The 57,671-nt window shown below is 59.7% G+C and carries 49 protein-coding genes and 3 pseudogenes (1 of these 52 running past the window's edge); 27 read left to right on the top strand and 25 right to left on the bottom strand.

The annotated features are described in order from the left end of the window. From K290_RS0119610 to K290_RS0119580, 7 genes are all read left to right on the top strand, one after another. On the top strand, positions 1 to 195 hold the 3' end of the coding sequence (locus K290_RS0119610; protein WP_004129668.1) for an ABC transporter substrate-binding protein. The gene continues 894 nt to the left of window position 1, outside the view; the window shows 195 of its 1,089 coding nt (coding positions 895-1,089); its start codon lies off the left edge, out of view; its stop codon occupies positions 193 to 195. Between the two features lie 55 nt (positions 196 to 250). Then, positions 251 to 1,777, top strand: a complete 1,527-nt coding sequence (locus K290_RS0119605) for a sugar ABC transporter ATP-binding protein (protein WP_028753489.1) — start codon at positions 251 to 253, stop codon at positions 1,775 to 1,777. A gap of 9 nt (positions 1,778 to 1,786) precedes the next feature. Further along, positions 1,787 to 2,728 carry an ABC transporter permease gene (locus tag K290_RS0119600; RefSeq protein WP_004129665.1) on the top strand — a complete coding sequence of 314 codons (942 nt, stop codon included), beginning with the start codon at positions 1,787 to 1,789 and terminating at the stop codon, positions 2,726 to 2,728. A gap of 5 nt (positions 2,729 to 2,733) precedes the next feature. Beyond that, entirely contained in the window at positions 2,734 to 3,732 is a 999-nt protein-coding gene (locus K290_RS0119595) for an ABC transporter permease (RefSeq protein WP_028753488.1), read from the top strand. 62 nt (positions 3,733 to 3,794) lie between these two features. Next, positions 3,795 to 4,895 carry an NAD(P)-dependent alcohol dehydrogenase gene (locus tag K290_RS0119590; RefSeq protein WP_015341899.1) on the top strand — a complete coding sequence of 367 codons (1,101 nt, stop codon included), beginning with the start codon at positions 3,795 to 3,797 and terminating at the stop codon, positions 4,893 to 4,895. 11 nt (positions 4,896 to 4,906) lie between these two features. Then, positions 4,907 to 5,218 carry a putative quinol monooxygenase gene (locus K290_RS0119585; protein ID WP_015341900.1) on the top strand — a complete coding sequence of 104 codons (312 nt, stop codon included), beginning with the start codon at positions 4,907 to 4,909 and terminating at the stop codon, positions 5,216 to 5,218. A gap of 75 nt (positions 5,219 to 5,293) precedes the next feature. Beyond that, complete coding sequence (locus K290_RS0119580; RefSeq protein WP_028753487.1) at positions 5,294 to 6,556, top strand: NAD(P)/FAD-dependent oxidoreductase; 1,263 nt, start codon at positions 5,294 to 5,296, stop codon at positions 6,554 to 6,556. A gap of 1,085 nt (positions 6,557 to 7,641) precedes the next feature. Here K290_RS0119580 and K290_RS38405 read toward each other — a convergent pair. From K290_RS38405 to K290_RS0119520, 12 genes and pseudogenes are all read right to left on the bottom strand, one after another. Further along, positions 7,642 to 8,120, bottom strand: a pseudogene (locus K290_RS38405) (hypothetical protein). Between the two features lie 219 nt (positions 8,121 to 8,339). After that, positions 8,340 to 8,939 (bottom strand): annotated as a pseudogene (gene ribB, locus K290_RS34555) (3,4-dihydroxy-2-butanone-4-phosphate synthase); the annotation flags it as partial. Positions 8,940 to 8,954: 15 nt separating this feature from the next. Beyond that, positions 8,955 to 9,464 carry an NADPH-dependent FMN reductase gene (locus K290_RS0119565; protein ID WP_015341905.1) on the bottom strand — a complete coding sequence of 170 codons (510 nt, stop codon included), beginning with the start codon at positions 9,462 to 9,464 and terminating at the stop codon, positions 8,955 to 8,957. Positions 9,465 to 9,480: 16 nt separating this feature from the next. Then, complete coding sequence (locus K290_RS0119560; protein ID WP_015341906.1) at positions 9,481 to 10,494, bottom strand: ABC transporter permease; 1,014 nt, start codon at positions 10,492 to 10,494, stop codon at positions 9,481 to 9,483. A gap of 12 nt (positions 10,495 to 10,506) precedes the next feature. Next, complete coding sequence (locus K290_RS0119555; protein WP_015341907.1) at positions 10,507 to 11,475, bottom strand: ABC transporter permease; 969 nt, start codon at positions 11,473 to 11,475, stop codon at positions 10,507 to 10,509. Then, positions 11,475 to 13,034, bottom strand: a complete 1,560-nt coding sequence (locus K290_RS0119550) for a sugar ABC transporter ATP-binding protein (protein WP_028753486.1) — start codon at positions 13,032 to 13,034, stop codon at positions 11,475 to 11,477. Before K290_RS0119550 ends, K290_RS0119555 begins: the two co-directional genes overlap by 1 nt. 505 nt (positions 13,035 to 13,539) lie before the next feature. After that, the gene (locus K290_RS0119545; protein ID WP_028753485.1) at positions 13,540 to 13,938 is read right to left on the bottom strand and encodes a GFA family protein; all 399 of its coding nucleotides are present in this window, start codon (positions 13,936 to 13,938) and stop codon (positions 13,540 to 13,542) included. Between the two features lie 2 nt (positions 13,939 to 13,940). Then, complete coding sequence (locus tag K290_RS0119540) at positions 13,941 to 15,191, bottom strand: LL-diaminopimelate aminotransferase (RefSeq protein ID WP_244441500.1); 1,251 nt, start codon at positions 15,189 to 15,191, stop codon at positions 13,941 to 13,943. Positions 15,192 to 15,234: 43 nt separating this feature from the next. Beyond that, on the bottom strand, positions 15,235 to 16,404 hold the full coding sequence (locus K290_RS0119535) for an ABC transporter substrate-binding protein (RefSeq protein WP_013984725.1): 1,170 nt from the start codon (positions 16,402 to 16,404) through the stop codon (positions 15,235 to 15,237). A gap of 128 nt (positions 16,405 to 16,532) precedes the next feature. Beyond that, the gene (locus tag K290_RS0119530) at positions 16,533 to 17,657 is read right to left on the bottom strand and encodes an LLM class flavin-dependent oxidoreductase (RefSeq protein ID WP_028753484.1); all 1,125 of its coding nucleotides are present in this window, start codon (positions 17,655 to 17,657) and stop codon (positions 16,533 to 16,535) included. A gap of 55 nt (positions 17,658 to 17,712) precedes the next feature. Continuing rightward, entirely contained in the window at positions 17,713 to 18,114 is a 402-nt protein-coding gene (locus K290_RS0119525; protein WP_018328914.1) for a carboxymuconolactone decarboxylase family protein, read from the bottom strand. Between the two features lie 89 nt (positions 18,115 to 18,203). Further along, entirely contained in the window at positions 18,204 to 18,713 is a 510-nt protein-coding gene (locus K290_RS0119520; protein ID WP_013984728.1) for a flavin reductase family protein, read from the bottom strand. A gap of 129 nt (positions 18,714 to 18,842) precedes the next feature. Here K290_RS0119520 and K290_RS0119515 point away from each other — a divergent pair, with 129 nt between their 5' ends. After that, positions 18,843 to 19,610: an SDR family oxidoreductase gene (locus K290_RS0119515; RefSeq protein WP_004130089.1), complete on the top strand. Its 768-nt coding sequence runs from the start codon at positions 18,843 to 18,845 to the stop codon at positions 19,608 to 19,610. A gap of 374 nt (positions 19,611 to 19,984) precedes the next feature. Here the strand turns inward: K290_RS0119515 and K290_RS0119510 are convergent, their stop codons facing one another. The 6 genes from K290_RS0119510 to K290_RS0119485 form a co-directional block, all read right to left on the bottom strand. Further along, positions 19,985 to 21,217, bottom strand: a complete 1,233-nt coding sequence (locus K290_RS0119510) for an alpha/beta fold hydrolase (protein WP_015341911.1) — start codon at positions 21,215 to 21,217, stop codon at positions 19,985 to 19,987. A 108-nt stretch (positions 21,218 to 21,325) separates the two neighbouring features. Continuing rightward, a complete protein-coding gene (locus K290_RS0119505; protein ID WP_004130085.1) occupies positions 21,326 to 22,015 on the bottom strand; it encodes a GntR family transcriptional regulator in 690 nt (229 codons plus the stop codon). Between the two features lie 151 nt (positions 22,016 to 22,166). Then, a complete protein-coding gene (locus K290_RS0119500) occupies positions 22,167 to 22,943 on the bottom strand; it encodes an N-acyl homoserine lactonase family protein (RefSeq protein ID WP_028003113.1) in 777 nt (258 codons plus the stop codon). A 21-nt stretch (positions 22,944 to 22,964) separates the two neighbouring features. Further along, entirely contained in the window at positions 22,965 to 24,089 is a 1,125-nt protein-coding gene (locus tag K290_RS0119495; RefSeq protein WP_013984731.1) for a zinc-dependent alcohol dehydrogenase family protein, read from the bottom strand. A 12-nt stretch (positions 24,090 to 24,101) separates the two neighbouring features. Next, positions 24,102 to 24,995: an MBL fold metallo-hydrolase gene (locus K290_RS0119490; RefSeq protein ID WP_015341914.1), complete on the bottom strand. Its 894-nt coding sequence runs from the start codon at positions 24,993 to 24,995 to the stop codon at positions 24,102 to 24,104. 84 nt (positions 24,996 to 25,079) lie between these two features. Next, positions 25,080 to 27,596, bottom strand: a complete 2,517-nt coding sequence (locus tag K290_RS0119485; RefSeq protein ID WP_015341915.1) for a methyl-accepting chemotaxis protein — start codon at positions 27,594 to 27,596, stop codon at positions 25,080 to 25,082. 460 nt (positions 27,597 to 28,056) lie between these two features. On the opposite strand from K290_RS0119485, the gene K290_RS0119480 reads away from it, so the two are divergent. Beyond that, positions 28,057 to 30,501, top strand: coding sequence for a beta-glucosidase (locus K290_RS0119480; protein WP_028753483.1), 2,445 nt, complete (start codon positions 28,057 to 28,059; stop codon positions 30,499 to 30,501). Between the two features lie 19 nt (positions 30,502 to 30,520). Here K290_RS0119480 and K290_RS0119475 read toward each other — a convergent pair whose 3' ends face one another. Continuing rightward, the gene (locus K290_RS0119475) at positions 30,521 to 30,850 is read right to left on the bottom strand and encodes a hypothetical protein (protein WP_004130061.1); all 330 of its coding nucleotides are present in this window, start codon (positions 30,848 to 30,850) and stop codon (positions 30,521 to 30,523) included. Positions 30,851 to 31,103: 253 nt separating this feature from the next. On the opposite strand from K290_RS0119475, the gene K290_RS36325 reads away from it, so the two are divergent. Continuing rightward, the gene (locus K290_RS36325; protein ID WP_041678048.1) at positions 31,104 to 31,361 is read left to right on the top strand and encodes a hypothetical protein; all 258 of its coding nucleotides are present in this window, start codon (positions 31,104 to 31,106) and stop codon (positions 31,359 to 31,361) included. Between the two features lie 177 nt (positions 31,362 to 31,538). Here the strand turns inward: K290_RS36325 and K290_RS0119465 are convergent, their stop codons facing one another. The 3 genes from K290_RS0119465 to K290_RS0119450 all read right to left on the bottom strand — a co-directional run bounded on the left by K290_RS0119465 (position 31,539) and on the right by K290_RS0119450 (position 36,043). After that, positions 31,539 to 32,537: an MBL fold metallo-hydrolase gene (locus tag K290_RS0119465; RefSeq protein WP_004130059.1), complete on the bottom strand. Its 999-nt coding sequence runs from the start codon at positions 32,535 to 32,537 to the stop codon at positions 31,539 to 31,541. 614 nt (positions 32,538 to 33,151) lie between these two features. Beyond that, the gene (locus K290_RS0119455) at positions 33,152 to 35,017 is read right to left on the bottom strand and encodes a TRAP transporter large permease (RefSeq protein ID WP_028003112.1); all 1,866 of its coding nucleotides are present in this window, start codon (positions 35,015 to 35,017) and stop codon (positions 33,152 to 33,154) included. Between the two features lie 9 nt (positions 35,018 to 35,026). Then, on the bottom strand, positions 35,027 to 36,043 hold the full coding sequence (locus K290_RS0119450) for a TRAP transporter substrate-binding protein (RefSeq protein ID WP_004130054.1): 1,017 nt from the start codon (positions 36,041 to 36,043) through the stop codon (positions 35,027 to 35,029). A 394-nt stretch (positions 36,044 to 36,437) separates the two neighbouring features. Between K290_RS0119450 and K290_RS34545 the strand changes: the two genes are divergently transcribed. Both K290_RS34545 and K290_RS0119440 read left to right on the top strand, forming a co-directional pair. After that, positions 36,438 to 37,406, top strand: a complete 969-nt coding sequence (locus tag K290_RS34545; protein WP_015341921.1) for an NAD(P)-dependent oxidoreductase — start codon at positions 36,438 to 36,440, stop codon at positions 37,404 to 37,406. After that, a complete protein-coding gene (locus K290_RS0119440) occupies positions 37,403 to 38,251 on the top strand; it encodes an alpha/beta fold hydrolase (protein WP_004130049.1) in 849 nt (282 codons plus the stop codon). The genes K290_RS34545 and K290_RS0119440 overlap by 4 nt, the downstream gene beginning before the upstream one ends. A gap of 71 nt (positions 38,252 to 38,322) precedes the next feature. Here K290_RS0119440 and K290_RS0119435 read toward each other — a convergent pair whose 3' ends face one another. Then, the gene (locus K290_RS0119435; protein WP_028753481.1) at positions 38,323 to 39,252 is read right to left on the bottom strand and encodes a LysR substrate-binding domain-containing protein; all 930 of its coding nucleotides are present in this window, start codon (positions 39,250 to 39,252) and stop codon (positions 38,323 to 38,325) included. 230 nt (positions 39,253 to 39,482) lie between these two features. Between K290_RS0119435 and K290_RS0119430 the strand changes: the two genes are divergently transcribed. From K290_RS0119430 to K290_RS0119365, 14 genes are all read left to right on the top strand, one after another. Beyond that, a complete protein-coding gene (locus tag K290_RS0119430; RefSeq protein ID WP_028753480.1) occupies positions 39,483 to 40,334 on the top strand; it encodes a sugar phosphate isomerase/epimerase family protein in 852 nt (283 codons plus the stop codon). Positions 40,335 to 40,355: 21 nt separating this feature from the next. Continuing rightward, on the top strand, positions 40,356 to 41,348 hold the full coding sequence (locus K290_RS0119425) for a dihydroxyacetone kinase subunit DhaK (protein ID WP_004130028.1): 993 nt from the start codon (positions 40,356 to 40,358) through the stop codon (positions 41,346 to 41,348). Between the two features lie 10 nt (positions 41,349 to 41,358). Continuing rightward, entirely contained in the window at positions 41,359 to 42,000 is a 642-nt protein-coding gene (gene dhaL, locus K290_RS0119420) for a dihydroxyacetone kinase subunit DhaL (protein WP_013984746.1), read from the top strand. A 654-nt stretch (positions 42,001 to 42,654) separates the two neighbouring features. After that, complete coding sequence (locus K290_RS37975) at positions 42,655 to 42,831, top strand: hypothetical protein (RefSeq protein WP_015341926.1); 177 nt, start codon at positions 42,655 to 42,657, stop codon at positions 42,829 to 42,831. Between the two features lie 199 nt (positions 42,832 to 43,030). Further along, the gene (locus K290_RS0119410) at positions 43,031 to 44,062 is read left to right on the top strand and encodes a DUF3991 and toprim domain-containing protein (protein WP_028753479.1); all 1,032 of its coding nucleotides are present in this window, start codon (positions 43,031 to 43,033) and stop codon (positions 44,060 to 44,062) included. Between the two features lie 63 nt (positions 44,063 to 44,125). After that, on the top strand, positions 44,126 to 44,698 hold the full coding sequence (locus K290_RS0119405; RefSeq protein WP_028753478.1) for a DUF1419 domain-containing protein: 573 nt from the start codon (positions 44,126 to 44,128) through the stop codon (positions 44,696 to 44,698). A 145-nt stretch (positions 44,699 to 44,843) separates the two neighbouring features. Beyond that, positions 44,844 to 49,937 (top strand): N-6 DNA methylase, encoded by a 5,094-nt coding sequence (locus tag K290_RS0119400; RefSeq protein WP_028753477.1) that lies wholly within the window; start codon positions 44,844 to 44,846, stop codon positions 49,935 to 49,937. A gap of 548 nt (positions 49,938 to 50,485) precedes the next feature. Beyond that, positions 50,486 to 52,270 carry a ParB/RepB/Spo0J family partition protein gene (locus K290_RS0119395; RefSeq protein WP_015341931.1) on the top strand — a complete coding sequence of 595 codons (1,785 nt, stop codon included), beginning with the start codon at positions 50,486 to 50,488 and terminating at the stop codon, positions 52,268 to 52,270. 92 nt (positions 52,271 to 52,362) lie between these two features. Beyond that, positions 52,363 to 52,839, top strand: a complete 477-nt coding sequence (locus K290_RS0119390) for a hypothetical protein (RefSeq protein WP_015341932.1) — start codon at positions 52,363 to 52,365, stop codon at positions 52,837 to 52,839. Continuing rightward, positions 52,836 to 53,720, top strand: a complete 885-nt coding sequence (locus tag K290_RS0119385; protein WP_028753476.1) for a DUF7007 domain-containing protein — start codon at positions 52,836 to 52,838, stop codon at positions 53,718 to 53,720. The genes K290_RS0119390 and K290_RS0119385 overlap by 4 nt, the downstream gene beginning before the upstream one ends. Next, positions 53,720 to 54,067 (top strand): hypothetical protein, encoded by a 348-nt coding sequence (locus tag K290_RS34540; protein WP_037135796.1) that lies wholly within the window; start codon positions 53,720 to 53,722, stop codon positions 54,065 to 54,067. Before K290_RS0119385 ends, K290_RS34540 begins: the two co-directional genes overlap by 1 nt. Then, positions 54,064 to 54,471, top strand: coding sequence for a hypothetical protein (locus K290_RS36315; protein WP_028753475.1), 408 nt, complete (start codon positions 54,064 to 54,066; stop codon positions 54,469 to 54,471). The genes K290_RS34540 and K290_RS36315 overlap by 4 nt, the downstream gene beginning before the upstream one ends. A gap of 364 nt (positions 54,472 to 54,835) precedes the next feature. After that, positions 54,836 to 55,423: a hypothetical protein gene (locus K290_RS38865; RefSeq protein ID WP_028753474.1), complete on the top strand. Its 588-nt coding sequence runs from the start codon at positions 54,836 to 54,838 to the stop codon at positions 55,421 to 55,423. Between the two features lie 300 nt (positions 55,424 to 55,723). Further along, positions 55,724 to 56,650 (top strand): ArdC family protein, encoded by a 927-nt coding sequence (locus tag K290_RS0119365; protein ID WP_028753473.1) that lies wholly within the window; start codon positions 55,724 to 55,726, stop codon positions 56,648 to 56,650. 7 nt (positions 56,651 to 56,657) lie between these two features. Here the strand turns inward: K290_RS0119365 and K290_RS37970 are convergent, their stop codons facing one another. Then, entirely contained in the window at positions 56,658 to 56,834 is a 177-nt protein-coding gene (locus K290_RS37970; protein ID WP_179613316.1) for a hypothetical protein, read from the bottom strand. 445 nt (positions 56,835 to 57,279) lie between these two features. Here K290_RS37970 and K290_RS34530 point away from each other — a divergent pair. After that, positions 57,280 to 57,456, top strand: a pseudogene (locus K290_RS34530) (DUF736 family protein); the annotation flags it as partial. Positions 57,457 to 57,566: 110 nt separating this feature from the next. Here the strand turns inward: K290_RS34530 and K290_RS36305 are convergent. After that, positions 57,567 to 57,671: DUF736 family protein (locus K290_RS36305; protein WP_154668634.1), on the bottom strand; the 105-nt coding region annotated here is incomplete at its 5' end.

The following is a 57,671-nucleotide window of genomic DNA, read 5'->3' as shown; positions in this document are numbered from 1 at the left end:
GCTCTTTCGACGGCAGCCCTGCGTGCGTCCTTCGCGCTTCTCGAAGGCAAGCCGATCCAGCGCAACTGGACCAACCGGCCCAAGCCGATCGTCGACGAAAATCTTGCACAGTTTTACCGCTCCGATCTCACGGACGCTTACTGGGCCCCGACAGAAATGCCGAATGAGAAGCTCCTCGAGTACTTCAAGGCCTGACGCATTGAGGGCGCGGACAAGCGCGCCCTCTTCACCCTCGCAGATGGAAGTGTTCATGAGTATGCTTGTCGAGATGGTCAGCATCAACAAGTCCTTTGGTGCGACCAAAGTCCTGTCGAATGTTCAATTTTCGCTTGAACGCGGCTCCGTCCACGCGTTGATGGGCGAGAACGGGGCGGGAAAATCCACGCTGATGCGAATTCTGGCCGGCGTCTATCAACAGACCGCTGGACGCATCCGTCTGCGAGGAGAAGAGGTGACCTTCCGGTCCCCCAAGGAAGCGCGTCTCGCCGGGGTGTCGACAGTGTTTCAGGAGTTCACCCTGATCCCCAATCTCACGGTCGCCGAAAACATGTTTCTTGGACACGAACCGCGGCGTGCCGATGGGTCGATAGACACCGCCGAGGTCGTCGAGCGATCCCGCAAGCTGCTTGCCGACGTTTTCCCTCAACTGGACGCGACGGCGATTGTGGAAACGCTGACGGTTGCCCAGCAGCAGGCAGTGGAAATCGCCAAAGGCCTGACATCCAATGCCGATGTCTTCATTTTCGATGAACCGACCGCGGCACTAAACTCAACGGACGTCGCTCATCTCTTCAAGGTCATCCGCGATCTGAAGGCGCAAAACAAGGCTGTCGTCTACATCTCGCATCGGATGAACGAGGTGTTCGAACTGTGCGACACCATCACCGTCATGAAGGACGGGGCTTGGGTAAAGACAGCCAGGGCAGAAGACTTTAATCTCCAAACGCTCGTGGCAACCATGGTTGGACGCGAACTTCAGAGTTTCTTTCCGCCGAGGGCACAGGCCATTGGATCGCCGATGCTCGTCGTGGCAGGGCTTCGTCTCAATGACCATGGCCCGCCAGTCGGTTTTTCCGTACGCACGGGCGAGATCATCGGGCTCGCCGGGCTGGAGGGCCAGGGGCAGCGTGAAATCATGCGTGCGGTCGTCGGGGTCGAACCCGCCGCAGCTGCGAGCGTCCAGCGTCGCCGCGACGACAGCATGATCGATGTGAACGTATCCTCAGGCTTTTCGAGTGCCATCTCAGCGGGCATTGGTTTCATTCCTGAAGACCGCAAGCAGGAAGGCCTGTTTCTTCGGCTTCCGATCTACGACAACATCGCACTTGGCAAGCAATTGAACCGGAACATGGCGAGCGTTGCATGGCGTTCCATCTCCAGGGTTCACGATGTCATAAAGTCGCTCCGTGTTGCGGCTGCCGACCCCGCCTCGCCCGTCGGCAAACTTTCGGGCGGAAACCAGCAAAAGGTGCTTCTGTGCCGCTGGCTGCTTTCGGGGGTCGATATCCTTGTCATCGAGGAGCCGACACGGGGCGTCGATGTCGGCGCGAAAGCGGAAATCTACAAGCTGCTTCGCGATTTTGCCGATCGTGGCGGTGCAGTGATCGTCTCGTCGCGCGAGCACGCCGAACTGATCGGGCTGTGTGACAACATCCTGGTCGTTCACGACAAAAAGATCGTCGGGCAGATGCCCGCGCTCGATGCCACAGAGGAAACCATCCTGGGAACCGCACTAGGTTCGAACTTCGCGCACGATCCGCGCGCCGCTGTTCATTGAGGAGGATACATGAATACCATCGCAAACTTCCTGAAGACTCCTTACCGGGCGGGTGCGATCCGGCTGTCGATCGGGACGCTATTCGTGCTGGTGGTCGCCTCGGTCATCCTGCTTCCAGAATTTCTGGCGCCGGAGAATCTGTCGAACCTGCTGGCCCAATCTACTGTTCTTGTCATTTCTGCGCTCGGCCAGACCTTTGTGATCCTGACGGGCGGCCTGGACGTTTCCGTTGGTTCGATCATCAGCGTGACGACCACGATCATGACACTCGACATGCCAGAGGTTGTCCGTGTCGTGCTTTGCATTGCGGTTGCGATCGCATTCGGACTGGCCAACGGATACGGCGTAGCCAGGCTTAACGTCCACCCGATCATCATGACCCTGGCAACCATGGGGATCGGCCAGGGACTGGCGCTTATCATTCTCCCGATCCCCGGCGGGAAGGTGCCTGATTGGCTGTCGGCGTCAGTCGCGGGTTCGGTCGGGCCCGTGCCGAACTCGCTGCTCTGGCTGATCGCCGCCACCGTCGTTGCTGCCTGGATGCTTTATCGCAGGCCGTTTGGCCTTTACCTGTTCGCTTCGGGGGGTAACGATTTCAATGCCCGCATGAATGGCGTCCCGGTCGAGCGCACAGTCATCAAAGCCTACATCCTGTCGGCGCTATTTGCTTGTGCTGCCGGGATGTTCCTCGCGGGCCGCCTTGCCTCAGGCGATCCCAAGGGGGGTGCCACCTTCGGAATTGAATCCGTTACCGCAGCAGCGCTCGGGGGTGTTCACCTAGCTGGCGGTATCGGTAGCATCCTCGGCACTGTCGCCGGCGCGGCTATCCTCGGCATCGTCAACAACGTGATGAACCTCGCCAACGTCTCGGCATTCCTCCAGTCGGTCGTGAAGGGCCTTCTGCTGCTGGCACTCGTCGTTTCGCAGCGTCGCAAAACGATCGGACTTTGAAAGAGATGGACCTCTCGATGACCACAGCAGATGCGAAAATTGAGACGCCATCCCGCACTCTCACCGCCAAGCGCACACTTTCCTGGGTGCTCGGCTTGCCCCCGGCATATTACGTGCTCGCAATCCTGATCGCTTTGGCCCCCGCGGTAAGTGCGACGCTGATCAATCCGAACTATTGGTTCGTGATCCTGAAACAGTCAGCGCCGCTCGGGATCGCGGTGCTGGCGCAATCTCTTGTCATGCGGGTGCGTTCGATTGATCTCTCGGTCAGTGGCGTGTTTGCTTTTTCGATCTATCTCGCCAGCTCCGGGCTCCTCAACAGTTACCCGCCCTTCGTCACGGTCCTGATGACGATCGTCATCGGCCTTGCCGTCGGTCTGATCAACGGCGCCCTCGTGGCCTATGTCCGCGCCTCCGCGGTCATCGCGACGCTGAGCGTATCGGCGATCCTCATCGGGATCGTCCAGTTCATGAGTTCCGGCCGTGCACCGGGTTCGACACCAAGCTGGCTTCGCGTCCTGACGAGCGGGAACATCTACGGCCTGTCTTACTCCGTTATCGTCTGGATCGGGATTTCCGTGGTCGTCGCACTAGCGTTCCGCTTCCTGATCCTCGGGCGCTACTTCCGCGCTGTCGGCGACAATCCGAGGGCGGCGGAGATAACAGGCATACCTCTGGCTCGAACGATTTTTTTCTCGCATACGCTGGCGGGCACGCTGACGGGCATCGCCGCCCTGGTTCAGGTGTCTGCGCTGGCCGTTGGAACGATCAAGCCCGGCTTCGACACCTTCATGAACGCTCTCGCCGCGACGATTCTCGGTGGGGTGACGTTCGGCGTCGACCGCGGCGGCGTCGCGGGGCCTTTCGTGGCGGTCGTCGCCTTCAGTTTCCTATTTGCGATGTTGACCGTGTTCGGCATCCAGGAGCCCGGCAAGCTTATCGTCCAGGGCGGGATCATCGCTCTTGCGGCGATCATTTACGGCGCACGCGTCGGTCGCGTCTAGCCCGCACAGGATGCCAGACAGGTCATTCCCGGTGTCAACGCGGGAGAATGCAGGAGAAAAGCATGGTGAAGATAACGGCGGCTGTGGCCGTAAAACCGAAAGCTCCGCTGGAGTTTCGTGAACTTGAGCTGGCGGATCCCGAAGGCAATGAAATTCTTGTGCGAACGGTCGCGACGGGCATCTGCCATACGGACCTGTTGCTCCGTGATGGGATTTTTGGGCCTCCCGCCCCGGTCATACCGGGACATGAAGGTGTTGGCATCGTCGAAGCCATCGGGGCGGACGTCCAGGGTTTAAGGGTGGGCGACCACGTTGCGCTCAGCCAGAGTTCATGTGGCTTCTGCGGCGATTGCCGGCGCTCTCACCCGATGAACTGCCAGAACTACACCCAGTACAATCTGACGGGGCTTCGTCCGAACGGCAAAAAGGCCTTGCTTTGTGATGAAGTCGGCATCGGCAGCAACTTTGTCGGCCAGTCATCCTTCGCGACCCACATCCTGGCGACTGAGAACAACGCCGCGCAGCTTCCCAAGGATTTCGACCTGACGAATGCGGCCCCGCTCGGTTGCGGCATGGCAACGGGGGCAGGTACCGTCATCAACGCCATGAAGCCGGAGATCGGACAAACCATTGCCGTGTTCGGCGCCGGAGCAGTGGGCATGGCTGCGGTGATGGCCGCCAAGGTCCGGCGGTGCAGCAAGATCATCATCATCGACCTGAACGAGCAGCGTTTGGCGATGGCCAAGACGTTGGGCGCGACCCATGCTATCAACGGCAGGGACCCAGACGTCGTGGAGCAGATCCACGCCTTGACGGGCGGCGGTGCCGATTTTGCGATCGATGCCGTGGGTATCATTCCCGTCATCCTGAATACGATCAAATGCACGCGGGCAGGGGGCCATGTCGTCCTCCTCGGGCTCGACGCGCTCGGCAAGGATATTCCAATCCCGCTGGACCTCATGGTCTTCAACCGGAAAATTCAGGGTGCCATTCTCGGAGACCAGATCCCCCAGCTCTTCATTCCCCAACTGGTCGAGCTGAACCAGGCCGGCCTATTCCCGTTCCAGAAGCTGATCACAAAGTATCCGTTCGAGAAAATCAACGAGGCCATCGCCGATGCCGAAGCTGGCCGCGTGATCAAGCCCGTCATCGTCTTCAATTAGGAGCTTCCCACATGCCATCGAGCAAGTCCGACGAACAGCATCTCATTGTTGAGTTTAAAACATCGACGCGTAACCGGGACCGTGTCAACACACTGCTCCAGGAGTTTGTCGGCCCTGCCCGCGAGGAAGAGGGCTGCCTCTACTACAATCTCTACCAGCGCTCCGACGAGCCGAATACGTTCTTCATTCTCGATGGTTGGGCAAACGAGGAGGCAGCCGCGCGTCACGGAGAATCTCCGAACGTCAAGCGTGTTCTCGAACCGTTGCTTCCGTTGCTGGTAAGCCCCCCTTCCATCATTGTGAGCAGTCGCATCAGCGACTGAGCTTGCGATTGTGCAACACCGAAAGACGCGCTTGATCCGAGGCGGGTTTTTTCCAAAGGCTCGCGGGAGGACGAAATGGAGCATCGAGTTGTCATCGTGGGAGGTGGTTTCGCCGGCCTCCAATTGGCCAAGGATCTCAAATGTCCAAACCTCTCGATCACGATCATCGACAGACGCAATCATCACCTGTTCCAGCCGCTGCTCTATCAGGTCGCCACGACCGTCCTGGCGACCTCCGAGATTGCCTGGCCCATTCGCGCAGTATTTCGTGGAAGGAAAGATGTCACGACGCTTCTTGGCGAGGTCGTAGGCGTCGATGTCGAGAAGCGGCTCGTCTCGCTCAAGGGCGGCCATGCCATTCCCTACGATACCCTTGTTCTCGCAACGGGGGCCCGTCACGCGTATTTCGGCCGGGATGAATGGGAGCCCTTCGCGCCCGGACTGAAGGCGTTGGAAGACGCCACCACGATCCGCCGTCGCCTTCTCCTGGCGTTCGAAAAAGCGGAGCTGGAAACCGATCCCCAAGCGCGGGCGGGGCTGCTGACCTTCTCGATAATCGGCGCCGGGCCGACAGGCGTCGAAATGGCCGGGATCATCGCCGAACTGGCTCGAAGGACGCTTGTCGAGGAATTCAGAAACATCGATACGACTTCGGCGCGCATTCTTCTTGTAGAGGCAGGGCCGCGTATTCTGCCTGTTTTTCATGAGGCGTTATCGCAATACGCCGAGCGATCCCTTGCGTCGATGGGCGTCGAGGTTCGCACGGGAAGGCCCGTGACCGACTGCACCGAGGAAGGCATATCGATTGGGGACGAGTTTGTCCCGAGCCGCACGGTCATATGGGCGGCGGGCGTGCAGGCATCCAAGGCCGCCGTGTGGGTGGGGGCGGAGACGGATCGAGCGGGGCGTGCTATCGTGCAGCCCGACCTTACGGTCTTCGAACACCCGGACATCTTCGTTGTCGGCGATACCGCTAGCGTTAAGACCGGCGAGGGAATGCTGGTTCCTGGTATCGCGCCCGCAGCAAAGCAGCAGGGAAAATACGTCGCCCAAGTGATCAAGGCCCGCCTCAAGCAGCGCTCAGCGCCGCCTCCTTTCAAGTACAGGCATCTTGGTAATCTTGCGACCATTGGACCAAGCTCCGCGGTGATCGATTTCGGCAGGCTGCGGCTCAAGGGCTCCATCGCCTGGTGGATCTGGGGCCTTGCTCACATCTACTTCTTGATCGGAACAAGGAGCCGCATGGCGGTTGCGCTGAGCTGGCTTTGGGCATTTGCCTCCGGCCACCACTCTGCGCGCCTTATTACCCAGAAGGAGACGCTGAAGGAGGAGGTCTAGCAGCATGGGCAACGCGCTGAACCACATATTGAAGAAGGGTGGGCAATTATCTCGTTCATGGCACATATCAGTATCAAAACGAAAATGCTGCTTTTGGTCGTTCCCATTTGTGTGATCGGGATCGCCGGACTGACGTTTGATTCACTCAAGCACCGGGGCGCCTCCCAAAGCTACGTGAATTTCATCGCAGAGGATGGGGCCGATGCGATTCACATAGCGCGCGCCAACCAGCATTTTACGGCAGTGAGCTATAATGCCTACCAGACCTGTCCTACGACATCAAAGGCCTCAACATCAAAAAATTTCCACTCTACTACGAAAACAACAAGACCAAGCTGCTCTTGGAATTACGTTTGGTCAAGCGACTGCTGCCGGAGCACAAGACTTCGATGGAGAGCTTCGTTGAGGCTGCAAACGATATTCTTCAGCTTAGAACCCGGCTTGTACAGCCGGCGGTCCAAGGCGACGGCTGCCCATCACTACCGCCCTGAAGCGCAACCCAGAGCCGATCGGCCGGTGGTCAGTTGAGTTCAAGCAGGGAATTTTGGCCTTCGTCCATGAGCATCAACTAAATTCCTAACGCCTCGATCGAGTACGAGATGGTAGTTCTAGAATGACAATATCGAACCTTTGTCCTCTCCAGATGGCATCCTTGCGATGGCTGGCACGAGGGAAGACGATTCCTATGATTGCCCAAATAGAGGGCAGGAGAGTGGACGATATCGAGCGCTGCTTGAACGATGCCTTGCTACTGCTCGAAGTGGAGACTCTCGACGATGCTTTTCGAAAAATCGAAATAGCTCGCTGTGACAGAACTTAAAGGGATTTTAGCATGCAATTGACACTATTTGGAATTGCCCGGGGGCGTTGAGTTCCATAATAGAACTTATCTGATTTTTGTTACGAGATTGATTTAAAAGAATAAATCCGCATAGAGAACTGAACGTCCTGGCGAGTCCCTCTCGGTGGAACATCATATTCCGTGACGCATGGACGGGGCAATTGACTGGCGAGGCCAGCCCTCGCCGTGGTTTCGACGGGGCATCGTGAACTCAACGGCAAAGGGTCGAGCCCGTGACGCGGGGCTATTTTGTCAGCCATGCGCAAACGATTTGCGCCCATAGGTTCATCGCTGCTGCCCCCAGTTCGCGACATGGCTCGCGGTGAGGTGATGGGGGGATGTGGAACATGTTAGCAATCGGGTCATGGATGGAGACGAAGCGCCGCAAGAGTCGTTGTGACCTGAAAGGCTACTTGATCCGCTGTTGCCGTCGGATTGGCTGGTGCGAATTCTCCGCTCGATTGTTCAAGCCCTTGTGATGCCGATGCGCGACAGCCGGCGTGATGTCTCGTTCGGTGTTGTAGGATTGAAGCTTGTCGTTGGCGAACGACCAAATTCTCTGCCCGGCGGATCGTAGGGTGCGAGACAATGATCCCAAGAGCGGCCAGCATATCCTCGACCATCCGGAGACTGAAAAGGGAAACGGAACTAAAGCGACATCGCGTGGGCCGATAATTCAGCAGGAAAGCAGTGGCGACGATAAAGTGGCTCACGGTTTGTTATGCCCGATCATCGCGCAGCTAACCATGGTCAGTTAGCGTCACGAGGCTCCCCGTGGGCACCTTCAAACGCGCTTTCCTTCGCGTGTATCGGAGGCCACCAACGCAGGAGTTCGCTCTCCGTCTGAGGGCACGGGGAAAGTCTGCTTGTCAGATACGAAACATTGGCCATCGCCGCCTCCCTGGCTGCGTGATCTGCACAAAGGCCGCTTTTATCGATCTCGCGGCAATATTCGATCAGGGCTTCGATGGTCACCATGAGGAGGCCATGCCGCTCAGCGAATTCGCTGAGCTCGGGAAGACGCGCCATAGTGCCGTCGTCGTTGGCGATTTCGCAGATGACACCCGCTGGCTCGAGCCCGGCCAGCCGCGCGAAATCCACCGCGGCTTCCGTATGGCCGGGGCGGCCGAGGACACCGGACGGGTTTGCCCGCAGGGGGAATATGTGGCCCGGCCGGGACAGGTCCTCCGGCACCGTCGATGCGTCAGCGAGCGCCCTGATGGTCTTGGCGCGGTCTTCTGCGGAAATGCCGGTCGATACGCCTTGTATCAGGTCCACTGAGACAGTGAACGCTGTCTGCATGGAATCCGAGTTACGCTCCACCATGAGCGGGATATCCAGTTCGTCCAGCCGGTCCCCGGTCATCGGAACGCAGATCAGGCCGCGCGCATAACGCATCATGAAGGCAACATGATCGTTCGTCACCTTGTCCGCGGCAACCAGGATGTCGCCTTCGTTTTCCCGGTCTTCGTCGTCCACGACGATGATCATCTCTCCGGCGGCGATTGCTTTAACTGCGCTCTCGATGGGAGCAAACTTCATGGTCTTCTCCTTGAACTAAACATGGCCCAGAGTGCGAGCGAGTTGGCGGTCGACCCGCTCCCGGAGTTCCGCAGACGGTGCCGAATCTGGAAAGTCGCCGTCCATCGCATAGATGAAGTCACCGCGAACCTCGGCTTTGAAGAAGCCCATCAATGAGCGCAGGTGAGCCTCGACGTGCTGACCATGGGCTTCGGCTTTACCCGTTGCGAATATCAACACGGGTTTCCCCTGCAGGGCTGTCATTTCGAAGAGGTCGAAAAGATGCTTGAGAAGGCCGGTCATCGAGGACTTGAAGACCGGCGTGCCCACGATGAGGACATCTGAAGACTGGATTGCGTCAAGAACGTTCGCGAGTCCAACAGGAGCCTCCGAACGCCACAGGGTGGTTCCCAACACCGGGAGAACATCGACCAGGTCAAACAGATACCGTGTGTGACCGGGCGAGACGCTCGAGAGTGCGTATTCCCCGAGCGCCCGCGTCTTCGAGGGGCGCGAGACATTGCCAGTTATCGCGACAATCTTCAATTTGCCGGCCTTTCGATCAGATCTGGTTGCGGATATGCGGGGTACGAGCGTAGACGGCCACCATCGGCACGATCAGCAGACCCACGATCGCCTGTTGCGCGGCAAAACTCAGGCCCAGCCCAACCAGCAGGGACGTCATTACCGTCAATACGAGTACGCCGAGAACGGTTGCCCCGTATCCGCCTGCGCCTCCAAGCAACGAGGTGCCGCCGATCACAACGGCCGCAACGGTGGTGAAGAGATATGGATCTCCGACGCCAACGAATCCGCCGCCGGAAAACCCGAGCAGCAATACGCCCGTCAGTGCCGACATCGCTCCACTGATACCGTGAATGCTGGTCCAGACCTTGGTTTCGGAAATGCCAAGCCGTGCCGCTGCAGTCCTGCTGCCCCCCACCGCGTAGATGGAGCGGCCAAACCAGGTGTTGTACAGAGCCCAGATGGTCGCAAGCGTTATGAGCAGCCAAACCAGCACCACCGGCGGCAGGGAAAGCCCGAAGGTCTTCCCGTTGAACGCGGCGAAATTCCGGAGCCAGTTCGGTACGGGCGCGAAAACCGTGCCGCCGTAGTCGGAACCGATGGAGGTGTACAGCTGTACCGCACCGACAAATGCGAAGCCGACCCCCAGGGACATGATGAGAGCCTGGCCCTGCAGCCTGAAGCTCAAAAAGCCGTTCGCGACCCCGATTGCTGCTCCCAGGATAACGACCACTATTGCGGCCAGCCAGGCAGGCATGCCGGTGACCAACAGGCTTGGGAAGAGAATGTTCGCTCCCCCGATGACATAGGGAATGGAGAGATCAAGCGCGCCGACCATGGCACATAGCGTCTGTCCCAACGATGCAAGCCCCAGGAAAGCGGCAAGCAGCAATATCGAACGCGCGTTACGGGGGGAGATGAACCCCGGAACAAGGATCGTACCCAGCACGAGAAGTGCGGCAAGCAGACCAAAGCCAATCACGATGCTGCGCTGCAGTTTTACCGATCGTCCTGTTTGGCTCATCGTCTGTTCCGTTGCGAGTAAAGTCATTACAAGTCCTCCCTAGAAAGCCGGGCGCCGGGCCGTCATGAATACGTTGACGAGGAGCGATGCCACGAGGATCAGGCCGAAAGCCATTTGCGTCACGAACCCTGTCACGCTTCCGAAACTGAAGGCGGAAAGCAGGTACGAGATGAGGAACATGTTCAGCGCACCAAGCGTCGACCCCAAAGCCCCCCCTCTCCCGCCAGCCAGGTTTGCGCCACCGAGCACCAGGGCGGTAACTGCCTGGAGCGTGTAGCTGCTTCCCTGGGTAGGATCGCCCGAAGAGATCAATGCCGTATAGCTGAGCGCGGCAAGGCCAACGAAGACGCCGCCGAGGAGATGGGCGCAGATGCGTACGGTGTCGACTTTCACTCCGCTCGTGTAGGCCATCCGTTCGTCGGCGCCTGTCATGCGGAGGTGGGAGTAAAAGGTGGTCCGGCGCATAACGGCCCAAAGAGCGAACGCCGCCAGGACGATAATCAGCACCGGAGATAAGATCGTGGTTCCTGCTCCCCACGTCATCATCCAGTCCGGCGCGACGCCGCCGGGCCTTGACATGACCATGAGGTTCACGCCTGAAAGGACGAGGAAGCTGGAAAGCGTGACGATGATGGGGGCGACCCGGACGTAGATGATGATGAGCGCCTGCAGCAACTGGTACAGCGCGCCGACTGCTACCACCCAGCAAACCACCGCGAGTGGCGACGTGTAACCACTTGCCGAGAGCCAGCCGATCAGGGTGACGTTCACGAAACCCATCAAGGGGCCAACGGAAAGATCAACCGAACCGCGTCCTGCCATCACGATCGGTGTCAGGGCGAGCGTTGTGAGGATCAAAGGTGCTGCGACGATGATTGCTCCGCCTATTCCGGTTGCGGTGAACAGCCGCGGCGACAGCAAGGCTGCAGCGACGAGCAACACTCCGAAAAGAACGAACGGTACGGTCAGCGACCTGTCGAGCGCAGGAAATCCAAAACGTTGCGACATCAGTGTGCCTTTCTCTCTTTGGAGAATTCCATGGTGTCGGCAACCGAGCGGCCGAACATTGCAGCGAGAATGGTTTCTTCGTTGATGTCGGGGCCGTCGAGGGAGCGATGAATGCTCCCTTTGTGAAAGACATCGACGCGATCGGCGAAACCAAGAAACTCCTCGATCTCGCTCGAAAGGTAGATTACCGAGCCGCCACCTTCGGCAAACAGCCGAAGCTCGCGATACAGGTCGCGTTTGGTGTTGAGGTCCACGCCCCGAGCAGGGTCGTTAAGAACGATCACTCTGGGATCATTGGCGAAGGCGCGGCCGATCAGGACCTTCTGCTGGTTACCACCGGAAAGGGACGTAATCCGGTTGTCCGGGTGGCCGATCTTGACGCGGAGCCGCTCGACCTCCCGGGCAAACGTCTGCTTCAGCTTTTTCCGCCTGATGACACCGAACGGCCCCAGGTTCTTCTGATAGATACCGATGGCGAGGTTCTCGAAAATGCTCTGCTGCGGGAAAATTCCTTCCCGCTTCCGGTCTCCGGATACGTACACAATGCCCTTGTTCGCGGCGTCGTCGAGCGTGCTGACTTTGACGAGACCGGTGCTTTCCCTGTTCAGGATCCGGACCTCCCCTCCGAAGGGCGAGATAATCCTTGCGACCAGTCGCACGAAGGCGTCCTGGCCCTGGCCGTCCAGTCCCGCGACGCCCACGATAGAACCCTGCGGAAGGACGAAGTCGAACGGTTGCGATGCCTCCTGGGGGCGCGCGCCATGGACGGAAAGAGCTTCCTTGCGATCACCCGGCAGGCCCGGTGCAGACGTTGAAGCAGCGGCGGAAATCTGGCGGTCTTGAGGGGTCATCATGCGCAGGAGATTGGCCTCGGTGATCTCGGATTTCTCAAGGACACCGACAGTGAAACCGTCTCTCAGTATTGTCGCCCGATCGGCGATCCGGACGAGCTCGGCGATGCGGTGCGTAACGATGATTACCGCGCACCCCTCGGACCGGAGTCGATCGATCTCTTCGTGGAGGCGGACGGTCGCGTCGAGATCGAGTGCCGCCGAGGACTCGTCTAGGATCAAGACCTTGGGTTTCCTCAGAACGGCCCGGGCGATAACGATCCATTGCTTGATGCTGAGCGGAAGATCACCGACGTTCTGCCGGAGATCGACAGGCTTTCCCACCAGGCGGTCGAGGAGGCTTTGCGCAGCGCTTTCACGTTCACTGGAGGCTTTCCGAAGCGAGAACAGGTCCTCGCTTCCTACGAAAAGGTTGTCGAGGACACTCGCTTCATCGGCGACAAGGACTTCCTGGAAGATCGTAGCGAGACCAACCCCTTTGGCATCGACTGGCGAGGTGATGGACTTGCCAAGGATCAGGACAGATCCTGCATCGGCAGCGATAACGCCGGACATGATCTTTGCCATGGTGCTCTTGCCGCTGCCATTCTCGCCAACGATCGCGTGCACCTCCCCTGCCTTGGCGGCAAAATCGCATTTCTTCAATGCCTTCGTTTCGCCAAACGATTTGGCAACGGCCGTCATGCTTACGGCGACGTCTTTCGTCATGCCCATCCTCCCTTTAGGCAGCAGCAGATCGCGCCAGGACATCCGATGCCCGGGCCTCTTGCCGATTGTGACTGCCGTCTTTGAACGCTCCGAGAACTCGCTCAGTGAACTACAGAATGACAGATTGTCTGATAATCTGTCAATAGTGCCGCCATGCCCATATCGGGATGTCGGGTTGATTTCGATGAAACCGGTTGGTCGCTCGACGCCCTCAAAGTTCCAAAAGCATGTTGTCACGCAACTGACGTCGGTCGGAGGTTCTCGAGCGGAGTTCCGCCCGATCTGAAGCGATGTGGCAGCCATCGCGATCAGGACAGGACCAAAGCACTATTGAGGGTGTCCGGTAATCCGAAGAGGCAACCGTTTTGATTGGGGCATACGGAACATCCCAACCTCCGCGCGTCGAACGCGGCAAGTGCCATTCGATCATCCAGCCTTCCCCGCTGGGGAAGCGGGCAGATCGAACTCATCGTCGATCGGCCCTTGGCGCGCGCAACCGTGGAGATCACGGGAACTCTTCGAAGTTTTCCTTCGCGGGGTCGTGAGCAAGCCACGGCCTGGCGTGGGACAGCCAGACGTTGGACATAGGAACCGAACCAGGATCAGTGTCAAAAGTGCCTGCCCGCAGCACCTTCATCTCAGGGTTGGCAGGCCGTTCGGCATAAACGTGCGAACCACACCGTGAGCAGAACCACCTCAGTTTTCCAGGGGTCGACTCAAAGCTGTGAAGGACGTCCTCGCCGGAAATCAGCTTGAAGTTCTCACTCTTCACCTTGGCGGCAGTGTTATGATCGGCCGCATGGGACTTTCTGCACGTCTGGCAGAAGCAGTTCCACATCGGGCCGTCCAGTTCCGACACTTCATACTGTACCGCTTTACATTGGCAAGATCCGAGGATCGGCATCTTCAAAATCCTTTCATCGCTTTATCGAGTTGTGGCTGTCGCGCGCTTGCAGAAAGCCACCGCTTCAAGTTCCGTGCGGCCTGCCGGATCCTGTCTTCATTCTCCACGAAAGCCAGCCGTACGTATTCGTCACCCATCTCACCGAAACCGATACCCGGCGAAATCGCGACCTGTGCCTTCTCGAGCACGAGTTTCGAAAACTCCAGCGAGCCAAGGTGTCGGAAATGCGGGGGTATCTTCGCCCATGCGAACATCGTCGCCGCAGGAGCTGGAACGTCGAAGCCGGCATCGGCAAAGGTCTTCACCAGTGTATCTCTGCGCGTCCTGTAGATGTCTCTTGCCCGCGCGGCGTCCTCCCCGTCCGAGTTTAGGGCATGAGCGGCGGCGACCTGTATCGGCGTAAATGCTCCGTAGTCCAGGTACGATTTCACGCGCGTCAACGCTCGGATGAGCCGTTCGTTACCCACCGCAAACCCAACGCGCCAACCGGGCATCGAGAATGTCTTCGACATCGAGGAGAATTCGACGGCCACGTCGATCGCGCCGGGGACTTCGAGAACAGACGGCGGCGGGGGACCGTCGAAGTAGATTTCAGCGTAGGCGATATCCGACAGAACGATGAGATCGTGCTTCTTCGCGAAGGCGATGACGTCCTTATAGAAATCGAGCGTCGCGACGCGAGCGGTGGGGTTTGACGGGTAGCTTATGATGAGCGCCAGAGGCTTCGGTACCGAATGCCGCACCGCCATTTCGAGAGCTTGGAAGAAGGTCTCATCCGGCTCGACCGGTACCGACCTTATCACGCCCCCTGCCATGAGAAATCCGAACGTATGAATCGGATAGGAAGGGTTCGGACAGAGAATGACATCCCCGGGGGCGGTTATGGCCTGTGCCATGTTCGCAAACCCCTCCTTGGACCCGAGCGTCGCAACAACCTGGGTATCCGGATCAAGCTTCACATTAAACCGGCGGGCGTAATACGCAGCCTTGGCGCGGCGAAGCCCGATAATGCCCTTGGAAGCCGAATAGCGGTGCGTGCGCGGATGCTGCACCGCTTCGCATAGCTTGTCCACAACCCAGCTTGGCGTGGGAAGATCGGGATTGCCCATTCCAAGATCGATGATGTCGACTCCGGCCGCGCGCGCGCTGGACTTGAGACGGTTCACCTGCTCGAAGACGTAAGGGGGCAAACGCTGTATCTTGTGGAATTCCAACTTCTGGTTCCTTATCGTGGGTCCTCCGCGCCGACGGATGAAGCCGGCGCGGAGGTCGCGGGACAACTTGGGAGGTCGTCGATTACTTCTTCGGCCGCCAGGCCAGCGGATCTTCCGGGCGCTCGAAGTACTGTGCTGCTACGTCCGCGGGCCACCATGCATCGCCCTTGGGCTCGATCCACGCCGTGGAGTTCGGATCGCAATCTTCCGGAATTGCTTCCTTCACATCGTCGATCGTGTAGGGAAGAGCCGGTCGCAGGATCGACTGGATCTTCGGCCCCTGGCCTTGGAGCGTCCTCATCATCACGTCCCACACCAGTCGGGCGTCAGCCCGCGGCGGCCAGAAATGGAAGCTCTGGCTGATGAAGTCGGGATTATTGCGCCAGTAGCACGCCGCCGACGCCTCGCCGCCGAGGACGATTGGCATCATGTCGCGCCCGGACTGCTGGACCGCGTTGACGACACCGTTTTCCGAGGCCGACTGGACGAGGATACCAGCGATTTCGGTAGGGTTGGTCGCGAGGAATTTCTGGACTTCGACCTGGGCGACCTGATCGGTCCACTTGCCGGCGACATCGCCCACGACGGTGATGTCCTTATACTCGTCGAACGCCTTCTTGGCACCGACATTGAAGCTGTCGGATGATGCGAAGCCCGGGATGCCCGAAACCGTCAGTACGTTGCCCTTGCCGCCGATTTCCTCGGCCAGCCATTTCGCGGCCGTATAACCGCCCTGGGTGTTGTTTTCGGTCGCATTGATCGCGTAGGGCGATGTCACGTAACCCGAGAACGAGAACACCGGAACGCCCTTGGAGTGCGCGTATTCGATGGTCTGGTTGATGGCCGTTACGTTCGAGCAGCAGATGATGATAGCATCGACGCCGTCGTCGACCATCTGGCGCATCTGCTGGATTTGCGTCGCGTCCTTCAGGTCGGACTGCGTGACGACAAGCTCAGATACCAGTCCAGCCTCCTTGTATTTCGGAAGCAGAACCTCGTTCAATTCAGTGAGGATCTGGGCACGCCACGTGTTGCCTGCATAAGTGGATGCGTAGCCGATTTTCCATGGCGGCGGCCGCTTCGCCACAAAATCCTTGAGCGGCGTACCACCGAGGGGAATTGCCGGGTCCACGAGCTCGTAAAGCTGCTTCTGGTCCGGTGGTAGCGAGTCTAAGCCGTCCGCGAATGCGGCGGTGGTCATCAGGCCTAGCCCGGTGATCACGCTCAATGCGGTGTAAACCTTCTTTAGCATGTGTAGGGTCTCCTCCCCTCTGTACATCCGCTACAGCAGTTGACGCCGTTGGCGTCGAGCCACGGAATTGGTTAAAAGTGTTTCGATTTCGGATTGGTGGCGGGCGACTTGCGCCGCCCGCGGAACGGTCAGTTCCTGAGGCCAGCCTGTTTCAGCAGAGGCATGACGCGGTCGTTGAAGAACGGCAGCTCTTCGTTGTAGTCGACCATTGTGAGAAGCGCGCCGTCGACGCCCGTGTTGCTCAATGCGACGAGCTTGTCGGCGACCTGTTCCGGCGTTCCGACGATCGGGTAGCCGCCCCAGCCAGCGATGAAGCGCTCCTTGAACTTCTGGTACATCTCTGCCGAGTGGTTCTGTGACTGAACCTGAAGAACCTCGCAGATGTTTTCGCAGGCTTCCCAATCGCCCTTCTGGTTCACGTAGTAGTCGTAGTAATCCCGGGCTTCCTTTTCGGTCTCGCGAACGACGACCGGGCACGCGGTGAAGGTTCCGAGTTCGCGCTTGTATTCCTCGCGAGCCAGCTCCTTCACCTTCTTCACCCACGCTGCGCCCGATTCCATGTCCTGCATGAAGCCGAAGTTGAAGTCGCAGAACTTGGCCGTGAAGTGCAGGCCCTTGCCCGACGAACCGGCGCAGATGAGGACCGGGCGACCCGTCTCTTTGTTATAGGGCTTCGGCTCGCTGAACGCGTCTTTCACCTTGAGGAACTGGCCGTCAAAGGTGACGCCGTTCTTCGTCCACAGAGATTCGACGATTTCCATCCATTCCGTGGCATATTCGTAGCGGGTGTCGTGTTCCATCATCGGAACGCCGAACATCTCCATTTCCGGGGTAAACCAACCCGTCACCAGGTTCAGGCCGTATCGGCCCTTCGAAATGTTGTCGATCGTCGTCGCCATCTTCGTCGCGACGATCGGGTTCAGGGTCGGGATATGCGTCGTCGAGAAAAACTGCAGCTTCGTGGTCACGGCAGCCAGGGCCGCGGCCCACGTGAACGTGTCCATGTTCACGCCGTTGAAGTTCGTCGGCCCGCCGAAACCGCGCCACCGGGCGATCGGCACCATGCATTCCCAGCCGGCCGCTTCGAGCTTTTTGGCAATTTCGACATTGTGTTCGAAGGTCGGTTCGAACGTTGATTCCGCGGTGGTGATGGCGCAAGCGCTGGAACAATTCGTTCCGAATACGCCAAGCTTCAGCTTGTTGCCGTTAAACATCGGGTTTCCGGTGGCGCGGAAATCATCGCTGGTCGTCATATTGAAGTGTCCTCCACAGAGTTAGTCTGTTCCCGGCCCGAAAGCCGGGCACCGATTAGATACCCATGTCCTCGAAGACTTCCTGCGCGACGCGGAAGCTGTCGATCGCCGCGGGCACGCCGCAATAGATCGCGACCTGAAGGAAAACTTCGCGAAGCTCGTCCTTGCTGAGGCCGTTATTGATCGCGCCGCGAACGTGCAGCTTCAACTCGTGGGGGCGGTTAAGGGCGGAAATCATGCCAAGATTGAGAAGGCTGCGCGAACGGCGGTCGAGGCCGGGCCTGTTCCAGATCTCGTTCCAGCAATACTCGGTGACAAGCTCCTGCATCGGCCAGTTGAACTCGGTCGCCTTGTTTACCGAAGCGTCCACATATGCACCGCCGAGAACCTCCCGACGGGTCTGCAGACCCTTTTCGAACCGTTCACTGACGGGACGCCCATTCACTTGCGATTTCATATCGGTGGCAATAGTCACGGATCAAACTCCTCATTATCGGCCGAAAGGCATTTGGTGGATGTCATAAGCCGAATGCTCGGCCAAACGTTTCAGGCGGCAGCATCGATCAGCGCTGCCGATCTAACCAATTTCCCGTCCTCGTAGAGGAGCGGGGCAATATTCTCGATAAACCGGGCCTCGATGACTTCCCCGAGAACGACGTCATGGGTGCCAACGGAGACTGCGGAGTTGAGGCTGCAAACGAATGCGGCCTGGGCGTCGCCGAGGACGGGAACTCCGCCAGCCCCGATCCACTCACCGTGAGCGAACCTCTCCTCTCCCTTCAGTTTTCCACTGAACAGCGGAACCAAAGGCGCATGGCTAAGATGCAGCATGTTCACTGCGAATTTCCCCGCCAGCTTGAGCGGGCCGCTGATCGAAGCCGATTGGTTGATGCAAACCAGGAGGGTCGGAGGGTCCGCCGTCACTGACTGGACGGCGGTTGCAGCCATGCCGTAACGGGCACCTTCCCATTCCGTCGTGATCAGGCAAATTGTTGATGTGAACCGGCGTAAAGCAGTCTTGAACGCCGCTTGCGCTGCTATTTCAGCACCAGCCATCGTTACCTCCCCCAAGTCATTCGTGACCTAAGATAAGCAGATTGGCAGACAATCTGTCAACACGTTTTGTTAGTCATTGACAGATTGTCTGCGAAAATGTTTTCTTGGGCAGTGAAAGAGGAGACGATTATGGATCTGGAATCGAAAGTCTGTGTGGTGACCGGGGCTGGCAGCGGGATCGGGCGCGCAACAGCTGAACTGTTTGCGCGCCAGGGCGCTAAGGTTGGCGTCGTCGACGTCAACATCGATGCAGCACGAGACGTCGCCCGAGAAATTGGGACGGATGCGATCGCGTTAAAAGCCGATGTGTCTTCCTCCGCCGAAGTCGAGGCGTTGGTCAGGTCAGTTAAGGAAAAATGGGGGCGTATTGACGTTCTCGTCAACAACGCGGGGTTCGGAATGACGGGAAACGTCACCACCATCGCCGAATCCGACTGGGACCGGATCATGGCGGTGAACGTGAAGGGGATCTTCCTCTGCTCGAAATACGTGGTTCCGATTATGGCGGAACAGGGCAACGGATCGATTATTAACACGACCTCATACACCGCCGTGTCAGCCATCGCCAACCGCACGGCCTACGTGGCGTCGAAAGGCGCGATCTCGGCACTCACGAGAGCCATGGCACTGGACCACGCAAAAGACGGGATCCGCGTCAACGCTGTCGCCCCCGGGACGATCGACTCGCCCTATTTCACCAAGATTTTTGCGGAAGCGGCGGACCCACAAGCCTTGCGGGAAGACTTCAACGCCCGTGCAGCCTTGCACCGGATGGGCAACCCGGAAGAGATCGCCGAGGCGATGCTCTTTCTCGCTTCGGACCGCTCGCGGTTTGCGACCGGAAGCATTCTCACAGTCGACGGAGGATCGTCGATCGGTAACCACTTGGTGCGCTGAAGCACATAGGTGCTAGCAGGTGCCTCCTTCTTGACCACGGGAGGCATTTTTACTGTGGTACTACGTGTCGGAAACACAGAGACCCGCAGTGGGAAAAGATAGAGATCACGCGCAAAGCTGCGTGATCAAGACCCTGCGATGAGACGTCGCTACGGCGCTTTATAGTCGCATCGCCGCGCCTGATCCTTCCCCCAGATATCGCGGGAATTTTCCCAATCCACACCGGAACTTCTCGGGAGCGCGTGAGGGATGCCGCCTGCGATGCCGGCCGTGTCATCGCCGGGACGCCAGTTGCAAAGCCTCGGTATGCGCCCGCCCGCTTCGCATGCGATCGCCCGGCGGCTGCACCGGGCGACGAGAGTCAATCCAACCGCTCAGCGAGCGGCGTGCCGTACGAAATCGAGCCCTTTGACAAGATAGCTCCGGAAGAAGTTCGGGTGTTCGCACATTGGAAAGTGACCTAGTCCGCCCATAACGAGGTGGAGGCATCCTGGAATAAGTTCGGCGAGCTTGGCACCGTCGGCCGGCGTGGCTGAGTAGTCATAGTCGCCCGAGAGCAGCGCCACCGGGGTGCGTGATGGGTCAATACGGGGAGCTGTCACTGCTCCGTCGAACTCGTCGCTGTAGAAGGAAAGATCGCCTGGGTAAACTCCGGGTGCTCCCTGCGAATAGATCCAGCTTGACCTCCTGCGCTCCCCTGCGGGGCTCAGTGGGCTCATGATCCCTCTGACATATGCCGAGTTATGAAGTGAGCCGTGTACGTTTACGTTGTGCTGGTATGGGTTCCGTCGTCCCTTGGAGCGGAAAGGTGGCTCGATCGCTACGATCCCGAGGATATGCTCCGGCCGTTCCGCCGCGAGAACCAGCGACATTGCCGCGCCCATGGACCCACCCGCGACAATCGCCTTTTCGCGAACCACCTGTTCGAGAATGGCCGTGCACCATTTCAGGTAGAGCGATGCCGTGAGCTTGTAGGGTGCTCCGTCCCACGTCAGCGGCGGCATGGACCGACCGTGGAATGGTAGGTCAACCGCGATCAGCCTGTAGCTTTTCGCAAGCTCGGTGTCCGCCAGCTGAGGCATGAATTGGCGGCTATCTGCTCCGGCGGTGTGAAGAAACAGGACCGGCACCCCCTCACCTGCTTCTTCGTAATATATTTCATGGGGGACGTCATCGATATTGACGACGGCATACTGCCCCCGAATTTGACGCAGGTCGCGTTGCGCACGCTCCGCTGTCATCTCGGGGGACGTGACGACGAGCTCGAACACCCGTTCGAGAGCCGGGCGTGCTTTCGCGAGGTCGAGCGGTGAGCCGGCGATCTCGAAGAGAGGATTTGCAAGCTGCAACGCCGTGAAGGAGTGAAAGGTCGCCGGCGGCGGCGTCATCAGAACCTGATCCCAGGCGTCCGTGGTGGCCCTCACTGTCACCTGGGGGGCACTGCTTTCCCCCGAGATCTCCGCGCCGCCTTCAGCGAAATCGAGGGCGATCACCTGATCGCCGACGTAGAAGGCGATCTTTATCGTCAGGTCCGGAGTGAGCCGGGGCAATTCCTGATCCCCAAGAGCCTCCGACATGCGGGACCGCAATTCATTAAAAATGCCCAAAGCAACCTCCCTGTTCGAGCGAGCGCCAGGCCGCACGCGTCGGCAGCGCCATGACTTCGAATAAGCAGATTATCAGACAATCTGTCAATACCGGCTAATGCCGCTTCTTCAATCGCCGTGGTTTTCAGAGGTTTTACGCAGGTAGTCCAACGCGACCTTAGCCGCCATATCGATGTGGTACTTGCAGGCTGCGGCGGCTTTCGGTCCGTTTCGGTCGGTAATGGCCGCAGCGATCTCCTTTATCTCTTCCACACTGTGGTTCAAGCGCCCCGGCTGCGTCATCGACGTCATGCGCAGCAGCGTCACCCGATTGTGGAGCGATGTCAGCATTTGCTTGACGAAGACGTTTCCGCTCCCTTGCATCAGGCAGTCGTAAAACGCGGTTTTCGCCTTGATGAGCCTGCTACCGGCGCCGTTTGCCGCGGCTTCCGCAAACTCAGCAACCGCCTCATTGAGTGTGTGGATATCCTGGGCGGTTCCGTTTTCAGCGAATTCCTTTCCAGCATAGCTCTCGAGCAAAGCCCTGACGCTGTAAAGCTGAGCGGCTTCTTCGTAAGTGATAGTGCTGACGACGGGGCCGCGGTGCGGATAGCTGGTAATGAGGCCCTCGGCCTCGAGTTGTCGAAGCGCCTCGCGGATTGATGTTCGTCCGACACCGATCGACTCGCAGAGTTCTCGCTCAACGAGGCGCTGACCCGGCTTGAAACGGCCGCTGGATATCGCCTGCCGCAGTTTATCCTCTACCTGAGTGCGCAAAGTGGCACTCTGCCGTGCAATCTGTAAATCCATATCACCCATAGGATCCAAAAGTCCGTTTTACCAAGGCCGGAACCGGCCGCGCAAGTCATGGTACTATATGGTGGGTTATCCCGATGAGACAACCCGATTGTCTGACGAAAACGAAGAACACCCACGCCTGGCCTCTTACCGGACATTCCATGCGTCCCCATTACCGTAGAACCTTTGCAAATGCGAGATCCGGTGACAGCGATGGGAAACTCGTCAGGACTGCGGGATCGTGGCCTGGAACGAGTACTCCGGACGGTCCTGAAAGCTCACGGAGAGTTCGGTATCCCTCCAGTACGTCGGCGTAATCGGCGAAAAGCGGAAAGACGTCGTCATGCTCTAGATAGCGTTGAAAATGGAGTGCGTCCGATGCGATAACGACGACGTCATTGCCATCGTCCAGCCTCACGACCTGAAGGCCCCTAGAATGACCGCCGACGAGATGGATAGTGAGCCCCTCCATAATCTCGCCGTTCCCGTCGTGGAAGCACACCCTGCCGGAAAACGTCAGGCGGACTGCATCGACTACGGCGTCCACCGCAAAGGGACGCCGAAGACGATCATGGCACATGCATCGTCCTGTACCGTAGGCCATCTCCCGATCCTGCAAGTGGAACAGGGCTTCGGGGAAGTCCGCAAGGTTTCCCGCGTGATCATAGTGAAGATGCGTGATGACGACGTCGGTAATGGACGATGCGGAAATCCCGAGCTGGCGAAGCGCCTCGACCGGATGGATCAACATGGTCCTCCCGCGCCTTTCAGCCTCCTGCGGGCTAAACCCGGTGTCAACCAGGATCAGACGTTCACCATGGCGGATCAACCAAACGAAATACTCGATCCTGCCCGGGGCGTCGTGGGGATCTCCTGCTTCCAGGCCGAGTTCGCCAACGGGCCGAACCGCAGTGCCGTAATGTATCGCCAGGACTTTCCAGTCGGTCAAATTCTCGCTCCTTCCGCAGGCTTAAGGAACCAGCAGATGCCGGATCACCTCGCCACGGTCTAACCGGTCGAAGGCCTCGTTGATTTCCTCAAGCGGGCCAGTGCTGGACAACAGTCTCTCCACGGGCAACCTACCCTTGAGGAACAGGTCGATATAGCGGGGAACATCGCGCGAAGGTACGCAGGACCCCATGTAGCTGCCTTTGATGACGCGTTCTTCCCCGACAAGAGGAAGCGGCGAGATCTCGAATTTGGTGTTCACGTTCGCCAGACCCGCTGTGGCCGTCGTGCCGCCGCGCCGCGTAATGCCATACGCGGTTTCGAACGCTTTGCTCGACCCTGCCATCTCGATGGCGTAGTCCACTCCCCCGCGGGTCGCTTCCTTGACCTCGCCGATGACATCCGGCGTGGTTGCCAGGAAGGTACGCGTCGCGCCCAGCGCCTTAGCCAACTCAAGCTTCTCCGGCATCAAATCGATGGCGACGATCTCGCTTGCCCCGCTAGCCACCGCTCCGAGGACGGCCGACAACCCCACGCCTCCCAGGCCGATGACGGCGACCGACTGCCCCGGCTTCACGCCACATGTATTTACGACGGCACCGACGCCTGTCATCACGGCGCATCCGAACAAGGCCGCCATGGTGACGTCCACGTCTTTGGTGATCTTGACGACCGAGTGCGCCGACACGACCGCGTATTCCGAAAACGCCGATACGCCGCTGTGATGGTTGATATCGTAGCCCCGAAGACGGATATGCTTGCTACCGTTCAACAATGTCCCGGCGGCGTTTGCGCGATAGCCCGGCTCACAGAGGCTTGCGCGTCCTCCCGCGCAGTAATCGCAGTGTCCGCAGATGGGCAGGAACGACATCACGACGTGATCGCCAACCTTCACTGTATCCACACCGGGTCCGATTTCTTCGACAATGCCGGACGCTTCATGCCCCAACGCGACAGGCAATGGACGGGGGCGGTCGCCATTTATCGCCGACAGGTCGGAGTGGCACACACCAGCGGCCTTGATTTTGACCAGGACCTCAAGATTGCCCGGAGGCGCCAGGTCGACGGTCTCGACACTGAGAGGCCGCGAACTTGCATACGGCTTGGGAAGCCCTGACTCTCGGAGAATGACTGATTTCATCTGCATTGTCGCGTATTCCTATCTCGAGAGCATCTGCATGGCGGCGGGTACGTAGCGGAAGCCTTCCCCCTCCCGGGCGACATTGCCGAGCCCGGGCCACGCAAAGTGATAGGACATCACTGGTATGCGGTCTGTCGCGAGCATATCCAGCACCCGTGTGCGCGACCGCGCCGAGAGCTTGGGATCGGTGTCGTACTTGAACTCCATCCACGGGCGTTCCATCAGCAGGATATGATGATGGGTCAGATCGCCGAGGAAGCAGAGCCGATCGTTGCCCGACTGCATGAGGAAGCAGAAGTGGCCCAAGGTGTGGCCTGGAGCGTGCACTGCCTGCACGCCCGGCAGAAACTCCTGACCGTCCACGAAATGCGTTATCCGATCACGGTGTGGAAGAAGGTTCCTCCGGGCATTTTCCACCTGGGCCTTGAAACCGTCATCAAGCTTGCCTCCGTCGGTCCAGTCATCGAAGTCGCTTTCGCTTATGAAGATCTCCGCGTTGGGAAAATTAAGCTTGCCGTCCTGATCGCAAAGTCCGCCGGTGTGGTCGATGTGTGCGTGGGACAACACCACGGCATCGACTTCCAAAGTGTCGATCCCTGCCTCCTGCATGCTCTTCAGCAGGCGACCGGTCGTCGGCCCGAAAATCTTCGACGTCCCCATCCCGGTGTCGAACAGGATGGTCTTTCCGTTGATTTTGACCAGCGGGATGTTCTGCTCGAGGGTCACCGACGAACTGGACAGGAAGTTCCTGTCGAGCATTTCCGTCACCGTGGCTGCGTCGACCCCGAGGAAATTCTCCCGTGGGTCGCCCAATTCCAACGGTCCGTCCGAAAGTACCGTTATTTCGCCGCTTCCGAACTTGAACGGATAGAAATAGGGCAACTTAGTCTGATGCGCTTGGTCATTGAGCACGCCGCTTATCCTCCCAGATTGGCTGCACCATTTGACAGATTGTATGAAAATCTGTCAACACAATAGTGGTGATTGTCTACGAAGTCAGGAAACGATCGAAAGCACGTGACCCCTTGGCCTGCCGATGTTGAACTGTTCGATCTGCTGCATCAGCCGCTGGGTCTCTTTTGTGAGTTCCTGGGTGGCGGCGTGGGCTTGCTCGGCGATGGCAGCGTTTCGCTGGGTGCTGTCATCGATCTCGCCAACGGCCTGGTTCACTTCGATAAGCGAAGCCGCCTGGTCCCTGCTCGCCGCAGCGATAAGCTCAACCCTTTCGGAAATTCCGGCAACATTCGACGATATCGCAATCAGCACCTTGCCCGCCTCGTTCACCAATCGCGATCCCGAGGCGACTTCCTCGCTTGATCTTGCTATGAGTTCCTTGATTTCCTGGGCGGCTAGAGCCGACCGCTGGGCAAGTTCCCTGACTTCCTGGGCCACGACAGCGAAGCCCTGCCCCGCTTCTCCAGCTCTCGCGGCCTCGACACCGGCATTGAGTGCCAGGAGATTGGTCTGGAAGGCAATCTCGTCGATGACGCCGATGATTTGCGAAATGCGCCCGGAAGCCGCTTCTATTCGTCCCATAGCGTCAACCGCGTTCGTGACCACTGAAGCAGACGCATCCGCGGCCTGCTTGGTTTCTTTTACCAGCTGGGCTGCGGCTTGTGCCTGCTCTGTCGAGGAACGCACCGTCGCGGTGAGTTGATGAACAGCGGCCGCGGTCTCCTCCAACGACGCGGCTTGACGCTCGCTGCGGCGGGAGAGATCATCGGCGCCACTGCTGAGGTTGTCTGCATTTTGCCGAATGAGCACGATGTTGCCGCGAAGTTCCGACATCGTCGCCTGCAAACGCAGCAACGAATTGTTGAAGTCCCGTCGCAATTGTTCCAGCCGCCCGGAGAACGGTTGATCGATCGTGCTCGAAACATCACCGTTGGATAACCTCTCCAGCCCAGCGGCAAGACTGTCGACGGCGTCGCCGATCTGTTTGTCGATCTCGGCTTTCTCCGCCTCGTTGTGCCGACGTTCAGCTTCGGAAGCCGATCGTTGACGATCCGCGTCGTTCTCGATCTCGATCTTCCTCGCGGCATTCTCCCTGAAGACACAGAGCGCCCGGGCCATTTCTCCGAGCTCATCAGCGCGCTCAGAACCGCCGATCTCAATGTCAAGGTCCCCTTCCGCCAAACGCCGCATGTCGTCGGTCAACTGGACAACAGGTTTTTTGAAAGTCGCAATCATCCCGAAGCCAGCGAGAAGTGCGACGAGGACGCCGGCAAATGTCGTGATGAGGCCAATGCCATTCGCGTAAGCCGTCTCTTCAATGGCTCTTGCGCGCTGGGCGTCGGCAAACGTCGTGAGGTGGCCCCATATGGTGTTCAACTGGTCTGTCGTTTGCCTATATTGCGCACGCCTCACTTCCGAGATCTCGACGAGCTTCGCACTGTCCTGCGTCATACCCTCTACCGCCGGCGGCACCGTATTCTGGACTGCCTTGAAAAGGTCGAGGTCGGAAGCGGCACTCCAGATGTCCAATATCTCCTTCTTCGTTCTGTCAAAGTTCTGGACGAGCTGCGCACGGTTTTGTTCGGTAGGGTCGGCTATGAAGCGCGCAAGGTTTATCCTGATGAGATAGCTGGAGTCTGAAAGTCTTCGGCTGCCGTCCAAGGCGCTGCTGATCTTCGCCAAATGTTGGTCGAGACCTGCGAACTCGACGATTGCTTTCTTTGTTTGCTGGTTCGCTACCGCGTTAATCGCGACGGAGATTTCCTTGAACGCGGACATTGCGGTGTCGAGGCCTACGGTGTTGTCCGATGAAGCGCCCTGCGACAGAAGTTGTGTTACGCTTTTCACCGCGCCATCGACCGAGCTCGACAGTTTTGTGGCGTCCGATGGCAAGGAAGCCCGCAGATTTCGGGCGCTCCGACGCAACTCGCCCACTTTGCCGCCCAAATATTTGAGTTTCAGCTCGGTCGTTCCGGCGGATTGGTAGCCCGCGGCAAGATCAAGGAAGAAGGTTGCATAGCCTGTCACCCTGTCGGCATCGCGCAACATCGATTTGGCGGCGCCCTCGGACTGCTCGCCGGACTTCCTTAACTCGTCTGCTAGCCTGAGCATTTCATTCTGCGACCAAACCAGCGATTCAGAATGATTGGCGATCGAGCTTATCAGTTTCTCTTCGCTTTCATGGATGCTCCAGAGAGAACCAAAATTGTTCACCACGTCCAGCATAATCGCGTTTGCCGACTGGAGGCCTTCGCTTTCCGCCGTAGCTCCGGCATTCGTCACCAAAGCCTGCAGATGCGATTGCTGCGCGAGCAGGTCAGCCTTCACGCGATCGCGCCTTTCTTCCGACGCCTCGTCGAGAAACTCTCTCATCGAGGCGGAGACGTCACGGAAACCCGAGAGCACCTGCATCACCTGGCTTGAGGTTTCCAGGCGGCTTTGTAGGAGACCCGCGGCGTAGTGCCCCAAAAACCCCACCGCGCAAATACTGATTATGAAAGGCAGTACGAAAATGATTACTTTTGTCTGTAGCCGGAAACGGGACAACAGCCTGTCCATTGTGGTCCATCCTTGTCCATAGGCGGTGAAGAAGCTTCATCAATCGGGATCCGCCTCCGATGGAAGCATCGAATCATCAATGACGACACGAGGCTGCGCGACTGAGGATTGTCTGTCAACAGATTGTCTGATAAAGCATGTTTAGGTTTATCAAATTGTCTCGCGAACTTGCGCAGGAATAACTCCAGAACCGGCGCTGCCGCAGCCGGCACAACTTTCACCGCTTACATCGATCAAACCGCGATGTCCTTGTTTTCAGTGGAAAGCGGTGACGGCATCTCGGCCATGTGAAGACTGCGAACATGTCGTCGTCGTGGTGACGGCGCCTTGGGGAACAAACGGGTCCTTCTCATGGATGGACGGCTCCACGGATGACGCCGACCTCACCAGCTTTCCCAATATGCATATCGAGATGCCCGATCTGGGAACGGTAAGTGTTGAGATTGAGGAAGCAGAGAAGATGACTGATACGAGAGCATTGCTCGATAATATGACCTTGGCCGAGCAGGTCTCGCTACTTTCCGGCGATACGTTCTGGTCTTTACCGCCCATCGACCGCCTAGGGGTAGGGAGATTGCGCTTGACGGACGGCCCCAACGGCGCCCGCGGGGCGGGGTCTTTTGTCGGGGGTGTGACTGCAGCGGCTTTCCCGGTAGGCATTGCCATCGGAGCGAGTTGGAACCCGGACCTAGCCAGGGAAATCGGCAGTGCGCTAGGTGACGAGGTTCTTTCCAAAGGGGCCCATGTCTCGCTGGCGCCGACCGTTAACATCCAGCGCAGCGTCACAAACGGCCGAAACTTTGAGTGTTTCTCTGAGGATCCGATACTGACGGCGGAACTTGCCGTCGGCTATATCGAAGGTCTGCAGTCCAAGAAAGTGGGTGCCACGATAAAACATTTCGCTGGCAACGAGTCCGAGATCGAACGTACAACCATCTCTTCAGATATCGATGAACGCACTCTGCGCGAAGTCTACCTAATACCCTTTGAGGCGGCGGTGAAGCGGGCAAAGGTCTGGGCCGTGATGTCTTCATATAACAAACTAAACGGTACTTACACGGCGGAAAGCCATTGGCTGTTGAACGAGGTACTGCGCGGTGGCTGGGGTTTTAACGGCGTGGTGATGTCGGACTGGTTCGGCTCGCGTTCGACCGCACCCACCGTGAATGCTGGGCTGGATTTGGAGATGCCGGGCCCGACCCGCGACCGCGGCTCCAAGCTTCTGGCGGCGATCGACGCGGGCGAGGTAAGTGTCGAGACCGTCCGCGCCTGTGTGCACAATATCCTGACCCTGATGGAACGCACCGGCGCAATCAACGATCATCGCGAGTTTAAGGAGTACGCCACTAATCGGCCGGAACATAGGGCACTCATCAGGCGCGCGGGAGCGGAAAGCGCAGTTCTGCTACAGAATGACGGCATCCTGCCATTGGCTCAGCAAGGTACGGTCGCCATCATTGGACCCAATGCCAAGATCGCGCAGATTATGGGAGGCGGCTCGGCGCAGTTGAACCCCCACTATGTCGTCAGTCCGTGGCAGGGGCTGGCGGACGCCCTGGGTGAGGAGAACGTGTTCTACGCTCAAGGTTGCAGCAACTATCGGTTTCAGCCGCTGATCGAAAACCCGACAACCTTCGAATTTTTCCAAGGGAGGGAGCTTGCTGGCGAGCCCGTGAATGTTATCGAGGAACCGTCGAGCCTCGGTGTATGGTTGCCCCCCGTGGCCGGGGGCACCGTCGATCCGCATCGCTTTTCCGCCCGAATGCGCACCGTCTTCACAGCCTCAGAAGCCGGCGGCTATCGCGTCGGCCTGACCTCGGCGGGGCTTGGCCGTGTCTATGTGGACGGCAGGCTTGTGGTGGACGCCTGGGCTTCCTGGACACGTGGTACCACATTCTTTGAAGAAGGCTGCGAGGAGGTCGTGGGTGAAATCACGCTCGAAGCCGGCCGTAAATACGAGGTCGTCGCCGAGTACGCCCGGCACGATCACGTCAACCTCTATATCGCCGCAATTCGGGTAGGAATAGGCAGGTTTTCGGCCGAAGCGGAGATTGCCGAGGCAGCAGCCGTCGCCGCGAAGGCTGATCATGCGGTAGTCTTCGTGGGCAGAACGGGCGACTGGGATACCGAGGGCTCCGATCTCCGCGGCATTGCGCTTCCCGGTCTGCAGGACCAGCTTGTTGAGGCGGTAATTGCGGCCAATCCGAACACGATTGTCGTCCTGCAAACTGGTGGACCGGTGGAAATGCCCTGGCTTTCCAGTGCTCGTGCAGTACTGCAATGCTGGTATCCCGGCCAGGAAGCTGGCAACGCGATCGCCGATGTCCTCCTCGGCAAGGCCGAGCCTTCGGGCCGACTGGCACAGACCTTCCCCGTGCGCTGGGCTGACAATCCCACACATACCGAGGATGACGCGGTCTATCCAGGCAAGAATGGCCATGTGCGATATGACGAAGGTGTGTTCGTTGGATATCGGCACTACGATCGCCAGGACATTAAGCCACTGTTCCCCTTCGGTCATGGTCTTGGTTATTCAAGCTTTGCGATGTCAGAGCTGACGGTAGGGCTGCCGGATGCTGCCGGCGCGGTGACAGCGACACTGGGATTGACCAACGTCAGCGAGCGGCCAGGTTCGGCAGTGGTGCAAATCTATGTCGGCGATGTTGAAGCATCTGTACCCAGACCGGTCAAAGAACTGAAAGCCTTCTCGAAAATCGCCCTGGAACCCGGTGAGAAACGAAGGCTCAGTTTCATTCTTGACGCCCGAACATTTGCCTTCTTCGACACGACCGAGCGGTGCTGGCGGATAGAGACGGGGGAATTTGCAGTTATGGCTGGGTTCTCGGCCACCGACATCCGTTTGAGTGGAACTGTCACGCAAAAGGGCGCTGTCTTAGCGCTCTAATCGTGCAGAGAATCAAAGACTACGTTTGGTGGTGGTTGAGTCCTAAAATGAGCGCAGTGCGGTGAAGCTCGGTGAATGAGTGAAAGAATGGCTCAAGACGGGCGATATTGTCATCGACAGGAAGGATACCGACCTTCATAGGCGGCGAAGATGGCGTCGGAAGCGTTGGCGGACACGTTCGCGACAGCGTCGGTCCTACAATTTTTTTGATGCCTTTCGCAGTCTCTCGAACTGAGCTCACGCTTGTCGCGAGATCGGAATCGTCAATCGTATCGAGGGCTGCCACATTCTCGTGCAGTTCGGCTCGACCGATCTCCTTCAGGACATATGTATCGAGCAGAAATTTCAAGCTTAGTCATCCAGCGCGCTACGATCGGGAGCACCGATCGACACGAGCGATATCGTATCCACCGTGCGAAGATTGCGGGCAGCAAACTTGGATCTCGATGGCCCAACCCTGATCATTCCTGGCAATGCGAAATCTTGTTTTCGGACGCGGAGCCACGGACAGACGCCGTCGCTCTGTGCGGAAACTTGAGCCTGCAGCCCTCTCCAGGTATCTATCGGTCGAGAGCGCAAAATTACAGGCACAGGATGCGGCGATGCTGAAAACCGACACCCGCCAAGCAAATTGGCGCCGTGCTAATCCAGCGAAATATGATGCTCATCTTGCTGTACAGCGAGCCGTAAAGGCAGGCGAGCTGGAAAAGCAAACATGTGAGGTCTGCGGGATTGAAACGGTCGACGCCCATCATGATCAATACGACGACCCTTTAAAGGTGCGCTGGTTATGCCGACGGCATCACACAAGGCTTCACCACTACGGCGAGGATATGTTTCCGATCAGGAATGGCCTTTAGGTGCGGTCCGCCGATCGCTCTTGATTTCAGTTGGCGTTCCCGCGTGACTTGATGTCTAGCAACGCGATGAAGGCGCACATTGCTTGTTGCGTAACTTCCGCCATGTGATGATTTCGTTCGACTGCCCTCCGGATAGGATTGACGCGAAGGCATTGCCCTCGCGCCCTTCTCTACCACTCAGTCCAACAGGCTAAGATGTAGTGGCTCAGGAAAATACGCGAAGCCCTCTCCCGCTATGCCAACGTGCCCGTAGCCCGGCCATGGGAAGTGGTAGGACATGAAGGGTATTCTATTGGAGGCCAGCATTTTCAGAATGCGCACACGCGATTGAGCTGACAGTTTGGGATCGGTATCGAACGCAAATTCCATCAAAGGCTTTTCGAACAGAAGCACAGGATGATGAGTGAGGTCGCCGCCATAGCACATTGTCTTTCCTGCTGACTCAATCATAAAGCAGCTATGGCCGAGTGTGTGTCCAGGAGCGCTAATGGCATGAATACCAGGAAGAAACTCTTGTTCGTCCTGGAAAAAAACCATGCGGTCCCGCACGGGTTTGAGGTTGTGGATCGCGGCTTTAACTAGACCGTTGAGATCGCCTCCAAGTTTTTTCTCGTCGGTCCAGAAATCGTAGTCGGTTTGGCTGATGTACACCTGGGCATTTGGAAACGTTGGTTTCCCGTCGTCGCCCCAGATTCCGCCGACGTGGTCCCAATGAGCATGCGAACAGACGACAGCGTCAATATCTTCCAGCGCAATATTCGCGGCGGCCAAGCAAGACTTGAGACGGCCAGTCGTCGGGCCAAATTGCTTAAGCGATCCCATCCCCGTGTCGAACAAAATCAGCTTGCCACCGATGTTTACGACAGGTGCGTTCTGAGCGAGAACGACCTCATCCGTGGGCAGGAAGCTGTGGTTTAGCATGGATCTTATCTCGTCGGCCGGGACGCCGAGAAAACTTTGTGTCGGGTCGCCGAGCGGAAGTGGGCCGTCTGATACGATGGTTACCTGGGCGTCCCCAATGGCAAATCGATAAAAGTCCGGAGCTTGTGCCCCGGAAACGGGGCTCGCCCCAGCGTGAGCCGCTACACTGTTCGCACCCAAAACGGCTCCACTCAAAGCAGCTCCCCCTGCCAATAGTAAGTTGCGGCGGTCGATCTCGAAACGTTCATTTCCCATTTCACTCCTCCCCATTTGTAAAAATGCGTCTGCAGACCGCGCTTGTCTTGCGACGGATTTCGGCTTTGTCTGCATCGGAAAGGTATCAAGTGGCAGGTCTAGGACAATTGAATTGCGAGTCCATTTCAATGAGCATCGCTCAACAAATGATCTCGCTCGGACCTGCGATTCATCAATCGAAACAACCGGTTTCGGGGTACCGCGTTGGTCCGGCCATCAGATCTCGTTGGCTTTCGGTGAGTTCGAAAGAACTCTTGGCTCCCTGACTGCGGGACGCGGCTCGCATCCGAATATCGGCAAGATTATCGTGGATCGCCTTGGCTGCCTCATTGTTATGTGAGTGGCTCTGCGTCAGGTCGCCAACGGTGTTCATTAAGCGGTCGGAGGATAGATGTTACCTCTTCCCTCGAAGAGCGCACCGCTCCTGAGGAAGAAGCCACGGAAAACCGCGAGGACGTAACGATCTTCGGGTGGGCGCTACATTTCTTCCCGGGCATATTGCGGAGCCAGCAGCATGCTTCTGAAGCGCGTTGCCAGCCCGGCATTCCGCCTTATCCGACATGGTTACGACCGTAGAATGGCCGACTTCTCTACCGGCCGCCTACGGTCGCACGTCATAGGAAGCCGATCGAGATCCAGGGCACCGCTGCGACGATCGCAAGCCCGAGAAGCAGGGCGATCATGTACCCCCACAGCGGCTTTATGCCTTCCACTGGGTTCACACGGCCGATTGCACAGGCGGCATAATAACCGACGCCGAACGGCGGGAGGAACAAGCCCACTCCCATGGCGAGAATGACCACGATCGAATAGTGCACGTCGTGGATCCCTAATCCCTTGGCGATCGGAAATACCAGGGGTGCGAACAGAACCACCGCGGGAATGCCTTCCAGCACGCTACCGAGCACAATGAACGCGACGATCGACACGATCATAAAGATCGGCGCTCCTCCGGGTAGACCCGCCATCGTCTGAACCAGCCCACGCGAAAAACCCGATTGAGTCAGGCACCAGGCCACAGCCGTTGCCGCCGCGATGATGAAAAGGATGGCTCCGGACAAGACCGCCGTTTCCACCAGCATCGGACCCACCCGCTTCCAGTCGAACCGGCGGTAAATGAGGAGGCCTGCCAGCAGCGAGTAGGCAATGCCGATTGTCGAGACTTCCGTGGCGGTAGCAACGCCTTCGACAACCGCTGTACGGATGATAAAAGGTAGGGCCAAAGCCGGAAGCGCAATCAGGAATGTGCGAAAGATCTCCCTGGCTGGCGGCTTGCGAAAACCCGACATGTCCTCGTTGCGATAGCGCCACCAGACGACAACGCAAAGCATCAATCCGCAGACGAACGCCGGCAAAAGACCGCCTATGAACAGGGCCGAAATCGATACGCTCGTAACCGATCCGATGGTGATCAATACGAGGCTCGGCGGGATCGTCTCCGTCTGCGCACCCGTAGCCGCAAGCAGGGCCACGAGATCGCCGGGCTTTGATCCTCTCGCTTTCATCTCCGGGAACAGTGCCGGGGCGACAGCAGCCATGTCGGCGGTCTTCGAACCCGATATCCCAGACACCAGATACATTGCCGCGACGAGGACGTAACACAGGCCGCCTCTGACATGTCCGAGCAAGGACGCCAGGAAGTTCAGCATCGCTTTTGCCATGCCCGTAACCTCCATCAGCATACCCAGCAGCACGAACAGCGGGACCGCTAGGAGGAGAAGATGCGACATTCCCTCATCAAGCCGACCCGCGATCACGCTTATCGGACGGCTCGTACCCAGAGCCACATAACTGATGGCAGCGAGAGCGAACACGAACGCGATTGGTACGCCGCTCAGCACACCTAGTGCGATGAAGACTACGAAGAAAAGCACGAGGTTCCAGTTGCCCATCGCCATGATCAACGGTTTCGCCGCAATCGCCAACCCTATCAAGCATGCGGCTACAAGGACCCCGATCAGGAAATCGCTCAGCGTGATGCGCTGAAGGGCATTGGTCACGCCAAGGATAAGCATCAGGCCAAGTCCGATCGGAAGACCAAAAGAACGCCATGCGACCGAAACTTCCATCGCGGGAGTGACGACCGGAACTTCATGAAGAGCGTAGGCCGTGGCCTTGGGCAGAAGAAGCACGCAGACCGAAAGGCAAAAGACAAGTGCAGCCACCTCCAGTCTTGCCCTTACGACGGGCGGCATCGCGTCCGCGATAACGCCCATCCTCATGTGCTGTCCGCGGTGAAAAGCGAGGACCGCGCCCACGATCGAAAGCCAGAGGAACAACATGGAGGCGAGCTCATCCGACCAGATGAGCGGCTCGCCCCATGCATAGCGGGCGAAGACGCCCGCCGACAGCACGAGTACCTCGACAACAACAAGTGCTGCGGCGATCAATTCAATCAGGCGCACCAGGCGCGTTTCAGCTTTCGCCAGGACTGGCCACGCGCCGATCACCGGGGGGCTGACATTTTCAGAAGTAGCCATGTCAACGCCTCAGATCAATTTGCCCGAGGTAGACTCCAGCAACGCCCATGCTTCCTCGCCAAAACGCCCCTTCCAATCGGAGTAGAACGACGAAGCTTGCAGCGTCGCGCGGAACTTGGAAACATCGACGTCGATAAATTCAAGACCCTTGCTCGTCAGCTCTGCCTGGAGTTCGGAATTCAGCTTTTCGACATCAGCGCGTTGCACGATAGCCGAGCGATTGATCTCGGTGACGACAATGTCACGCAAGTCCTCAGGCAGCATCTCGAAGTTGTCCCGATTGGCGAGAATCCAGAAGCCGTCCCACATATGGTTGGTCCGGGAGAGATACTTTTGAACCTCGTACATCTTGGCAAAGTAAATGCCAGCGAGCGGGTTTTCGAGACCGTCGGCGACGTGGGTCTGGAGTGCGGAATAAGTTTCGCCCCATGGAATCGACGTCGGCGCGGCGCCGAGAGACTTGAAAAGCGATGTCCAGAGCGGCGCAGGAGGGACGCGGATCTTGAAGCCCTTGAGGTCCTCGGGCGACTTGATCGGTTTCCCGATCGAGGTCGTCTGCCGAAAGCCGTTGTCCCACATCTTCTCGAAGGCGATCAGGTTGACCTTCTCAAAAGCCGTCCGGATGCTCCGGCCGAGCTCACCATCCACCGACTTCCACACCTGCGCGTAGTCGGGGTAGGCAAATCCTACACCGGTGATGGCCGCCGGCGGGACGAGTGTCGCTGCGATGAGGCCTGTCTGCGCAAGAAGGTCCAGGCCACCTGATCGAAGCTGGCTGAGCATATCAGCATCGGTGCCGAGCTGGCTCGCGGGGAACACTTGAATGCTCACGCGGCCGTCTGTCTGCTGGCTGATCTTGTCGGAAGCCTCGGTCATCCGCGTGTTGAGCGGATGATCAACCGGCATGATGTTGGCGAATTTAAACGAGAATTCAGGCGAACTCGCACGCATGATGCGCGGTGCCGCAAGCGCGGCGGTCATCGCCACGGAACTCATAATAAGGGTACGGCGATTCATTCTGATCATTGGTTCCTCCTCTAACCGTGTTGATCTATGTCGATGTTTTTAGGAGCCTCCAGCGCAGGCGCTTTCCTCGTAAGCGTCCTCAGTTTCGTGCAGGTTGCTTAGACCTTGGACTGATGTCGCTGAAGCCGGAAGCCTCCCACTGTGCGGCTGGACGTAAATTAGGCGCTTGCGCCAAACGTCCGCAAATGAATTGCCTCCGGCCAATGGTGAGTTGAACTCAGGCGAGTTCGGCGTGACCCGCGATGGAGGCAAAGTTTTTCTGGGAGAACGCGCCAGGCAACATGAATCCAGGTCACATGTTTTTTGCGCAAACTCTTTTGATGTGGAGGAAGCCGCCATGCTAACCGCTTTGCATGCGAGCATGGCACTCCGGTGGGATGTGCCGGCCTATGACGTGCCAGTATCGCGGAGGAGACCGGAATTGCACCAAGCTTTAGAAACAAAGCCGAGCCCGGCACGAGGACCGGGAAAACCGACAATCGGTTTTATCGGTCTCGGCTCGATGGGATTGCCGATGGCGTCGCATCTCCTAAAAAGCGGCTTCAGGGTCAAGGGGTTTGACATCTCGGAGAATGCTCTAAGAAGCTTCGCTGACAGTGGCGGGACTGCCTATCCAGACGCTACAGAAGCGGCCAGCGAGACTGACGTCTTGATGTTGATGGTAGTCAACATCGACCAGGCGCACCAAGCCCTCTTCGAACGGGGCGCCCTGGCAAATTCAACCAGGGCCAGCGTCGTCGTCCTGATGTCAACATGCCCTCCCGGCGAGGTTGAACAGCTCGCCGAGGCCGTTATTGCTCGCGGTCACCGGTTTCTGGATGCGCCTGTTTCCGGCGGCGTCGCCGGAGCGCGCGACGCGTCGCTCTCCATCATGGTGGCTGGTGACAGGCAAACCTATGAGATGAGCCGCAATCTTTTCGACGTGCTCGGCTCCAAGATCTATTATCTCGGAGAGCGGCCTGGCCAGGCATCGGTTGCCAAAGCAGTCAACCAGTTGCTGTGCGGCGTACACTTGGCGGCAGCGGCTGAGGCGCTGTCGCTCGCCGAAAGGGCTGGCCTCGACACCTCAACGGTACTCGAGATCGTGTCCGGCTCGGCGGCCGCCAGCTGGATGCTCAACGATCGTGGCCAGCGGATGCTTCTGGAAGACCCTGAGGTAACGAGCGCGGTAGACATTTTTGTGAAAGATCTCGGTATCGTGCTTGCCGCCGGCTCCTCTGCCAGGGCCGCCCTGCCGCTCGCCTCCGTTGCGCATCAGTTCTTCCTTGCCGCGTCTGGGCAGGGGTCAGGCTCGGCAGATGACAGTCAGGTCATTCGTGCGTATCGGGGAATGACCGCGGGCCAGAAGGAGGCAAAAAAGTGAGTGCCGAGATCAAAAGCAATTACGCGCGACTGTCCGGCATCACCATGCACTACCTGACCGCAGGATCCGGTGAGCCGCTGGTTCTCCTTCACGGGGTGCCGCAGAGTTCGCACGAATGGCGGCACGTGATCCCCTTCCTCGCGGACAAGTACGCGATCATCGCGCCGGACCTGCGGGGCCTCGGCGACACTTCCCGGCCCGCCGATGGGTACGACAAGAAAACGATTGCCGAGGACGTGTGGGAGCTTCTTTCTGAACATCTGAAGATCGATCGCTTCAATCTTGTGGGACACGACTGGGGCGGCCCGGTGGCGTTTGCCCTGGCCGCGCAGCACCGGGGGGCTGTTAGCAAGCTCGCGATCCTGGACGTTACCATTCCTGGCGATGGAGCGGACATGTCGCAAGGCGGCCGCCGTTGGCACCACCCTTTCTTCAGGACGCCGGATTTGCCGGAAGCGATGTTCGGCGGTCGCGAGCATATCTATCTGGAATGGTTGTTTGACAATTACGGCAGCCGGGCAAACGTGCTATCTCAGGAAGACAAGAATGAGTATTTCCGTACCTACCTGAAACCGGGTGGCCTGCGCACACTTCTCGCCTATTATCGGGGCTTTCCAACCGACGTCAAAGACAACGAGTTATTCCTCGAGAGGGATGGCAAGCTCGAAATGCCGGTCCTCGCCCTGGGCGGAGACAGTGGTTTTGGCCGCGGCATGGAGACGATGGAATCACTGCAGCGGGTGGCAAGTGACGTTCGAGGCGGATTGATCCCGGGCTCGGGTCACTGGGTTGCGGAAGAAGCTCCCGAATTCATAGCGAACGAACTCGGGAAATTCTTCGGCTAAACCACTGCCTGACGTCGGGGATGCGCGTCTGATCCACCAGTCGCGCATCACCGACCCCGATTGCGCATAACTCACCTCCCGCCGACGTCGATCTCACTCGCAGAAACCGCGTCGCCAGCCAGGGTCTCTTCGATCCAACGTTTGAACAGAGCGATCTTTGGCGTTCTTGCCCTGGACCGTAAGTACACGAGACTATGGCAATTGATGCTGGGGCCTTTCAGGCCAAACGGCGCAACGAGCCTCCCGCTTTTCAGATCTTGGCGGACGAGTATGAGGCTTTCCAGGCAAACGCCAAGTCCATCCGCGGCCGCATTGATGGACATGAAAGATCTATCGAAACGCAGCCCCCGATCCATGTTGAGCCTCACACCGTGGTCGTCGGCCCAATCCTGCCAGCGATAGAGGTTCACTTCGGAGTGGATGAGCGGAAATCTGGCGAGATCCTGCGGTGAGCGTATTCCGTTTGCGCCCTCGACCAACGATGGGGCGCACAGGACCACTATTGGCTCGGGCGGGAAGGGCTCGACGGCGATGCCAACCTCCACGGGCTGCGTTCCGTAGCGGATGTCTATATCGACGTTGCCGGTCCTGAGCTCGGCCGGGTCACCAGAAGCGTGCAGTCGAAGATCGATCTCCGGATAGCGGGCGCTAAACCGGGCGAGGCGAGGCATGAGCCACTGCGAAGCGAGACTGACAACCGAATGGATATTCAGAATGTCACTTTTGCCCTTCTTCGTGAAATTGCGAGTGGCGCTCTCGATCCTTCGAAAGGAGGCGCTGATCTCTTCAGCGTAAGCCCTTCCCGCGTCAGTCAGCATGATTGAACGCCCGGAGCGATGAAATAAAGCAATTCCGAGCTCCGAATCCAGCGCGGCCATTTGATGGCTCACGGCCGAGGGGCTGATGCTTAGTTCCTCGGCGGCTTTTCCAAAAGATCCAAGACGTGCGACAGCTTCCAACACCTGTAGCGATCGCAGCGAAGGAAACTCCAACGCGCTCATCACCCCTCCTCCCCGTTTATGCGTGCCTCGCCACCGTTCTTACTTGAGACATTCAGTACGCTGGAGGACGCCCTTCCTCTATATTCCATGAGGAAATTTAACGCAAATGATGCATTTGTTGAGATGCATTCATGTATTGACCGATTGAATTCGCTTGTCCGGATGAAGCGTTTTTAACACTTTGCCCTTCGGAACGGCCTTTGCGCCGTTCTTTGCTAAGGGAGGAATGCATGGCTGAACGGGTGATCTCCGTGTCCGGCGCGCCGTACGACGGGCATAGCAGAGAGGCCGCACTGGAGAGCGCGGCAACCCTCGGGTTCACCCATTTCGAGCCGGCCTTTATCGTTGGATATACAGAACCCTTCGATGAGACCGCCTTCACACCTTCCGAGATGACCAGTTGGCGCAGCGCGCTTAGGTCTTCGGGGCTCTTGTGTCATGCAATGTCGTCGCACATCGACCTCGGTTTCGAAGATTCGGTCGAAGTGTTCACGGGCCGCATGGCATTCGCCGCGGCGATTGGAGCCAAAGTTATTGCGACCAACGCGGCCGCCCGACAAAGAGAGGCAACATTCCGTCGCAACGTCGAAACCATACTGAGAAGAGCGGAAGCCTTTGATATCATCGTTGGCCTGGAAAACCCAGGAGACGGCAGCGATAGCCTGATCAACACCGCGCGGGACGGTATTTCTCTTGTTGAGGAATTCGGATCGCCCTTTCTAAAGCTAAATTACGACGCTGCAAACACGGCGTCACATCGACCGGACATGGACGATCTCGCAGGTGATGGAATCCTGGCGCTGCCGGAATCGGCGCACGCCCATATCAAGGATGTCCGTGAAACCGACGAAGGTTGGTTTTTCTGCGATATCGGCGACGGCAAGGTCGGGTGCGAGCGCCTCCTGGCTGCAATCGCAAAGCTCGACAGCCTCCCGGTCAGTATTGAACTTCCCTTGAGACTGCATCGCAATCGGCAGGCGCAGCCCGTTCGCCGCCAAGATCCCGTGCCGCTGTCAACGATCGAGGACTCGCTGGCTCGGTCGCTCAAGGTCGTCCGGCGAGCGCTCAACCACAATCAATGACCGTGTCTGGAGGAGGACGCAGTGCAACGTTTTGTAAACAACCGCGATGAGGTCGTGGAAGATACCATCAGGGGCTTTGTGAAGGCACACCGAGACATCGTGCGCCTCGCCGAAAACCAACGCGTGGTGACGGCGATTGACCGGCCCGCGCAAGGAAAAGTGGGTGTCGTAACTGGAGGTGGCTCCGGACACGAGCCTGCCTTCATTGGCTATATAGGCCGCAACATGCTCGACGCGGTCGCGGTCGGCGAGCTGTTTTCGTCGCCAACGGCAAAGAGCTTTCATGATGCCATACGCGAAGCGAATGGTGGAAACGGCGTCGTTGTCCTCTACGGAAATTATGCCGGAGACAACATGAACGTGAAAATGGCGATGAAACTCGCCGCGAAGGACGGCATCGAGGTTGCCACGGTGGTTGCGAACGATGACGTGTGCTCCGCCTCCGCCGAGGAGCGGGAGAAGCGCCGAGGCGTTGCCGGAGAGATCTTCATGTGGAAGGTCGGCGGAGCGAAAGCGTCGATGGGCGCCAGCCTATCCGAGGTTCGTGACGCAGCGCAGAAGGCCATCGACAATTGCCGCTCGGTCGGTGTCGGATTGGGGCCGTGCACTCTTCCAGCGGTCGGACATCCGAACTTCCAGATCGAGCCTGGCACCATTGAAGTCGGTATCGGCCATCACGGCGAGCCGGGCGTGCGAGTAGAAGCGCTCAAGAGCGCATCAGAGGTCGCCAAGGATATGTGCCAGATCGTGCTGGATGATCATGATCTCGGCTCGGGGACAGAAGTGGCCGTACTGGTATCTGGCCTTGGCGCGACACCGCTGAACGAACTTTACATTCTCTTCGACACAGTCGAGGAGGAAATCTCCGGCCGCGGCCTCAGGATCCACAAAGCGTATGTTGGTAACTACTTCACGTCTCTTGAGATGGTTGGAGCGACTTTGACGGTCATGGCGCTCGATGAAGAGCTAAAGTCGCTACTGGAGGTCGAGGTTCGCTGCGCGGCGACGCTTTAAGGAGGGAACAATGCAAAAAATGAATAACGCGGCAGCCGGAGAAATCGTAGTCTCCATGGCAAGAGCGATCATCGATAACCGCGCCTACCTCAGCGAGATCGACGGCAAGATTGGCGACGGCGATCACGGAATAAATATGGCGAAAGGTTTCGGTTTAGTGGCCGACCGGATACGCGGCAAGGAGCTATCGCTCGCAAAAGCGCTTGAGACCCTCGGAACAGTCCTGATGACCGAGATCGGCGGATCTATGGGTCCGCTTTACGGTGTGATGTTCACCGAGTTTGCCCAGCAGATCGATCAGGTCGACCAGATCGACAACAAGACGTTCAGCCGAATGCTGCATGCTGGCTTGACGGGTATTCAACAAATTGGTTCGGCCAAAGTCGGCGACAAGACATTGCTTGACACGTTGGTGCCTGCTGTTGAAGCTTTTGACAATGCGACATCAGAAGGGAAATCCTTCGACGAGGCATTGGAACTCCTCGTTGCGGCAGCCGAAAGTGGCCGCGATTCGACGGTGAACTTGATCGCGCGGATCGGCCGAGCCAGCAGGCTGGGCGAACGATCGCTCGGCGTGCTGGATGCTGGTGCGACGTCTTGCGCGCTGATCCTCAAGGAGTTGTCTGAGGGAACCCGTAATAGGCTTCAATAGTGTCATCGCTTCTTGAGCGTGATCATAGTGAGAACCGAAGTGATGCCGAGCTTAAGGGGAAGCCAATCCAGAGTGCCGCTCGGTTATTGATGTGAAACGCGCCGCGATAGAAATCCGGCGACAGTCCTCGTGTGCCGCCCGAGGGTGGACACCCGCTTTCGCGGCCATCCGGGAATCAAATTTGGCGGACAGATTGGGTCGGCGGCGAACTATGCATTCGGTCTCCGGGCACCATCGCTCTCGCTTGCAGGGTCGGGTTCCGCAAACCGCGAAAGGCACGACTCATCGCAACTTAGGCGGTGCCACGACTGAAGCTGACGCGACATTCGGTCACGCGGCGACGCAGAGTCCTTCGCTCAGCCAACACCTGACCCGCTAAATCGAAGACACGAGTAATCGGCCTGCGGGCAGCGACGACCTGGCACGAAGCTCGAAAATCGTGCGTCGAACGGTGGCCCAAACGGAAGCAAGCCAATCCCGCTTGTCTGTGATGGCGTCCTGGCCCGGTTCCGGATCTTCCACGATCAACCCATAAAGGGTCCGCTAGCAAGCTGCGGCCGCGTCGGCTTCGCCTCGCGGTGATCGCGCCCGGACCCCGTGCCTTTTGAGGAGCCATCGAGCGGGAATTGGCCCGCTCCCGTAGGAGCCTCTCAAATGTCGCACGATCTCTCTCTCGCACAGTCCCACGCCCTCCAGCTTTCCCGTGACCTGATGGTCCCGGTCACCCTCTTCGAGGTCGACGGAGAATACGGCGTCCTTCCTTCTGACGAGATCGACGCCGACGACGATCTGGCGATCGTGCACGAGTATACGCCATGGCCGGCTCATTGAGCCGGCGCCGCGTGGGTGCCCCTTGCGAGCGGCAGGCCGCAAGGGGGGCTTCGCCGCGTCCGACGTCAGCTTGCATGATCCGACAATTGCCAGCCGCGCCCTTGCGGTCTTTGCTCTTCGGGGCCTGCCGAAAGGCGTCGGTGAACCGACGGGCAAGGAAGGATTATGGAGGCCGATCGCTGGGCGATCGGAATGAAAAATGAAGAGAAGAGAGATTGAAGCGCTGCGCGATCAGGTCAGTTGTGCGGCAGTGCTTGAGCATGCCGGTTTTGCAATAGACGCGAAGGAAAGCACGCGACGGGCAGTCAAGTTCCGCCGCGGCGGCGAGATCATTATCGTCACCTATGAAGGGCGTGGGTGGTTCGATCCCCTGTCCGACGCGAAAGGCGATGTGTTCCGGCTCGTCGAGCATCTCGATCGGGTCGGTTTTCCCGAAGGTGCAGAACGGGTCGCGGCTCTGGTCGGGTTTCAGATCACGGGGCCGGAGTGGCAGCCCGCGAAAGATGGTCAGAGATCCGACCTCTCTCTTCCCGATCGTTGGCAGTCCCGCAGGCGACCCTGGCCTGGTTCCTCGTCGTGGCGGTACCTCAACGGCGAGCGCTATCTGCCAGCGACCGTGCTGCGAGCGACCGTCAAAGGCGACCTTCTGCGCGAAGGCCCGCAAGGCAGCATGTGGGCGGCGCACCGGGACCAGGCCGGGGTCTTGACCGGCTGGGAAGCGCGGGGTCCGCAATACCGGGGTTTTGCATCCGGAGGAACCAAGGTTCTCTTCCGTCTCGGTTCGGACAGCGCTTCGCGCCTGGCCGTCACGGAAGCGGCGATCGATGCCATGAGCCTCGCGGCGATCGAAGATTTGCGGGAGGGGACGCTTTATCTCAGCACTGGCGGCGGATGGTCGCCGACCACGGAGGCAGCGTTGCGGAAGTTAGCGGCGAAGCCCGCCGTCCAGATGGTAGCGGCGACGGACGCCAATCCGCAGGGCGAGATGTTTGCCGAACGGCTGCGGACGCTTGCCGACGATGCAGGCTGCGACTGGCTTCGACTTCGGCCGTCCGAGGAGGATTGGAACGAAACCCTGAAGATCAGGGAAAAGGAAAAGAGGGAAACGATGGAAGAAGGAGGCGTGCCGCATGCGCGCCGTCCGCGTCAAGGGAGGCTTCGCCCGGCGGAGCCGGCCCTTGACCCTGACGGCCGCGATGGCGGCGGCAGCCAAGGGGTCATGAAGGACTGAAGAGGAAGGCAAGGTCGATAGGACAGTGCCGCGCTTCGGCCCGAAACCTCCGAAGGAGTGCAGATGAACCCCTACCCCGCAATCCGAAAAGTCTTCCAGGGCGTCCCAAGCCGACCGCAGATGTTCCGCATGTTCGACCGTCATCTCCAGCGGCCCAACCGTTGGGGAGACGACGCAACACCGCTCTATGACGGCGAATGGTTCGAAATCCTGCCGCCGCTCTGGATCTGCGGTTCGATGTTTGCGATGCGCGAGTTCCTGACCGGTTCGGTGACATCAGTGTTCTTCGCACTCCGGATCGATGAGGCGATCCGCTATTTTCACGGCTATTGCGACCTTTCCGAAAAAGCGTCCGTCGAGACCATGCGCCTTCCGATTATCGAGCGCGAGAACCGCCCGGTCCGGGTTTTAACGCGCGCGGAACGCCTTGAGCACATCTGGAGCAGCACGGCGGACGACTTTCGCGGCTATGCGGACGAGCGCTGGCCGGAGGCCTCGCGCGGCAAGCGCACTGTGATGATCTACGGCGGTAAAGACGGCACTGTTCTGAAGCTGCTGGAAGGCCTCAGCGACGACGAGATCGCCGCCAAGCTGCCGGTACAACTGCGCCACCTCCCCTCGCCGATCGCGGCTTGAGAGTTTCCGATTGCATCCGTGCGCGAAGCAATCGCGCCCGGCCCACGATAGCTGCGCAGCCCATGCAGGCGCCCCTTCCACCCCTTCGCGTTCCTCGACTGTCGCTTGCGGCGGATCGATGACGCTCGCTCACAAGGAGCTTTCGATGAGCACCGATCCATTCACCCTTGATATGTTTGGTAGCAGCGCTTTGTCATCAGGACTTGGTCTTGGCGTCACGGCGTTCGGCGGTTTTGCCGCCAACGACGACGAGCCCGACCCGACCCCACCCTCTCCGGCGCGGGCTCTGCCGGCGACCAACCGGCCGGTCCAGCGAAAGCAGGGGCAGCGCGCCAACTTCTATCTCGACGATGGCGACCGCGATCTCGCCGCGACCTGGAAGGAGCGAGCACGCATCAATGTCGCGGCCATCCTCACCGCAAACGAAATCGAGAGGCAAAATCTGCCGGCGACTCCGGCCGCCCAGGCGAGGCTGATCCGCTTCACCGGTTTCGGCGCCGGCGAGCTGGCAAACGGCATGTTCCGGCGGCCTGGGGAAACCGACTTCCGCACAGGTTGGGATGATCTCGGCAACTCGCTGGAAACAGTGGTCAGCGAGGGCGAATACGCGTCGCTCGCCCGTTGCACCCAATATGCACACTTCACCCCTGAATTCGTCATTCGGGCAATCTGGACGGGCATTCATCGTCTCGGCTGGCGCGGCGGCCGAGTGTTGGAGCCGGGGATCGGAACAGGCCTGTTTCCGGCGCTGATGCCGAAACAGTATCGCGAACTGAGCTACGTCACCGGCATCGAGCTCGATCCCGTCACGGCCCGCATCGCGAAACTGCTGCAGCCGAAGGCGCGCATCATCAACGGCGATTTCGCGCGCACGGACCTCAATGCGATCTACGATCTTGCCATCGGCAACCCGCCCTTCTCCGATCGCACGGTTCGTTCCGACCGGCACTATCGCGCGCTCGGTCTCAGGCTGCACGACTATTTCATCGCGCGGGCGATCGATCTCCTGAAACCTGGCGGGCTCGCCGCCTTCGTCACCAGCGCCGGCACCATGGACAAGGCCGACCGCACCTGCCGGGCGCATGTTGCAAAAACCGCCGACCTTATCGGCGCCATCCGCCTTCCCGAAGGCAGTTTTCGGCGGGAAGCCGGCACCGATGTGGTCGTCGATATTCTTTTTTTTCGCAAACGAAAGACGGGCGAAGCCGCAAACGATCTCGGCTGGCTTGATTTGGAGGAAATTCGCCCGGCGACCGCGGAGGACGGAGCCATCCGTGTGAACCGCTGGTTCGCGCAGCATGCGGATACTGTGCTCGGCGATCATGCCCTGGTCTCCGGCCCCTTCGGCGAGACCTATACCTGCGTGGCGCGGCCGGGCGAAAGCCTGGAGGCGGTACTTCTTGCGGCTATCGAGCGCCTTCCGGAGGGCATCTACGATGGCGAACCGACCGAAATCGATCGCGACCTCGAAGAAGAGCTGGCGGAAATCCTCGATCTGAAGCCTGACCAAAGCCGGATTCGGGAGGGCAGCTTCTTCCTCGACACCAGGCACGGCCTGATGCAGATGATCGATGGCGCACCGGTCGCGGTGAAAATTCGCAGTGGCCGCAGCGCCGACGGCATTCGGGAAAAGCATGTCCGGATCATCAAGAAGCTCATTCCGATCCGAGACGCCGTGCGCGAGGTGCTGAAGGCCCAGGAACTCGATCGACCGTGGCGCGAGTGCCAGGTGCGACTCAGGGTCGCCTGGTCGAGTTTCGTGCGCGATTTCGGGCCGATCAATCATACGACGGTGTCTATCAGCGAGGATGACGGGAGCGGAGAAGTTCGCGAAACTCACCGTCGCCCGAACCTTGCTCCGTTTCTCGACGATCCGGATTGCTGGCTGGTCGCGTCGATCGAGGACTATGACCTCGAAACCGATACCGCCAGGCCCGGAGCGATTTTCTCCGAACGCGTCATCGCGCCCCCTGCCCCGCCGGTCATCACCTCGGCCGCCGATGCCTTGGCCGTCGTCCTCAACGAGCGCGGTCGTATCGACCTCGACCACATCGCCGAACTCCTGCATCGCGACACCGACGACGTTCGGCACGAGCTTGGCGATGCCATCTTTCGCGATCCCGCCGATGGCTCCTGGCAGACCGCGGACGCCTATCTCTCCGGCGCCGTGCGCACGAAACTCGCGGTCGCAAAAGCCGCGGCCGAGTTGGATCCCGTCTACGAGCGCAATGTCCGGGGGCTTGAAGCAGTACAGCCCGCCGATCTACGCCCCTCGGACATCACCGCTCGGCTGGGTGCACCCTGGATCCCAGCGACCGATATCGTCGACTTCGTCCACGAGACCATGGGCGCCGAGATCAGGATCCACCACTTGCCGGAGCTCGGTTCATGGACCGTCGAGGCGCGACAGCTCGGATGGACGGCGGCCGGCACATCGGAATGGGGCACCGACCGGCGTCACGCCGGCGAGCTGCTTGCCGATGCGCTGAACAGCCGGGTGCCGCAGATCTTCGACGTGTTCAAGGACGCAGACGGCGAGCGGCGGGTACTGAACGTCGTCGATACCGAAGCCGCCCGCGACAAGCTGCAGAAAATCAAGCAAGCCTTCCAGAACTGGGTCTGGACCGATCCCGATCGTACCGACCGGCTGGCGCGGGTCTATAACGACCGCTTCAACAACATCGCGCCCAGGCGCTTCGACGGCTCCCACCTCCAACTTCCCGGCGCCTCTGGCGCCTTTATTCTTTATGGGCACCAGAAGCGTGGCATCTGGCGCATGATCTCGTCGGGAGCGACCTATCTGGCGCATGCCGTCGGCGCCGGCAAGACGATGACGATGGCGGCCGCCATCATGGAGCAGCGCCGCCTCGGACTGATCGCCAAGGCGATGCTGGTGGTGCCGGGCCATTGCCTGGCGCAGGCGGCCCGCGAATTCCTGGCGCTCTATCCCAACGCCCGCATTCTCGTCGCCGACGAGACCAATTTCTCGAAGGACAAGCGCGCTCGCTTCCTGTCCCGCGCTGCAACAGCAACCTGGGATGCCATCATCATCACGCACTCGGCATTCCGGTTCATCGCCGTGCCATCGGCCTTCGAGCAACAGATGATCCAGGACGAGCTGGAGCTATATGAGGATCTGCTGACCAAGGTCGACAGCGAGGATCGGGTCTCGCGCAAGCGGCTGGAGCGGCTCAAGGAAGGTCTGAAGGAACGGCTGGAGGCGTTGTCGACCCGCAAGGACGATCTGCTGACGATCTCTGAAATCGGCGTCGACCAGATCATCGTCGATGAGGCGCAGGAATTCCGCAAGCTTTCGTTTGCCACCAACATGTCGACGTTGAAAGGCATCGATCCGAACGGCTCGCAGCGTGCCTGGGACCTCTACGTCAAGTCCCGTTTCATCGAGACGAAGAATCCCGGCCGGGCCTTGATTCTCGCCTCCGGCACGCCGATCACCAATACGCTTGGCGAAATGTTCTCGGTCCAGCGCCTGCTCGGATCCGACGCGTTGCGCGAGCGCGGGTTGCATGAATTCGACGCCTGGGCCTCGACCTTCGGCGACACGACGACCGAACTCGAGATCCAGCCGTCGGGCAGATACAAGCCTGTCAGCCGCTTTGCCTCCTTCGTCAACGTCCCCGAACTGATCGCCATGTTCCGGTCTTTCGCTGACGTGGTGATGCCCGAGGATCTGCGCGATTACGTCAGGGTGCCTGATATCTCCACCGGCCGGCGGCAAATTCTCACCGCCAAGCCGACGCAGGCTTTCAAGAACTACCAGACCATCCTCGACGCCCGTATCAAGGCGATCGAGATGCGCGAAGGGCCGGCGCAGCCCGGCGATGACATTCTGCTCTCCGTCATCACCGATGGGCGCCATGCCGCCATTGACCTCCGCCTGGTCGACCCCGACAGCGAGAACGAGCCGGAAAACAAGCTCAACCTGCTGGTCCAGAACGCCTTCCGTATTTGGCAGGAGACGTCACAACGGACCTTTTTGCGGCCGGACGGCAAGCAGTTCGATCTGCCCGGGGCGGCGCAGATGATCTTTTCCGATCTCGGCACCATCAATGTCGAGAAGACGAGAGGCTTTTCCGCCTATCGATGGATCCGCGACGAACTCGTCCGGATGGGCGTTCCGCCATCCGAAATCGCCTTCATGCAGGATTACAAGAAGAGCGACGCGAAACAGCGTCTGTTCGCCGACGTGCGCGCCGGCAAGGTCCGCTTCCTCATCGGCTCTTCAGAGACCATGGGGACCGGCGTCAACGCGCAGCTTCGTCTCAAGGCGCTGCATCATCTGGACGTTCCCTGGCTGCCCTCGCAGATCGAACAGCGCGAGGGCCGGATCGTCCGCCAGGGCAATCAGCATGACGAGGTCGATATCTTCGCCTATGCCACCCAGGGCTCGCTCGACGCTGCTATGTGGCAGAACAACGAGCGCAAGGCCCGCTTCATTGCCGCGGCACTTTCAGGCGATACTTCGATTCGCCGCTTGGAAGACCTCGGCGAAGGAGCCGTCAACCAGTTCGCCATGGCCAAGGCGATCGCGAGCGGTGACGAACGGCTAATGCAGAAGGCGGGGCTCGAGGCCGACATTGCCCGGCTCGAACGGTTGCGCGCCGCTCATGATGACGATCAGTATGCCGTGCGCCGGCAGATCCGTGATGCCGAGCGCGACATCGAGGTTTCGATCCGGCGTATCGGCGAGATTGCCAGGGACATCGAACAGCTCATTCCGACTGCTGGCGATGCCTTCGTGATGGTGGTCAAGGGCGAGACCTATGAGGAGCGTAAGCTTGCCGGCCGGGCGCTGATGAAGGAAATCCTGACCCTCGTCCAGCTTCAACAGGAGGGTGATGTCGCCATTGCTTCGATCGGCGGCTTCGATGTGATCTATTCCGGCGAGCGGTTCGGTAAGGGTGACGGCTATCACTACGCCACCCTCCTCCAGCGTACCGGCGCCACCCAGGAGGTCGATCTTGCCGTCACCGTGACGCCGATCGGCGCGATCTCGCGGCTGGAGCACGCGCTTGCCGGCTTTGATGATGAACAGGCGCGGTATCGGCATCGACTGCATGAAGCCGAGCGGCGTCTTGGCGCCTATCGCTCGCGCGAAGGCGGCGTATTCGCATTTGCAGATGAGCTTACCGACAAGCGCCGGCAGCTTCGAGACGTTGAGGAGGAATTGGCGACTACGGCGCGCGAGGAAGCGGCCGCCAGGCCAGAGGCAGCTTGACCATCGGCCGATTGCGGTCTTTTGGATGCGGTGCAGCATGTGCATAGCTGCATTGCACAATAAATGACTTCCGTCTGCTCAAATAATGTTCATACCGCACGCAGCTGATGCACATGGCGGCCTCTCCTCCCAGTGCCGCCGCAGCAGCTGTTCCCCTCTGGAGGTTTATTGACCTTCACACTTCAAGGGCCGCGGTTTCCGCTGGCCCATTTTTTTATTTTCCATCTTATCAAAATCGACGTCCAGTCGCGTGCAAGCCGCCGCTTCTGCCGCCGACACGAGAAGGAAGCAAGGGAGAAAGGAAGGAAGGAAGAGGAATCGTCGCAGAGCAGTTCGCCGGTCGCCGCTTCCGCTCAACCGCCGCCTCCGCATCCCGGCCACTCGCCTTCGCAGGGCTGTCAGCCCCGCTCGTCCTTCGCGGCAGCAATGCTCGGCCGCAGTTGCACCCGGCCGCCCGCTCCGCGGTCCGGGAGATGTCTTCGGAAAAATGAAGACGCGAGAAGGACAGGCAGAAGGGCCGTGTCCAAATCCCCGAGAAGGAGCATCCCATGCAACTCATGAAGGTCGATCCGCGTGCGCTGAAGGACAACCCCGACAACACGCGTCAGTCGAAGTCGACGCCGCAGGCCGACGCCCTGCTTCTGGCGACCATCAAGGCTGTAGGCGTTATCCAGCCGCCCGTCATTTTCCCGGAAGCCGGTGGCAACGGCTACGTCATTGAAGCGGGTCACCGGCGCACACGCATGGCGGTCGCCGCCGGTCTCGAGGAAATCGACGTGATCGTCGTCGAGGCGGCCAACGACAATGGCGCCATGCGCTCGATGATCGAGAACATCGCGCGTGAGCCGTTGAACCCCGTCGACCAATGGCGCGGCATCGAGCGGCTGGTCGCGCTTGGTTGGACCGAGGAGGCGATCGCCGTAGCGCTTGCCCTCCCCGTCCGCCAGATCCGCAAGCTCCGTCTGCTCGCCAACGTTCTGCCTTCGATGCTCGACCAGATGGCGAAGGGAGATATGCCGAACGAGCAGCAGCTGAGGACGATCGCCGCTGCCTCGTCCGAGGAGCAGAAAGAGGTCTGGAAAGCCCACAAGCCGAAGAAGGGCGATACGGCAGCCTGGTGGCAGATCGCCAACGGGCTGTCGAAAACCCGCATGTACGCTCGCGATGCAAGCTTCGGCGATGATCTTCGCCTGGCCTACGGTATCGAGTGGTCCGAGGACCTGTTCGGCCCGGCCGATCAGGACAATCGCTACACCACAAATGTCGAGGCGTTCCTCGGCGCCCAGCAGGAGTGGATGGCAAGCAACCTGCCGAAGAAGGGTGCGATCGTCGAGGTCAACAATTGGGGCCAGCCGGACCTGCCGAAGAAGGCCGAACGCGTCTACGGCAAGCCAGGCAAAGGCGATTGCACCGCAATGTACCTCGATCGCGAGGGCAAGGTGCAGAGCGTTCACTACCGGATGCCGGAGGTCAGGAAGTCCGCCGGCCAGACCGGCACCGCGGCCGATGGGACGGAGGAGGCCAACGACGAGGCGGCGGTCGCCGGAAAGACAAGGCCCGACGTCACGCAGAAGGGCTTCGACATGATCGGTGATTTCCGGACCGATGCGCTGCATGAGGCGCTGGCCCGCGCGCCGATCGAGGACGACATGTTGATGGCTCTCCTGGTCATGGCCTTTGCCGGCACCAATGTCCGGGTCGATTCCGGCGCCAACGACACCATGTTCGGACTGAGGCGGTTCCAACGTCATGCCGCGCGCCTCTATTCCGCCGATGGCAGGCTGTCGGTTGATATGGACAGCGTGCGTGTCGCCGCCCGTTCGGTCCTCATCGACGTGCTTTCTTGCCGCCGTGGTATGTCGAACAGCGGCGTCGTCTCCAGGATCGCCGGCGAGGCGATCGGCGCCGAAGGCTTCCTACCGAATATGGGAACAGAGGACTTCCTTCTGTGCCTGTCGCGCCAGGCCCTGGAGACTGCGGCAAAGGAGGCCAACCTCCAGCCCCGGGCGCGGGTCCGCGAAACCCGCGCAGCCCTCGTCGACCACTTCACATCGACTGAGGCAACCTTCGTCCATCCGGCGGCGCTGTTTGCGCCTGACCCGAAGGACATCGCCGATCTCCTGAAACATCGCGATTGCTTCGACGAGGAGAATGCCCCGGTCGAAGAGGCGATCGGCGATATCGGCGGCGATGCGCAGCCGGACGCTCGCAACGACGCCGACGCTTCAGACGCACAGGATCTGGATCACGGGGATCCTGACGCTGATGCGGTGACGACAAATGATGACCCCTCCAGCGACGAGGAAACCGCCTACGCGATCGCGGCGGAATAGCAGACCCTCTTCTCCGCATGATCCTCCGCCGCCGGCCGCCCCGGCGGCGGTTTCGTTTCCACCACCATCAAAACTCAAAGGAGGATGCGCAAATGTCCGCGTCTCTGATCTATGACCTCGCCCCTGTTGGTTCCATCGTCGCCTGGTCGGATGGCACTCCCCGACCGCCCGAGCGTTTCAGCAAGAAGCTCGCCGCCTGGAAGACCCGGAACAGTCAGGGCCGGCTGGTCCGCAAGGAGGGCGAGCGCAGCCTCGGCGCCACGAGCCTGTCGCCCAATTTTACGCTTCACGAGGGCGATCTCGGCGCAAGTGGCGTGATCGCCATCCGCATCCACCGCACCTTCTCGCTCGAGAGCACGCTGACATTCAAAGTGATCGAGCGGCCGCCGCTCGGATCGGTTCGCGTTTTCGATCGCGCCGGCGCCAATGCCGAGCTCGTGCATCTCGCCGTTGATCGGCACGCGGCCGAGGAATGGCTCACCCAGCACGGCTATCCTCATGCCGTTCTCGACGAGGTGACTGAGGATGAGATTGCTGCCGATCACATGGAAGGGAGGGCTGCGGCATGAACCCGGCACACACGCCCCAAATAGAGGCCTCCACCCCTGAAGATTTAGGGGTGGAATTCGCCAGAGCCGCCGACGACATGGCTGTCGCGCGGATCGGCGATCTCGTCTTCGCAATGGTTCCTGCCGGTGGCGGGCAATATTTGCTCGCCAGTGCATGGCGCGTGTCGCGGCCGCTTGCCGCGCTGAAGCGCGATGATTTCTATTCCCACCATGGCGCGGTCGCCGACGAAGCGGCGTTTCGCGACCGTATGATCGAACAGGCGGAACACAGCCGCGAGTTGGGGTTGCTTTCCCGACAGAGCGTGCGAATGACCTGCAGCACGCCTTGGGGTGCGTCCCAGAGCGCCACCGTCTACGCCGACGGCATCGTCTCCCACACAACGGCTGGCCATGGCGGCTTCCAACTCTCCTCTGCTCGCAACGCCAGGGTCCATCCGATGCTGAGGGCAGACGGCGGCTGGTACGAGGAGGATGCCGCGTGGGCGGTCGTCGCCCTGACCTTTCCGGACCTGTTCACGGCCTACGAACGCAAGTGCTCGGACAAGACGATCCGCGACAGTTGGCCGGATGTCTGGGAGGCGATCTCCGGTCGCCCCCTTGCACCCGGCGAGTGCTACGAGAAGGATGCCCGAGCCTTCGCGCGGCAGCACGCTGGCGACTGGATCGTCATCTCGGCGCTACGGTCAGACCATAACGCCGGCATGACCGAGGTGATCGCCACGATCGGCGGCAAGCGCGGCGAGCGCGTGAAAGAGCGTCGCTTCCTGGTGCCGAGCGATGAGTATGCAATCGGCCGCTTCGGCTTTGTCATCGATGAGGCGAGGCATGCCGTCTATGACGGACCCTCCAGCTTCGCCGGTTGGCGTGGGAGGGCGTCGTAATGGCCAGTTCCGAACGACAGGCCGGCTCGCTTGCCAGAATGGAAGCGGCGCGGCGAAAGACACAGCACCAGCTCGCTCTCATCGAGCGGCAGATTACGCGCCGCATGACAGCGCTCATTCCGCAGCTTGGCCGACGTCAGGCTGGCTTTCGCCGGGGCAAGCCGCCGGAGCCGGGCGCCTTCCTCGAACGCTACCGCGCGAACCTGGCAGCTCTGACGGCCGAGCGCCAGCCCGAGCTCGACGCGCTTACCCGAAAACTTGCCCGGCAGGATGCGGCAATCACGGCATTTCGGGCGCGAGTAGAATCCGATCCACCCGTCGCAACCGCCCGGAGAGCGTCGCTATGAGCACGATCGGAGAACTGGAGCGAAAAGCCGGTATCGGCACATCGCCAGCCGAGAGAACCGCATTCTGGCGCCAGTTCCATCACCTCGAGGGCGAAGCCTGCGTCAACGCGGGGGTTGCGGAACTCAGGCGCCTGATCGCGGCCAGGGAAGCAGTGTCCGAGGCCTCGCCAAAGACGCGTGTTGCCCGTTTTCGCCATGAAGTAATGCCGCCCCTGACGGCGGATCAGCAAGCGGCGCTTCAGGCTTATGCCGCCAAGCATGGCCGCCGCTGGAAATCGATCCTCAGCAATGCGTGGATGGGCGGTCCGCCGCATGATGACGGCGGTCTGCTGCGGGGCCTTCGCAACTCGCACGGTCCGAGCTGGCTGCAATCCTACCGGTTGCCCAAGCCGCCCGAGCGGTAGGCGAGCATTCACGCCCGCGTGGGGAAGACGGAGTTTGCGGGGGAGCCTCCAGTTTCGTTTCGAGGACGTCGTCTCCCTCTCCACGCCGGCTTGCCCTTCGGTTTTGCTGCGGTCTGAACCGGCGGCCGTGCGCTTCAAGGCCGCTGTCGCGCCGCGGTGCGGCCGGACCCCGCCGTCCTTCTCGGAGCAGGCTCGCGTGCTCCGTCGAGGGCAGCTTGCCCTCTTCGCACGCAAACCGGCTCCGCTCGTCCAGGTGGGGCCGGACCCTGAAGCGCCCGTCTTTCCGCCGGTTCGGGCTGACCGCACCGAAGGGCAAGCCGGCATGGGCCGCAGCCGCTTCGGACGACCTCGAAAGGAAACGACCATGGCCAAGCCCGCATCCTCTCCTCGCCAATCCCCACGCGTCGTGCAACTTCGCAAGGGCGCCACCGTCGAAATGGTCCGGCTCACCTGCCCCGACGCCAGCCAGGCGCTGAAGATCGCCGAGAGTTTCGGGACCGCCGTCATCGACAGCGACGGCATCCGCGACCTGCATGAGCGCCTGATCATCGAGACAGCCGATGCGCTCGGCGATGGCCTTGGCGACAAGGCCATGCAGATCCACCTGCAGCGGATCGTCGGCGCCTATGTCGGTTCTGCCCATGGCGCCGGCCAGTTCTACAGCCGCGCCGTCACCGAAGCGCGCGATGCCACGGCCAAGGCCGCGAACGATGCCCGTGACGAGGACCTCGACGGCCCCGTCGGCTATGACAGCGCCGCCCAGCGTAAGCGGGAGTTTGCCGCCGACATGGGCATACAGGCCCATTCGCTCAGAATGGCAGCCGAAGGTGCCGTCGCTGCCTATGCCCAGGTCATCGGCGAGACCTGGAAGCCTTTCGACCGGCCGGTCGAGCAGCCGGGCACGTCGCTCAGCCGCAAGGCGGCCGAAGCGCAAATCTCAGCCTTCGATTAGATAGCTCGGGCGGGGCTCCGCCCGGCTTTTCAGTCGACACAAGAACGGCCGGTTCCATGGCGGGACCGGCTTTTTTCGTGTCGCGGAGGCGGAAACGAGCAACATGAAATGAAGCCGATGGCGCGCGCAGCGCAGCCCGTTCCGTTCGTCGGGTCTGCAGGAGCCGCCGGCGGACGCAACGGCCTTGCCGTCCTCCACTTTGTTGCGGCCGTTCCGGTGCATCCGCCGACTGACCTGCTCCTGCCTTCGACCCTCCGCAACGGGCCGCGACGGGCGCGGCCTCGAAACGGAGGTTTTGATATGAGCAGGACAGAAAATCAGAGGGGCGATCTTTATACCCGCATCACCGACAAGATCATCGAAGATCTTGCGAAGGGCGTGCGGCCCTGGATGAAACCATGGAATGCGGCGAACACGGCAGGCCGCATTACCCGGCCGCTGCGTTACAACGGGCAACCCTATTCTGGCGTCAACGTACTGCTTTTATGGTCGGAGGGCATCGCACGGGGTTATACGTCATCCACATGGATGACGTTCAAGCAGTCCCTTGAACTGGGCGCCGCGGTGCGCAAAGGCGAGACCGGCACGACCGTCGTCTTCGCCAGCCGGTTCACCAAGTCCGAAACCGACGGGAACGGCGGCGAAGTCGAGCGGGAAATCCCCTTCCTGAAGGCGTATAGCGTGTTCAACATCGAGCAGATCGACGGACTTCCCGACCACTACAATCATCAGCGGCCCGCACCGGTTCCAGATCCGGTCCAGCGCATCGAGCATGCCGATTGGTTCTTCCGCAACACCGGCGCTTCCATTCGCCACGGCGGCAACCAGGCCTTCTTCTCGCCGGCCGCCGACCTCATTCAGATGCCGCTGTTCGAGAGCTTCAAGGACGCTGCAAGCTACTATGCAACCCTCAGTCACGAGGTCACCCATTGGACCGCGCCGGACCACCGTGTCGGTCGCGACCTCAGCCGCTACGCCAAGGACAAGAGCGAGCGTGCGCGCGAGGAATTGATTGCCGAGCTCGGCAGTTGCTTCCTTTGCGCCGACCTCGGCATTGTTCCCGAACTCGACCCACGACCCGATCATGCGTCCTATCTTGACTCCTGGCTCAAGGTCCTGACCGACGACAGACGGGCGATCTTCCAGGCGGCAGCGCATGCGCAACGGGCCGTAACGTTCCTGCATTCGCTGCAGCCCGACTCAGCCGACGAGCGCCTTGCTGCGTAACGACTTGTCAGCGCCGGTCGTTGGTCTCGCCAGCGACCGGCAACTCTCGGTCGTCAGCCGCGGTGGGCGCGTCACGATCAGTTGCAAGGTCCAGTTTGCCCCAGATCGAGGTTTTCCGGTCAATCGGCTTGAGCTTCCGGGACGGCTTGATTTCAACGATAAACGGTTTTGTCTGCTGACGCATAAATCCTCCCGGCGACGAATCGCAAGGCGCGACGATAGCGCGGAGGATGGGCAATGCAACGCCCTACGCTCGGGGGTTCAGCGAGGCTTGGGTCTGGCATGTGGACAGGACAGCGGAGCGATGGTTGTAACGGTCGGACGGGCATTCGTGGATTGGCAGCCATTGCCATATCCCTTCGACTACTGCACCAGGCCACGACCTTCGCGGGCTCGATGAGGCATGTCTGATCGAAGACCGGCTTCACCTCGATCGTCTTCCCGCAACGGCCTTGCGAAACTTTCTTCCCCTGAGCGCGATGCGCTCATTCCTCGCGAAGCAACAAAGCTTCTCCTGGCCGCCCTCCATTTCATTCCGGCCTTTCAGGTGCGGTCCGATCGTCCCCGATCCTTGCGACAGCCATCGAGGCCGCGATGGGCGCGGCCCGAAACAGCAAAGGAATACGACAATGGCAACCATCGGCACCTTCACCACCTCCGAAACCGGCTTCAACGGCTCGATCCGCACGCTCGCCCTCAACGTCAAGGCCCGCATCGCCCGCATCGAAAACCCCTCCGACAAGGGCCCGCACTTCCGCATCTACGCAGGCAATGTCGATTATGCTGAGAGTGTGATTATGCGGAGTGCTGATCGCTGAAGGCTGGATTTCTCGACGATAGCGGCGGCTTCTGCTCCGCATAATTCCACTGGTGTGGAAGAGGCGCCCCGCCGTGAAGCGGAGCGCCGATGTGCTGGTCAGCGCGACCAGATGAGCTTGTGCTCGCCCTTGTCGCCCTGGACCAGGGAGGCGTAGACCGGGGCCGTGAAGGACGGATCGTCGAGCTTGAGCGAGAGGTATTC

The sequence above is a fragment of the Rhizobium leucaenae USDA 9039 genome (genome assembly GCF_000426285.1).
In the GTDB taxonomy this organism is placed as follows: domain Bacteria; phylum Pseudomonadota; class Alphaproteobacteria; order Rhizobiales; family Rhizobiaceae; genus Rhizobium; species Rhizobium leucaenae.
The sequence above is the reverse complement of the archived record's forward strand: the minus strand, read 5'-3'. Positions and strand labels throughout refer to the sequence as shown.

What these genes read in the sequence shown, in the direction of transcription:
- K290_RS0119605 (WP_028753489.1), top strand. Translation starts at nt 251, where the DNA reads ATGAGTATGCTTGTCGAGATGGTCAGCATCAACAAGTCCTTTGGTGCG.
- K290_RS0119600 (WP_004129665.1), top strand. Translation starts at nt 1,787, where the DNA reads ATGAATACCATCGCAAACTTCCTGAAGACTCCTTACCGGGCGGGTGCG.
- K290_RS0119595 (WP_028753488.1), top strand. Translation starts at nt 2,734, where the DNA reads ATGGACCTCTCGATGACCACAGCAGATGCGAAAATTGAGACGCCATCC.
- K290_RS0119590 (WP_015341899.1), top strand. Translation starts at nt 3,795, where the DNA reads ATGGTGAAGATAACGGCGGCTGTGGCCGTAAAACCGAAAGCTCCGCTG.
- K290_RS0119585 (WP_015341900.1), top strand. Translation starts at nt 4,907, where the DNA reads ATGCCATCGAGCAAGTCCGACGAACAGCATCTCATTGTTGAGTTTAAA.
- K290_RS0119580 (WP_028753487.1), top strand. Translation starts at nt 5,294, where the DNA reads ATGGAGCATCGAGTTGTCATCGTGGGAGGTGGTTTCGCCGGCCTCCAA.
- K290_RS0119560 (WP_015341906.1), bottom strand. Translation starts at nt 10,494, where the DNA reads ATGACTTTACTCGCAACGGAACAGACGATGAGCCAAACAGGACGATCG.
- K290_RS0119555 (WP_015341907.1), bottom strand. Translation starts at nt 11,475, where the DNA reads ATGTCGCAACGTTTTGGATTTCCTGCGCTCGACAGGTCGCTGACCGTA.
- K290_RS0119550 (WP_028753486.1), bottom strand. Translation starts at nt 13,034, where the DNA reads ATGACGAAAGACGTCGCCGTAAGCATGACGGCCGTTGCCAAATCGTTT.
- K290_RS0119545 (WP_028753485.1), bottom strand. Translation starts at nt 13,938, where the DNA reads ATGCCGATCCTCGGATCTTGCCAATGTAAAGCGGTACAGTATGAAGTG.
- K290_RS0119535 (WP_013984725.1), bottom strand. Translation starts at nt 16,404, where the DNA reads ATGCTAAAGAAGGTTTACACCGCATTGAGCGTGATCACCGGGCTAGGC.
- K290_RS0119530 (WP_028753484.1), bottom strand. Translation starts at nt 17,657, where the DNA reads ATGACGACCAGCGATGATTTCCGCGCCACCGGAAACCCGATGTTTAAC.
- K290_RS0119525 (WP_018328914.1), bottom strand. Translation starts at nt 18,114, where the DNA reads ATGAAATCGCAAGTGAATGGGCGTCCCGTCAGTGAACGGTTCGAAAAG.
- K290_RS0119520 (WP_013984728.1), bottom strand. Translation starts at nt 18,713, where the DNA reads ATGGCTGGTGCTGAAATAGCAGCGCAAGCGGCGTTCAAGACTGCTTTA.
- K290_RS0119515 (WP_004130089.1), top strand. Translation starts at nt 18,843, where the DNA reads ATGGATCTGGAATCGAAAGTCTGTGTGGTGACCGGGGCTGGCAGCGGG.
- K290_RS0119505 (WP_004130085.1), bottom strand. Translation starts at nt 22,015, where the DNA reads ATGGGTGATATGGATTTACAGATTGCACGGCAGAGTGCCACTTTGCGC.
- K290_RS0119495 (WP_013984731.1), bottom strand. Translation starts at nt 24,089, where the DNA reads ATGCAGATGAAATCAGTCATTCTCCGAGAGTCAGGGCTTCCCAAGCCG.
- K290_RS0119485 (WP_015341915.1), bottom strand. Translation starts at nt 27,596, where the DNA reads ATGGACAGGCTGTTGTCCCGTTTCCGGCTACAGACAAAAGTAATCATT.
- K290_RS0119480 (WP_028753483.1), top strand. Translation starts at nt 28,057, where the DNA reads ATGACTGATACGAGAGCATTGCTCGATAATATGACCTTGGCCGAGCAG.
- K290_RS36325 (WP_041678048.1), top strand. Translation starts at nt 31,104, where the DNA reads ATGCTGAAAACCGACACCCGCCAAGCAAATTGGCGCCGTGCTAATCCA.
- K290_RS0119465 (WP_004130059.1), bottom strand. Translation starts at nt 32,537, where the DNA reads ATGGGAAATGAACGTTTCGAGATCGACCGCCGCAACTTACTATTGGCA.
- K290_RS0119455 (WP_028003112.1), bottom strand. Translation starts at nt 35,017, where the DNA reads ATGGCTACTTCTGAAAATGTCAGCCCCCCGGTGATCGGCGCGTGGCCA.
- K290_RS0119450 (WP_004130054.1), bottom strand. Translation starts at nt 36,043, where the DNA reads ATGATCAGAATGAATCGCCGTACCCTTATTATGAGTTCCGTGGCGATG.
- K290_RS0119435 (WP_028753481.1), bottom strand. Translation starts at nt 39,252, where the DNA reads ATGAGCGCGTTGGAGTTTCCTTCGCTGCGATCGCTACAGGTGTTGGAA.
- K290_RS0119430 (WP_028753480.1), top strand. Translation starts at nt 39,483, where the DNA reads ATGGCTGAACGGGTGATCTCCGTGTCCGGCGCGCCGTACGACGGGCAT.
- dhaL (WP_013984746.1), top strand. Translation starts at nt 41,359, where the DNA reads ATGCAAAAAATGAATAACGCGGCAGCCGGAGAAATCGTAGTCTCCATG.
- K290_RS37975 (WP_015341926.1), top strand. Translation starts at nt 42,655, where the DNA reads ATGTCGCACGATCTCTCTCTCGCACAGTCCCACGCCCTCCAGCTTTCC.
- K290_RS0119410 (WP_028753479.1), top strand. Translation starts at nt 43,031, where the DNA reads ATGAAGAGAAGAGAGATTGAAGCGCTGCGCGATCAGGTCAGTTGTGCG.
- K290_RS0119405 (WP_028753478.1), top strand. Translation starts at nt 44,126, where the DNA reads ATGAACCCCTACCCCGCAATCCGAAAAGTCTTCCAGGGCGTCCCAAGC.
- K290_RS0119400 (WP_028753477.1), top strand. Translation starts at nt 44,844, where the DNA reads ATGAGCACCGATCCATTCACCCTTGATATGTTTGGTAGCAGCGCTTTG.
- K290_RS0119395 (WP_015341931.1), top strand. Translation starts at nt 50,486, where the DNA reads ATGCAACTCATGAAGGTCGATCCGCGTGCGCTGAAGGACAACCCCGAC.
- K290_RS0119390 (WP_015341932.1), top strand. Translation starts at nt 52,363, where the DNA reads ATGTCCGCGTCTCTGATCTATGACCTCGCCCCTGTTGGTTCCATCGTC.
- K290_RS0119385 (WP_028753476.1), top strand. Translation starts at nt 52,836, where the DNA reads ATGAACCCGGCACACACGCCCCAAATAGAGGCCTCCACCCCTGAAGAT.
- K290_RS34540 (WP_037135796.1), top strand. Translation starts at nt 53,720, where the DNA reads ATGGCCAGTTCCGAACGACAGGCCGGCTCGCTTGCCAGAATGGAAGCG.
- K290_RS36315 (WP_028753475.1), top strand. Translation starts at nt 54,064, where the DNA reads ATGAGCACGATCGGAGAACTGGAGCGAAAAGCCGGTATCGGCACATCG.
- K290_RS38865 (WP_028753474.1), top strand. Translation starts at nt 54,836, where the DNA reads ATGGCCAAGCCCGCATCCTCTCCTCGCCAATCCCCACGCGTCGTGCAA.
- K290_RS0119365 (WP_028753473.1), top strand. Translation starts at nt 55,724, where the DNA reads ATGAGCAGGACAGAAAATCAGAGGGGCGATCTTTATACCCGCATCACC.
- K290_RS37970 (WP_179613316.1), bottom strand. Translation starts at nt 56,834, where the DNA reads ATGCGTCAGCAGACAAAACCGTTTATCGTTGAAATCAAGCCGTCCCGG.